Consider the following 56,756-nt stretch of genomic DNA (forward strand, 5'->3'; position numbering starts at 1 on the left):
TGCGTGAGCTCGTCGGGGTACGCGAACGGCGCCTCCTCGGCGAGCGGGTCGACGAAGAAGTCGAAGGGGTTCACCGGGCGGATGTCGACCGCGAGCTCGACCAGCAGATCCAGCGACGAGACTCGGGTGCCCTCCGGGAACGTCAAACGGGCCAGATGATTGCCCGCCGGATCCTGCTGCCAGCGCACGTTGCACTCTTGTTCTATGTGCAGCGCGTGGGTCTCGATCCGCGCCTTTGCGTGGGTCGCGGGGCGCAAGCGGACGGTGTGCGGGCCGAGGCCGGCCGGGCGGGGGTAACGATAGTGGTTTCGATGAGTGAGAAGTAGGCGCACAAGTCCTTTGTCGCTGCGGAAAAATCGGGCGATCTGCGCAGGGTTTCCTGCAAGCTTCGAGACTAGCAGCTCAAGGTTTCGAACGCGTTTCCCAAACCGGTTCCTCGCGGCAGAGAGCGTACGTTCAGTCGCCACGGTCGTCGGGCGCCGGGCATCGAGCGGAGGTCCCGCGATGAGCTGCGGATCACGTCGTGATAGTCTGGACCGATGTATACGCGGAGGCTGAGCGTCGTCGTCTGCGGGTTGATGCTCGCCGCCTGTGAAAGACAGCCAGCGCCCCTCGACACCGCGCCCGTCGCCGCCGAGCTCGACGCGGTGCTTTCACCCGACGGATCGCTGGTGGGCCAGCGCCTGCTCGTCGGCCGCCTCGACGGCAGCTCGAAGCGCAGCATCGACTTGCCGGCGGAGAGCTTCGCCTCCCGCGTGCACGACGGGCAGCTGATCTTTGGGGGCGATGACGGCAGTCGCTCGCTCGTCTCCATTTGGTCTCCCGCCGACGGGACGCGCCAGTTGTGGAGCACGGCGGAGGTCGTGCGTCACGCCATCAACGTCGGTCAGGAAGCGTTCGTGTACCGCGTCTCGAGAGCGGAGCGCTTGCCGCTCGGGGTCGTACGCCTGCCCCTATCGGGAGGAGCTCCGGTCGAGGCCATCCCCGCCATCCCCATCGAGGAGCCCTACGGCAAACACTTTGCCAGCACGCTCCACCGTTCCATCGACGGCGACGCCGTCGCCCTCGAGTCGTGCGGCGAAGAGCTGTGCCGCGTCCGCGTGCTCGACCTCCAGAGCGGCGAGGTCACGGCGTTCGACGCCACCGACCAGGGCGCCCTGCTCGGAGTGACTCGAAGCGTCCTCGTCATTCGCACCGCGTCGCACGTTCTGCCGGCCGAAGTGCGAGCCGTGGATCGCAGGACGCGAGAGGCCCGCACGCTGGCGGCCTCCGCTGGACTGGCGGATGTCACACGCCTGGAGGACGGCAGCGCCGCGCTGGCATTCGAAGCGGAGGTCCCGAACGGGCGTGTGCTCAGGGTGGTCAGTGTCGCAAGCGGGGCAGCGGTCGGTCGTGACGTTCCCCTCGCGGGCAGCCTGGTGCTTCAGCTGGCCGCGCCGGACGGGCTGATCGCAACCTCCCCCGAGGGCCGCGCCTTCGACCCCGAGCTTCGGTTGCTCTCCGTGCGAGAGCAGCGCTGGTACGCCCCGCGAGTCAGCGGTGCCCGATGAGGGCACTCGGTGCTGGGCTGGTGTTGTTGGCCGCGGCCGGGCTGTGTGTGAGCGCGAGCGCACACAACACACCCACTCCGGGCGGCTCACCGTGGCCCCAGAGCACGGTCCTGAAATACAAATGGGACGCCAGTCACCCGCCGCCCGGCTGGCTGAAGCCCGTACTCGACACCACAGCCGCGGACTCGAACGCCTCGCGCAATTCGAAGGCGCCGAGCTTGGAGTACGCCGCCTCGGGCCCGGCCTATTTCAACTACGCAACGGCCTCGCAAGCGCCGTGCTCGACGTCCGCCGCGATCGCCTGCGCCTATCGCAACCTGTCCACGAAGAGCTTCCGGATCACCATCCGGCCCCACGGCACCGCGTACGACTGGGGCACGCTCAAGTGGTGTGAGAACTACGCGACCGAGCCCGCCTCGTGTTTGCGCGTGGAGCGCGTGGCGCTCCACGAGATCGGGCACGTGATGATGTTGGACCACCATCCCATCGTGACCGCGAGCACGGAGTACAAATACACGGTCATGCAGAGCACCACCCCCTACAAGGGCAAGAGCGGCTGGAACGCAAAGGCCTATGGGCCTTGCGACGTCGCGCGAATGCAGCTGACTTACGACGCTCTCACCACCTCGACGAAGATCAGCACCTGCCTGGACGTGAACACGGCCCTCACGCTGACCGCGGGCGCCACCAGCGTCGCCGCCGGGCAACCGGTCGCGTTCGACGGCAAGCTGACCGCAAAGACGGCGACCGGCTACGGCAAACTCTCGGGGAACAACCTCTCGTCACGCAAGGTGGTGCTCGAGCGCCGCGACATCGGCACGACGACCTTCGCGACCGTCCAGACTCTGCCGGCGGGCAGCGGCGCTGGCGCGTACAGCGCCAAGGTACCCGTGGCCAAGACCGGCGAATATCGCGCCGTGTTCTCCACACCAACCAACGAGGGTCTGAACGGCTCGACGAGTGCCGTCGTGAAGGTCAGCGTCGATCCCGGCCTTCCGGGCTACGACGCAGGGATCCCCGATGCCGCGGGCGCCGATGGTGCGACCGACGGTGCCGCAGGCGCGGCCGGCGCCGCGGGTGCGGCAGGTGCCGGTGGCACCGCGGGTGCGGCGGGCGCGGCCGGAGCGGCGCAGGGAGGCGCGGCCGGAGGCGGGATCCCCAACGGTGACGCCGGCAAGTCAGGGCTGGCCGGTGCGCCGGGCAAACCCGCGAACCCTACCAACCCCTCGGACGAGGCGGGCGCTTGCGGGTGTGAGGCCGTTGGTACGAGCAACGTCGCGCATCGAAGTTGGTTTCTCGGACTGGCCCTGCTTGCCTTCGCATCGCGCAAGCGCGCATCCCGCGCGAACTGCTGACACCCGCTTGCGGTACATGGCGCTCGGCTCTATGTCCGGCGGACCGTGCTTCGGCCAACGATCTGGTTCTCCGCGTTCCTGCCCCTGAGTGTTGCCGTTGCGTGTGCCGGCGCACCGCCAGCGAGCGAGACCCAAACACCGCGCCCGTCAGTGGCAACGGTGAGCGCTCCACCGGCAGCGGCGCCTGTTCCAACGCCCGCACTGCCCGAGTTCATCTCGCACGCCGTGAGCGCCGAGGATCGCTCAGCGGACGACCGGGCGCTCGACGCCGGCAGGCATCCCGGAGAGCTGCTGGCTTTCTTTGGCATCAAACCCGGGCAGCGCGTCGCGGAGCTCGGTGCCGGCGGCGGTTACACCACTGAGCTCCTGGCGCGAGTCGTGGGCCCTGAAGGCGCAGTCTTCGGCCAGAATTCACACTTCATCCTGGAGCGGTTCGCAGAGAAACCGTGGTCGGAGCGCTTGACGAAACCAGCCCTCGGAAAGGTCGTGCGGGTCGACCGCGAGTTCGATGATCCGCTGCCACCCGAAGCCAAGGAGCTCGACGCGGTCCTGGTCATCCTCATCTATCACGACACGGTGTGGTGGAAGGCCGACCGCGCGAAGATGAACCGTGCGGTGCACGCCGCGCTGAAGCCTGGCGGCATCTACGGCATCGCCGACCACAGTGCACGTGCCGGCTCGGGTGTCACCGAAAGCGAGACCTTGCACCGAATCGAGGAGAGCTCGGTGAAGAGCGAGGTCGAGAGTGCTGGCTTCGAGCTAGTCGAAGCGGCGACCTTCCTGAAGAACCCGAAGGACACACGAGACTGGAACGCGAGCCCGCGCAAGGCCGGCGAGCTCCGCGGCACGAGCGATCGCTTCGTGCTGAAGTTCCGCAAGCTCTGACTTCGGGCCCAGCTCGCTTTGCCAGAGTGCCGCCGGGCTCACCAGGAGTGCGCGCGCCGCCGTCGACGCTGCAGGGCGAGTAGCGCTAAGCCCAGCAGAGTGAGGCCAGCGCCCGACCGCGTGGCACCCGCCGCACGGCAGCCGCAACCACCGTCGTCACTTCCTCCGCTGCTCTTGGTTCCGCCGGTCGAAGGGCTCCCACCGGTCGAAGGCGTGCCGCCCGTGCTGATCACTCCACCCGCGCCCGCCGCGGCACCGCCCGCGCCCGCCGCGCCACCACCCACGCCGGCGCTGCCGCCGCCCGTGCCTGCGCTTCCACCACCTCCCGCCGCACCACCGGCTCCGCCGACTCCAGCGTCGCTCTTGCCCGTGGGTGTTCCGATGCGCAGGACCTTCTGCGATCCCGCCGCGTACTGCACCCCCGTCGACGGCCACGCCGCACACGTGAACCCGCCGCCAAGCTCGTAGCCCGCGGGCAGTGTGTCCTGGGTCCAGTTCGCGCCGCTGTCCGAAGTGCGCCAGATCTCGCGTTTGTTCGTGTTGGTGGTGACGAGCGCAAACGCCGTGGTTCCGTCGCGAAAGGCGTAGCCCTTGGGCGTCTTGTTGGCCCCACCAATCTTGGTGGCGGTCCAGGTCGTCCCGCCGTTGGTGGTGTACATGAGCTGAAACAGATTGCTGTTGTTCGCGAAGCCGAACTTCGTGTCGTAGAACGTCACGCCGGCAGGGATGCCGACCGTGTCCTTGTATTGGAAGGTCCAGGAGGTACCGCCGGTGTCGCTGCGGAAGATCCCGCCGGTTCCATCTTTGAAGAACACGCTATCGGTTGCGAAGAAGATCGAACCGAAGCCCAGCGGGTAATTCGTCACGTCCAGCGGGGCCCAGGTCTTGCCGCCGTCCGTCGTCTTGTGCACGTAGTCACAGGCGGCCCCCGGGGAAGTACACCCCGTGCTGCTGAGCGCACGGGCTACGACGTAGCCGTTCGACGCCGACGTGAACATCAGGCGGTTGGCGTTGGCCGCACCGAAGGGCGCGGTCTGCAGCGCCGTCCAGTTCTTGCCGCCGTCCGTGGTCTGCCAGGTGGAGTTCTGCGGATTGCTGCCCGACGGCTTGCTCGTGATGATGAAGGCGTTCTGGGCGTCGAAGAAGTGGAAGTGCGACAGAAAATGCCCCGTGGGCATGGTGATCTCCGTCCAAGTCACGCCGCCGTCCGTCGTTCGCTTCAGGGGGGCACCCATGAACCCCGTGCTGTCGTCGATGAACTCCATGTGCGAGCACGCTTCGTTGTTGGTGCTCACCTCGGACCAGGTCTCTGCTCTGGCAACACTGGCGGTGAGCGTCAAAGCTGCGAGTTGGATGACCGTGGCCAACGGCCGAAGGGGTTGATTCACGTGACCCGCCTTTCTTGGGTTTTGCGCGCCAATACCGGGCCATCGAGCCAGCTCGACCGGGCTCATTCCCGACCCCGCCGGCCCGCCTGAAATGGCGCCGCTCCCGCTGCCGTCGAGCCTACACCAATAGCGTCAGAAACACTGCCGGACGGCGGCTACCACTCGCGAGACGTCCGGAACGCTCAGGCATTCCAGGGCCTTGTTGTACGCGATCGGGTGGTCCCCCGCGCCGACCCGCACGGGCGGAGCCGCCAGCACACCGTGGGCAGCGGCGGCCACCCTCGCCACGACTTCCGCTCCGAAACCGCCGCGAATCGGGCTCTCCTCGAGCGTGACCAGGCGGCGAGTCTTTTCGATCGACTGGAGAATGGTCTCGGTGTCGAGCGGAGAGACGGTGCGCGGATCGATGACCTCGACGTCAATCCCTTCCCGAGCGAGCTCGGCCGCCGCCTCGAGCGCGACCTGCACCATGTACGAAAGCGCCACGATGGTCACGTCCTTGCCCGGGCGAAGGACCCGCGCGACGCCGAGCTGGGCCACGTCGTCGCCCAGCGGCACCGGGCCTTCGGTCAAGTAGAGCAGCTTGTGCTCGAAGAACAGCACGGGGTTGTCGGAGCGAATCGCTGCCTTGAGCATCGCTCGACAGTCGCGCGGGGTCCCGGGTGCGGCGATGATCAGCCCGGGCACGTTCATGAACAGCGTCTCCAGCGACTGCGAGTGTTGCGCGGCCATGCCGAGCCCCGCGCCGCCGGGCGTGCGCACCACCATCGGAACCGAGTATTGACCGCCGGACATGTAACGCAGCTTCGCCGCCTGGTTCACCAGCGGATCCGCGCACACGGTCAAGAAGTCCGCGAACAGGATCTCGGCGACGGGCCGCAGGCCGTTCATGGCAGCACCGACCGCACCACCCAGGATGGCGTTTTCACTGATCGGCGTGTCCTTCACGCGCTTCTTGCCGAACTCATCCACGAGACCCTGGGTCACCGCCAGGTAGCCCCCCAGCGTGATGTCCTCACCCAGGAGCACGACGCGCTCGTCCCTCCGCATCTCCTCGCGGAGCGCGAGGTTGATGGCTGCCGACGCCGTCATCGTCACACACTCGCCGAGCGAGGCCGACTCGCTCCGCTTCGGTTCGGGGGAGAACACGTGCGTGACCAGCGTGGCCGGTCCGGGCTCCGGCGAGCGACGCGCGAAGTCGAGGGCAGCTTCGATTTGAGCGCGCGCCTCCGCGTCGATCGTCTGCGCGACCGGTTCATCGATGAGCCCTTCGGACGTGAGCGCGCGCCGGTGACGCACGCAGGGGTCCTTCGCTCTCCACTCCGCCAGCTCGGAGGCGCTGCGATACGTCTGGGCGTCGCCCTCCATGTGGCCGCGCAAGCGGTAGGTCAGGCACTCGAGCAGCGCCGGACCGCCTCCGGCGCGCGCTTTCTGGACGAGCTCCCGCGCCGTGCGATGAACGGCGTCGACGTCGTTGCCATCGACGCTGACCCCCGCCATTCCGTAGGCGGCGGCTCGATCCGCCAGCCGCGCGACGTTCGTCGAGCCGGCCTGCGGCGTGAACTCTCCGTAGCCGTTGTTCTCGATCACGAACAGCACCGGCAGCTGCCACACCGACGCCAGGTTGAGCGCCTCGTGAAACATGCCCTGGTTCGTGGCGCCGTCGCCCAGGAAGGCCACGGCCACCGCGCTCTCGTCCTTCTGGGAAAATGCCAGCGCAGCGCCGACGGCCAGCAGCGGTGACGCGCCCACGATGCCGTTGGCGCCGATGGCACCAACGCTGGCATCCGTGACGTGCATGCTGCCGCCCTTGCCTGCGCACAGCCCGGACTCCTTGCCGAAGATCTCCGCCATCATCCGGTCGGCGGGCGCGCCCTTGGCCAGCATGTGCCCGTGTCCACGGTGAGTCGTTGCGATCACGTCGTCGGGACGGAGCGCGAAACACACGCCGACCGCCGTGGCTTCTTGCCCGGTGCTCAGGTGAATGGCAGCAGTGGGCAACGCGCCATCCTTCCACGCCGCGGCCAGCTGCTCCTCGAACTCGCGAATCAACGTCATGCGCGCGAGCATCTGGATGCGCAGGAGTTTCGTGTCATCCGGCAACGGTTCGCGCGCCGCCGCGGGGACGGCTGCCTCGGTCTCGGTGGGGGGCACGGCATCGCGCGGCAAGCGGCTCCGGTCCAGCCCTTGGCGACGACGGAACAGTGCCGAGAGCCGCCGCCACTCGAGGCGCCGCCGGCGTCGTGCGGGCTCCTTGGCGACTCGCTGGCCGAGTCCCAGCTCACCGAGCACGTCGGAGTAGATCTGGAACGCCGGGCGGATGGCTGGCAAGAGCTTGAGAGCCCCGGCGACGTCGCCGCGTGCACGCACGCGTCCGGTCGCGATCGCCCGAACGGGGTTGAGCTTGCCGAGCCAGAACTCGTGCGCGGTGTCGGACGACTGCACCATCTCCACGTCCGCGGCGCCGTCGCCCCGAGCCGAAAACTCGGCGGGTTTGTGCTTGAAGTCGAAGGTCAGCACCGAGTCGAGATCGGGGTACCGAAAGCGCACCACGAGCTCGGTGCTCTCGAGCGGGCCGGCGACGGCAGGAGCCGACATCAGGCGCTCGAACAGTCGGTTCATCACGTTCTCGAACTCCGCGCGATCCCTGAACACACCCATGCTGACCTCCTCACGCGGAAAGAACGACAGGGAGCCGCCGCGGCGACTTCCTCAACATGCCCCAGGACCTGATGGGCTCCAGATTCCCCGAAGAGACCTCCGAGATCTCGACCCGGTGGATCGACACACACTTGTGGCAGGCCTCACCCGTTGCACCCGCGAGCTCGCGCAGGCGCGGACTCGCGAGCAACTCGGCGAACGGCGTCTGTTTCAGGTTGCCGATTGGCCGGGTGCCCCAGTGCATGCAGTCGACGATGTCGCCGTTGGCCTCCACCGGCAGCATGAACTTGGGCCAGTGGCAGCGGTAAACGGGCGGCCCGCTCGCCATCATGCTCATGTGGGTGTGTGAGTTGAGGATCGGGAAACCCCGGCGCTTCAGCCTCCCGAGCTCACGGAACGCCTCGCCAAGCTGGGCTTCCGTGGGGGCATACTTCGCAATGCCGGCGTCCCCGCCTTCGGTGGCCGCCTCTTCGCGCAGGCCGTTGAACACACCAAGCACACCGAGATCCGCCATCAGCTCTGCAAGCTGACGCAGGGTCGGCAGATCTACGTTCGCCTTCTGCAGTGTGCAGACGAAGATGATCTGTTTGTCCGGCCTGCGTTCGCGCAGCGAGCGGGTCCCGGACACGATCTTGTCGAAGAGGCCACGAATTCCACGGAGCTCGTCGTGCTTCGCGGACGGGTGATCCAGGGAAATGCTGAGCTTGTCGATGCTGCGCGCCACCGCCTCGAGCTTCTTCTCCAGTAAGAAGCCGTTCGTCACCATGTTGGTGATCAGGCCGAGCTCCTGGGCGTGCCGCATGATCTCGTCGAAGTCCGGGTGCAACAGCGGCTCGCCCCCCCAGACCGACAGCCCGATGAACCCCGCGGCGCGCGCGTCGGAGTAGAGTCGTTTGATTGCCGGGGTCGAGAGCTGCTCTTTCGCGTCGTAGAAGTCCGGGTTCCAGGCACAGAAACCGCAGCGGGCGTTGCAGCGCGCCGTGAGGGCGTGCACCAGGTAGACGGGATGCTGGAAGCGAAACCGGGCCCCCACCAGCTGGCGAGTGACCTCGAAGACGTTGGCTCTGCTGTTCATGGTTTGGTCCTCTCGATCAAAGAGACGAGCTCCGCGATGTGACGGCGACGGGCGGCCAGGCTCACGGGTGACAGCGGGTCTTCACCCAGGAACGCACCGAGCACGGGCTCGTACAGAAAGTATCCGGCGATGGCGCCGAACACACTCACGGCAAACTGGTGCGCGACTTCGCGATCGCCGAAGTGCTGCTCGAGCAGCGAGCGCAGCGGGCCGATCGTCTCCTCAGCGCGCTCCCGCTGGTGATCGGCGCGATCGAGCAACTGGCGGAGCAGCAGGCGTTGCACGTCGCGCTCCTGCACGAGGAAATCGAAGTACGCGAGGGCCAGCCGGACCGGGAGGCCGTCGCTGCCGCCCTCCGCGATGGCGGCCGCCAGCCGTGCCAGCAGTCGACTCTGCGCGTCGGCGACCACGTTGTCGTAGAGGGCCTGTTTGCCGCCGAAGTAGTAGTTGATCATCGCGGCGGTTGCGCCCGCGGGCTCAGCGATGGTCCGGACCGATGCGGCGGCGTAGCCCCGGGCGGCAAATTCGGACCGAGCAGCGCTCAGGATGCGTTCCCGGACTCCGTCTAGATCTGCAGGATTGGGGCCGGTATTTGTCATTAAACAGCCGTTCTAAACAGGTGTTTAACTCACCACGCCCGAAGGGTCAAGCGCGGGCGGACTCCGGTGGGTGAGCGCCTGAGATCCGTCAGTCAGCCACGGGATCGCTGCCCCACGGTTTCACCGCTCAGACGGCGAATCCTCGTACGCTTGGCCCATGGGGACGGAGCGCTGCGCACCACACGGGCTCGCGGTCGGCCCGGATGGTCGCTGCATTCTCTGCCGGCGTGAAGCTCCGGTCAGCACGGCATTGGGAGCGGCGGGGACCGACGGCGCGAGCGCCGGTCGGACGCGGCCGTGGCCGCTGCTGCTGATCGCGCTCGTGCTCGCTGCGCTGGCGGGATACGCGCTCGTGCGCCCCCGGAACCCGGAAAGCAACGCGCTCAGCACCACGCGTGCGTCACTGGAGAGCGACGCCCCCTCGCAGGCGCTGGCTACTGCCGAGCGCGATGTAAAGCGCGATCGGAAGTCTGGCGCCGAGCCGCGGGAATTGCCCGTGAAAGATGGGCCCGTTCCGTCACGCCGCACCGAGGACACCGAGAGACCGCCGGCGTCATCCGAACCCACCGCTGCTGCAAGACCCAAACAACCTGGCGCCGAAGAGCTCCGGCTCGCAATGCGTGCGGTCCGGATCACGATGTACACCACCCAGTGGTGTCCGCACTGCACGCGAGCGCGCGCGTGGCTTCAGGTCAACAATCTCGCCTACAGCGAGCGCGACATCGAGAGCAGCGACTCCGCCCGGCGCGAACGCGATCGGCTCAACCCGGGGCGGGGCATACCCACGGCAGACATCGATGGGGAAGTGTTGACGGGCTTCAGCGAGGGCCGCTGGTCGGCGGCAATCGCCAGGGCGACTCAGCGTCGCCTCGAAGCACGAGCGCGCTGAAGCGAGACTCACTGGTTCGTCCGGAAAACCCCCCGGACGAGCCGGATCTGGCCCTGCTCGAGGCTGCGCCGGGCGTTGCCGGCTTTCCGCGCGAGATCATCGACGAACACGTCCAAGCTCAGCTGTCCCGGCGCGGCCGGGCCGGGAGTCCTGTTCAGATGCGCGTCGCTGGTGTCCTCGAAGAGCTCCTCGACGAATCCTTGCTCGACCAACCCCGAGCGAAGCTCTGCGGAGGAGACCAAGAAGCTGTCGGAGGGATCAGTCGCCCACGGGAGGGGAAAATGGGACGTAGTCCCGACGCCAGCGGCCATCTCCTGGAAAGCGAAGCGGCCTCCCGGCTGGAGGACTCGGTGGACCTCCGCGTAGAGCCTGGGTTTGTCCGCGATGTTCATGCCGACGTTCTGCATCCAGACGGCACCGAACGAGGCGTTGGAAAACGGGAGCTCGAGCGCGCTGCCCTGCTGCACCTCGATCAGGCCACCCAGGCCCGTCAGCCCGTTCAAGAGGACCGCGCCCGCGCAGTAGTCCGGCGATAACTCGAGACACACGACGCGGCAGCCGAGCCTGGATGCGAGCAGACGGCCGGCGCCGCCCAGACCAGCCCCGAGGTCGAGCACACGGTCCTCCGCCCGGAGCTGCGCTAGCTCGAGCAACTCGACGGAAGCACGCAGCCCGCCGGTGTGAAAATGGTCGAGTGCGCCCAGGTCGTCGGGCGACAGACGCTGCTCGGGGTTCAACCCCGCCGCGCGGATGGCCGCCAGAATTCGCGCCTCGATGTCGCGGGCCGAATAGTGTGCGTGGCCCATCTGCGGTGAGCCTATCCAACGCCGGGAGCCGCGTACAGGGCGGCCACATCCGCTATGCTCCGGGCCCATGTCCGAGCCCGTTCTGCCAAAACACGCACGAGTGGTCGTCGTTGGGGGCGGCATCATCGGCTGCTCCGTTGCCTACCACCTGGCGCACCTGGGAGTGCGTGAGGTCGTCTTGCTCGAGCGCGATCGCCTGACCTCGGGCACGACCTGGCACGCGGCGGGGCTGATGGTGACGTTCGGTTCCACCTCCGAGACGTCGACGGAGATGCGAAAGTACACTCGCGATCTCTACGCCCGACTCGAGGCCGAGACGGGGCTCTCGACGGGCTTCGAACCGGTGGGTTTCATCGAGCTTGCGTCGGAGCCGGACCGACTGGAGGAGTACCGGCGCATCGCGGCGTTCAATCGTCACTGCGGAGTCGACGTTCAGGAGATCTCCGCGAAGGAAGTGGCGACGCTCTTTCCCATGGCCAGGACCGACGACATCTTGGCCGGCTTCTACGTCAAGGGCGACGGTCGGGTGAATCCCGTCGACGCAACGATGTCCCTCGCGAAGGGCGCGAGGCTCGCCGGCGCCAGCCTGATCGAAGGCGTGCCGGTGACGGGGCTGCTTCACAAACGCGGCGTGGTCACCGGGGTCTCGACGCCGTACGGCGACATCGAGGCCGAATACGTCGTCAATTGCGGGGGCATGTGGGCCCGACAGCTCGCCGAAAAGGCCGGCGTCAACGTCCCGCTGCAGGCAGCAGAGCACTACTACCTGATCACCGACAAGATCCCCGGGCTCGGCAGAGCCTGGCCGGTGATCGAAGATCCGGCCTGTCACGGTTATTACCGCGAGGAGGTCGGCGGCCTGATGATCGGGCTGTTCGAGCCGGTGTGTGCGCCGTGGAAGGTCGAGGGGATCCCGGAAGACTTTTCCTTCGGTGAGATCACTCCCGACTGGGATCGCATGGGGCCGTACGTCGAGAAGGCCATGAGCCGCGTGCCCATTTCCCTGGAGGTTGGCGTGCGCAAGTTCTTCTGCGGGCCGGAGAGCTTCACACCGGATCTGGCGCCCATCGTTGGTGAGGCGCCGGAGCTTCGCAACTACTTCGTGGCCGCCGGCTTGAACTCCATCGGCATCATCACCGGCGGTGGGCTCGGTCGAGTGTTGGCCCACTGGATCAGCACGGGTCGCCCGGACGCGGACGTCACCGGCTTCAACATCGATCGCTTGCACACCTATCAATCGACCCCGGAGTACCGCCGCACCCGCACCGTCGAGTCGCTGGGCATGGTGTACCAGTGTCACTACCCGACGCGCTCGATGCAGACCGCCCGCGGCGCGAAGAAGTCTCCGATCTACGATCGGCTCGCCGCGCAGGGCGCGTACTTCCGTGACGTGAGCGGCTGGGAGGGAGCGGACTGGTACGGAGCTCCCGGAACCGAGCCCGACGCCGGCGGCCTGTCCTGGGGACGACAGAGCTGGTTTTCCCAGTGGCAGGCCGAGCATCGAGCGACGCGGGAAGGGGTGATCCTGATGGACATGTCCTTCATGGCGAAATTCTCGGTGGAAGGTCCGGACGCCGGACGCCTGCTCAACTTCATCTCCGCGAACGACGTCGACGGGCCCGCCGGGATGATCACGTACACGCAGTGGCTGAACGAAGGCGGAACGCTGGAGGCGGATCTCACCGTCACCAAGCTGGGAGACGAACGCTTCTTGGTGGTCGCCTCGGACACGGCGCACCGCCACGTGCTCACGTGGATGCGCCGCCACGTCCCGGAAGGCGCTCACGTCGCCATCACTGACGTGACATCCGGCTACGCACAGCTCAACGTGCAGGGGCCGCGGTCACGCGAGCTGATGCAGGGGCTGACCTCCACCGACCTGTCGAACGGAGTGTTTCCATTCCGCACTGCGCGGGAGATCGACATCGGGTTTGCCCGCATGTTGTGTGTGCGCATCACCTATCTCGGGGAGCTGGGTTACGAGCTCTACGTCCCGGCGGAGCAGGCCACCCACGTCTACGACCGGCTGGTCGAGGCGGGCAAGGCCGTCGAGCTGCGGCACGCTGGCCTCAAGGCTCTGGCGAGCCTGCGCATGGAGAAGGGATATCGCGACTACGGCCACGATATCGACAACACCGACTCGGTGCTCGAGGCGGGCCTCGGCTTCGCGGTGAACCTGGACAAACCCGGCGGCTTCATCGGTAAGGAGGCCGTGCTGGCAAAGAAGGCGGAGGGGCCGCTGAAACGCCGCATCTTGCAGATCCTGATCAAGGACCCCGAGCCGCTGATGTTCCACGCGGAGATCGTGCATCGCGACGGCAAACCCGTGGGTTACATCCGCGCGGCCTCGTACGGCCACACCCTCGGCGGCGCCGTGGGTCTCGCGATGATCGAGGCCGGCGAGCCGGTGACGCGGGCGTATCTCGACTCCGGAAAATGGGAGGTCGACATCGCCGGCAGGCTCTACCCCGCCATCGCGTCGATGAAGCCGCTCTATGATCCGGACATGCTGCGGGTGAAGAGCTGACGCGGCGCTATAGCCTCGACTTGGGCGCTTTCGCGCAGCGGAAACACTGCTGCGAGAGGGTTTCTTCGAGGTTACCCCCGGCGCGCGACCTGCAAGAAATTCGCGACTCATCCCAGGCCAGAGGAGGCATCCGCCGGCTTCGCCGGTAGTTCAAGTGGGTTTCGCCGCGCATGCCGATAGCGATCTGAGCGTCGCAAGACTGCTCGGGTCGAGACTAGCGCGCGGCGCGCCGGCGCGAACTACTGGCAGACCTGGAAGGTCAGGGAGGCGCCTTGTGCCAGCGAGTGCTCCTTGGCGTAGATGAAGAGCTTGGTGTTCTCCGCGGGCTGGCGCTCCAGCAACAGGCTGATGGTGCTCTTGGGGTCGATCCAGCTCTTGAGCGGGCTCGGATCCAGAGCCACCGTTGGGTTTTCGTCCGTGCCATTGAACTGAAGCGTACCGGCGAGGTTTCCACGGTCGCTGGCGCCCGTCGCCCCGTTCTGCTGCCACTTCATCAGTTTTCCGCCGCGCTCGCCATAACACCAGGTCGCGCCGCTCGCGCTCCCGCTGGTGCCTTCAACCCAGTTCGTGGTCAGCGGATAGATCAGTACGCCACCGGCTTGCACGGGACACGCACCGGAGCACGCACCGCCGAGCGCTCGGTGAACGACCAGCTGAGCCGACTGGACCTTGCCCGTCTGGAACGCTTGAGCCGTCTCCGCGTCGATCTCGAAGCGCAGAAGCGTGCGGCTTGCTTTGTCCGCGACGGCGCCGACGCTCAGCACCTCGCTCACCCCGCTCGTGATCGTCGCTTCGCAGTTCGGGCTCGCGACGGTGTTTTCTGGATAGATGTTCGTGTCGCCGCTGAGCTTTGCCGTCACCTGTTTGGTGCTGCCGGCACACGCGGCAACTCCGCCAGTCCCTGCCACCGCTCCAACACCGCCCATGCCCCCGCTCGTCGAGCCGCCCATGCCCCCGCTCGTCGAGCCGCCCGTGCCCCCGCTCGTCGAGCCGCCCGCACCCCCGGTAGAAGTGACGCCGCCGCTCCCCGCTGCCCCTGCGGCGCCCGCGCTGCCTCCACTGTTCTCGCTCGAGTGATTCCGCGCCGTCGAAGAACAGCTGGCGATGAACACCACCCCGAACATCAGAACGACCCTGTTGACCACGGCCGGATTCTACGGTGACCCCCAACAAAGCGCCAACGCCGGCCAGCGCCGAGCCTCCTGCCGCGTGACGCCGGTCAACTCCCGAGGCTCATCAAGCCGCGAAGGCCCAGAAAATACACTTGGGTCGCCCGGGCGTCGTAGCCGAAGAACTTCTGTACGTAGCCGGCTTCGACCGACAGGTGCTCCGTAACCAGGAAGTACGGCAAGAGCGCCACCGCGAAGCGCGCCGCGCGGATGCGGTCGCGTGACTGCTCCGGCGCGCCGCCCCCTTGGGGGAGCACCACGGGGCTGTACGCACGATCGTAGCGCTCGTCGAAGCGCTCGTGGATGTCGCCTTCGACGTAGGGCCCGAGCTTCAGCCCCGCCTTCCACGGCAACAGCCAACGTCGCGCCTTGAAGTCGAACATGCCCGAGAGCGCCGCGGCGCCGTTCTGCTGTTTCCCGAACGGACGGGTACCCGACCCGATATAGACCGTGCTCTCGAAACCCAGCCAGGTCTCGAGCTCGACCCCGACGTTGAGACCACCGGCAAAGTAGTCGAGCCGCGGGTTCTCGAACTTCTCCAGGTTCATGCCGAACGGCGCGCTGCCCTTCAGATAGAAACCCAGCGCGAATTTCGGGTCGTGGATCACGGCAAACGACACGGTTGCCGTGGCGATGGTGCCCTGGTCCTTTGGGTAGAACTCGCACACTCCGCCGCCTTGGTAGGTCGCGCCGGCTGCGCACTCCGAGCCGATGGTGCCCGGCGGTGAAGAACCGGGCGCGCCCACCTGCCACTCTGCTGGGTCGTTCGTCTCGGCGGGCGTCTGGAAATGCGTGCCCTCGAGCCTCACGGAGAAGAACTGCAGCGGGCCGACGTCCCCGACGGTGTAACCGACGCCGAGTTTGTACTCGTACCAGCCCTTCGTCTTCATGTACGAGGCCTGGTTCTCGTTGGGCTCGGTCTTGCCGCGCTCCATCGTGACCACCCCGTTGACGTCCAGCTCGCCCGGGTGACCCCCGACGGGTGTACCCACGAAGGCGCTGGCCGACGGCATGAAGGGAACGAAGGCTGCGACGCCAACCACAATTCCAACGGCCAAGCTCGATCGACTCACGTGCACTCCGGTGATTCTTGGCTGCCCGCAGGCAGCCATCAGCGACTCTGCGACTCTAGCGTACGCCCGCGCGGCAAGACCGGTTTCACTCAGTCTCCGCCGCAGCAGAAATCCCCATGATAGCGTCACCTCAGGGGATCTTGAAGACTCGGCCAGCTCGCGCCCCGGTGTTCTTGGCGCTCTCGGTGGTCGCCCTCGCGGTGGCCTCAGGCGCGCTGCTCCGACCCATCGCGTTCGTCGACATGGTCATCATGGACGACATGACGCTGATCCCCGGCGCCACCGGGGCCGCGCGCTTGACGGATGAGCTGCTCACACCGTTCAACGGACACCGCTTGGTGCTGCCCAAGCTGCTCGAGATCGCGGCCATCTGGCTGAGCGGTGGGCGCCTGTGGGCGCCGCGTTTTCTGGGGCTGGTGGCGCTGGCCGCATCGTGTTGGATCTTCTTGCGCCTTGCGCGGCAAGCACGCGGCCGACTCGGTGTCGTCGACGCGGTGGTCCCGCTCCTGTTCCTGAGCCCGCGCCTGGTCTCGACGTTCGTACACGCATTCGATCTCCAGTTCGCGCTACACACCAGCTTGCTCGGGCTCGCGCTCCTGTCGGCGTGGAATGCGACGCGGGGTGTGCGCGGTTCGCTCTTCGGCACAGCTCTGAGCTTGGTCGCGCTGAGCCTCTGTGGCATCAACGGCCTAGTCGCGTCTGCGGTGTTCGCCCCGTTCGTGGCGGCGTACGCCTTCGACTGGGACGACGAACCCGCGCGGCAGCGCGCTCGTTGGGGCGCACCGCTGCTGGTCGGCAGCACGTGGCTGCTCGCCGGTACGCTTCTGACCTGGGAGCCATCGCTCCGGGGGTCGGGCGGCGAAGCAGCAAAGTGGAAGACTGCCATCGAGTTCTTCGCAATGGGCTTCGGCCCTGCGGGAGGCAGATTCTGGCCGCTGTCGGGCTGGATCGCCGCTGCCACGCTGACCGCCATCGTGGCAGCGGCCCTCCGCGGGCAGATGGCAGAGGGCCCCGCCGAGCGGCGGAGGACGCGGCTCCTGTTTGGCGCGCTGCTCGCGACGCTGAGCGTTGGCGCCGCCATTGGCTGGGGGCGCGCCGGATGGGGCGGCATCACCCACGCCGGGCTCGGCGAGCGGTTCACGCTCTTGGCATCAGGGACGTTCGCGCTGGGGCACGTCGTGCTCGTTCGCGCCACACTGCAATCCGAATCGAAGGACACGGGCAAGCGTCGTGTAGGTCTCGCGACGGTCACGGCGTGGCTGCTCTTGGCTCTGCTCGTCGGCGCGCTGCCGGTGGCCTTCGCGGACGCACGCTTGCGCGCTGCACGATTTCTCGAAGTCACGCACCGGATCACAACTGACGCGAGAGGCGGGACTCCGATCGCGACCCTGGCGCAGGTTCACGAGTCCATCCACGGGCACGCCCGCGACCAGCTGGCGTGGTACCTCGCCCTCCTGTGTGAGCATCATTTGGGTCCCTATCGTGGGCTGGACCCCAAGCTCGCGCACTGCGAGGTGGCTGCACTCGAGCCTCGTACGCTCGAGACATCGGCAGGCGGCGTCGAGGTCGTCGAGGTTCCTTACGTGAAGCTTGGGCAGCACGATGGCGACTGCGACGCTGGCGGTGAGCGCCATGGGCCGAGTTGCACGCGCGCCAGCCGGGCATTCTGCCGCGCGCACGGACACGATGATGGGTTCGGTCCGGTGGAAAACACCGGTCCGATCGCGATCGTGATCTGCCACAGAGGGCGCAAGCTCGAGGTTACCTGGGCTGACCTCACCCGCATCGACGCCGAATGCACACCGGCGGACGGCAGTCCCGGCGCCTGTTGGCGCGCGACACATCGCGCATGCGTGGCAACTGGCGCACGAACGGGGCTGTTCGTGCCGCCTGGCCCCGGCGGTCCCGACGGTAGGTTCGACCTGACCTGCGTCGACGCTCGTTTGGATTTGCCGGAGGTCGACTTTGAAGAGCTCGAGCACGGGCACGGCGCCTGCTACCAGCCCGCGGATGCCTGGAGTGGAGACTGCGCCGCCGCCGTTCACCGCGTCTGCCGCAGCCGGGGAGCGATCGCCGGCTTCGGTCCGCTGCTGCTCGAGGGACGGCGGGCAACCCTGGGCTGCCTCTTGCCGTGACGCACCTCGATCGAATCAGTCAAGGCCTACAAGACGAGTGGCCGGCGATCTTCGTCGAGGTCTTGCAGCTCAAGCCGGTTGGGCACGGAGTATTCGCTGCTGGATCACAGAGCAGCTCCACTATCCCGTTCCCGGGTGTTTTGCAGTCGCTCACCGCTGCCTTGCACTGCACGTCCGCTTTGAACTGGCCTCCGGAATCCAGCTGTGCACAGCAGACCTTGGGCACACCGCCGCAGTCCGCTGCGTCGTCGCACAGCATACGCGTGCCGGTGCAACTGGTACCGGTGGCGGAGCAAGCTCCGGTGTCCGACGAAGCCGAGCTCGCATGACAGCAGAACTGATCTGGGAGGTCGCAGGTCTCCGCTCCGCAGCGGACGGACGTGCCGCCAGCGCCCCCGGTCGACGTGCCGCCGGTCGACGTGCCGCCGGTCGACGTGCCGCCGGTCGACGCGCCGCCGGTCGACGCGCCGCCGGTCGATGCGCCCCCGGTCGACGCGCCGCCGGTCGACGCGCCCCCGGTCGACGCGCCCCCGGTCCCGAGCTCGCAGTGTCCCTTGATGCAAACCCAACCCGACGCGCACGGGCAGTTCTTCCCGGCCAGCTCGATTGCGTCCACCGCACACGCCGCAAGGATCAGCGCGGCCGCGATCCACGCTCCCTGGGCGCGGCTTGGGGGCATTCTCGCGAACCTAGCAGATCCGCAGCGGCTTGGCAGTGCGTACGGTTCACGCTTCGCCGTTGATGTTCAGCTCGACGATATCGCCGCTGCCAGGCTCGAATTGAACCTGAAAGTAGCAGTCGCCACCATCCTTCACGAACACTCCGCGCTCCTTCCAGTCAGGTCGAGCTTCGCAGAAGAAGTTGCCGAACACGCGGCGCTTTCCGCCCCGGACGATGCCGACATATTGCCGCCGGTATTTGCCGAGCTGGCTGCTGATCGCGGCGGCTCGCCGGTCTTTGGATGACCGCAGGGCTCCGGGCAGCGCCGCTTCGAGAGCACGAGCGTCGGCCTCGGTGGGCGACCAGAACTCGACGCCACTGAAGTAGAACTCTGCGCCCAGTGCTCGAGGCACGAGGATCGCCTCGGGACCCGGACGCTGGAGGAGCAGCACACTGCTCGCGATGGGCGGCGGCAACGGGCCTGCTTTCGGCGGGGAAACCGTAGCGGGGCCGGCCGCGGCGGTCGCGGACGCGCCAGCTGCCGCCGGTCGAGACACCTGTTCCGACCCCAGCGAGCGCTCGCAGGCCATGCCCGATAGGCCCCACGCCAGAACCCAGAACCGCAATTCGTGCACCCGGTCCGAGATAGCGGGCATCTCGCGGGATATCAACGCAGCAAAGGCTGATCGTGCACGGCGACCGGGCCGCCGTTCTTCGCAGACCCCGTGCGCCAAGCTCGTGCTCCTTCAGCGGGTTGAGCGCCGGCGCGGCTTCTCCTATCCTATGCGGCATCATCCCTTGGAGCCCCCAATGCGCAGGATCTCGTTCTACTTCCCCCTCTTGGCTCTGGCACCCATCGTCCTGCAGGGCGCCTGCGGGGCAAGCGACGACCACGACGAGACCCTGGGAGCGAACGACATCGCCGCCTGGGAGGACGCCTACCAGCAGACCGACATGGGCAAGGTCGACTCGAGCGGTTGCTCCGGCGTGGTGATCCCCGACAAGAGCGGGTTTGCGAAGCGAGTTGCGCTCACCTTCGACGACGGCCCCAACCCAGCAACGACTCCTCAGGTGCTCGACATCCTGAAGCAGTACGGCATCAAGGCGACCTTCTTCATCAACGGCAAACGCGTGACCAGCGACGCGGCCCGCGCGGTGCTCGCCCGGATCCTGGAAGAGGGACACATCCTTGCCAACCACTCCCAGAACCACCTGAACCTGAAGACAGTCGGCATCGCGAAGGTGCAGGAAGAGGTCCAGAAGACCCACGACGTCATCCTCGCAACGGGCGCGACGCCACGCTATTTTCGCTTTCCCTTTGGCTCCGCCAGCTGCGCGGGCGTCGATCTCGTCGAGGGCTACGGTTACGCCGTCACGGGCTGGCACATCGACTCGGCGGACTGGTGTTTCGCCGCGTCCGGCTCCGGGCACTGCTCACAGTCGACGTTCCGCTTCGTCCCGGACGGATACCGCGACGACATGGTCGGCTACGTGATGAGCCAGGTGAAGAGCAAGAACGGCGGCGTGCTCTTGTTCCACGACATCCACCAGAACACCGCGTCTCACCTCAGCGAGGTGATCCAGAAGCTGAAGGACGGCGGGTTCTCCTTCGTGAACGTCGATGACGCGGCAGCGTTCCCACTCCTGAACGGCGCCACGCCTGCACCAACCCCGTTCGTGGGTGACAGTTGCAAGAGCGACACGGAGTGCAATTTCACGGATAACGGCAAGAGCGGCAGCTGCCATCTGTTCACGCCTGCCGGCGGAGCCGAGACCGGGTTCTGCACCGTTGCCTGTGAGGGGTACTGCCCGGACAAGAGCGGCAAAGCGCCGACCTTCTGCACCAGCCTCGACGGCGGCACGACCGGCAGTTGTGTGTCGAAGGCCGACACGTCGAACGGCAACTGCAGCAAGATCGCCGGCACCGCGGCGACCACGGCGAATCGCTTCATCGGCTCGTCCAACGCATCGGCCTCGACCGCACAAGCCTGCCTGCCCAACTGACGAGGGGCGCGCTTCGCGTTGCCACCTTGCGGGCTGCACGGCGTCGCCGCGGTGCGGCATGACGTCCATCATCTGCGCGCTCGCGGGCGCTAGCGCGGGAACCTGAATCCCGGGAACATCGAAGCATGAAAGCCTGCATCGGTCGCATGGGTGTCCTCGTGGCAGCGCTCGCGCTCACCTTCGCCTGCATCGGCTGCGGCAATGACGAAGAGGCGCGCGAACCATCTGAGGTTTTTGTGACGTCGAAGGCGGCCCTCTACGAGGGTGTGTTCGCGAGCCAGCCGACGGTCGGGCACAACATGGTCCAGCTCCGCCTGACACGCGCCGACGGGAGCCCCGTCCAGGGAGCGTTGCTCGCCGGAGAGGCGCTCTGCCCAGAGCACGGCCACGGCTCCAGCGACACGCCGATCATCAGCGAGGTCTCGGCCGGAGACTACGTCATCGACAACGTCGTATTCCAGATGGCGGGGCCCTGGGACGTACACGTGTACGTGTCGGCGCCCGGCGGCCAGGACGAGCTGGTCGTGCACTACGACGTCGACTGAGCGCGCATCTCGTCCGCGGGGCGGGTCGTCTGGGACATGGCCAGGCGCGAGCGACGACGGCGGTCGGCGCGCAACGTTCGGACGGCATCACGCTTCGCGTCGCGTCGCCTGCACCGGGAGCTCTTCCCACCTCGCCAGGAGGTCGCGGGGCACCGGATCCGCCCCGGCGAGGAACCGGTCCAGGTGGGGCAAGGAGTCACAACCCCAGAACAGCTCGCCATCGACGACGAAGCTCGGCACTCCGAACACGCCAAGCCGAACGGCCTCATCAGTCTGGTAGCGCACGCGCTCTTTTGCCTCTGGCTGTGAGGCAAGGTCCAGCCAATCGCTCGGAAAGCCCATCACTCCGAGCACCTCGCCCACGACCGACGCTTCGACGACGTTGCGCCGTTCTGCCCACGTGGCGCGATAGAGCGCTGCGACCAACCGAACGCGCTCACGATTGTCCATCGGCAGCGAGCTCACTCGCAGCATCAAGAGGGGGTTGAACGGGTGCGCAAACGGCGCGTCGAGCGGCATCTGGTAGTCGTGTGCGAGGCGCACGACATCCTTCATCAGATACCTTCGGCGCGCGGGAACCTCGGCGGGGCCGCGGGTCCCGTGGGCCTTCAGCAGCGCCGCAAAGAGCACCGGCACCGGTTCGACGTCACGCGCGTGCCGCGCGGCAATGGCCTGCACTCTCGAAAACCCCAGGTAAGCGTAGGGCGAAAGAAAATCGAAAAAACATCGGATGGCGCCGGGCATGCTCCGAAATCATACGCCCAAAGTCCCGCGCGACTGTGATTCCTTCCCCGCACGCCGAGCGATACCCTCGTGGTCGAGATGGCGACTGACCGCGAGGTGATCTTTGCCCGTCGGGCGTTGTTCGTCGCTTCCGCGCTCGCCGGCCTCGCTCGGCCGGGCAAGGCGGATCCCGCTCCGGTCGAGCCGACTCCCAGCGATTGCTCTCCTCCCCGACAGCCGAACCCCCAGGAACGAGAGCTTGCGAAACAGCTCTACCTGGAAGGGCGTGCCAGGTTGGATGCAGACGACGTCGCCAGCGCCGTCGACGCCTTTCGTCGCGCCTACGAGCTCGCCCCTCTGCCACGACTGCTCGTGCTGCTCGCCGATACCGAGTTGAAGCTGGGGGACCTCGCGGCAGCGGAGCGCCACCTCGACGAGCTCGTGCGATGTGCAACGGAGCCGCAGTTGCTCACGAGCGCGCAGACGCTGCGCGAACAGCTCGACGCCGTGTCGGGTCGGGTGACGATCGAAGGCGGTCCACCCGGCAGTGCGCTCCAGATCGATGGCAAGGACGCCGGGACGCTCCCACTCGACGCGCCGCTGCGCTTGGCTGCCGGAGCGCACGAACTTGCGCTGATCGGGGAGTGCGAAGCGCAGACTCGTTTCGAGCTTGGCGCTGGCGAAACACGGACGCTCGAGCTCGATCCCCGCTGCGAACCCCGGGTCTGTCTCTCACCCTGTCTGTCACCTCCGCCACCTCCTCCGCCGAGCTCCCTGCCGCGTTTTGCCCTGGGGGCAGGGGCTCTCAACTACGTCTCGCCGCCGAGGGACGCGGAGCCCCGCATCTTGCTGGGCGCGCGCGTCGACGTGAGCTACGCCGCGCCGCTCGGCAATAGCTTGGCGCTGCAGCTGGGCATCGCGTTCTTGCCTGCGATCAGCGACGCGGGAGGACTATTTCCTCTCGGCGTGGATCTCGCAGCCGTGGCAACGGCGGGCCCGCTCCGCATTGGCGCTGGAGTCACCAGCGGATGGCTCTGGTCCAGTGTGAACGACAGCGACGACTCGGTCCGACACCCACGCTCGTCGGTTTTTGTTCACCCTTACCTGCAGCCCTTGGGATTCCGACCAAGCGAACACATCGAGGCGGGACTGCATGTTGGGGTGATGCTGAGCCAGTGGCGCGGCTCAGACGGCGATACCTTCAGACCAGGCTTCGTCACGACCGGGCTCTGGCTGCGTTACTACTTCGGGACAGTCTCGGAGAATCAGGACTTTGCACGGCTCCGGGGAACATTGGGAAGGCGCGCTCCGTAGAAGGCATCAAATGCAACCCCTGCGCTCCGCGGTAGGCCTCGGCTCGTTGATCTTTCTGGCAGTCGCCTGCTCATCCCCGGGCGGCGGCGGCGGATTTGGCGACGGCGGGCTCGGTGGAAGCTCAGCGTTCGGTGGCGCGGGGGCCGTGGGTGGAGCAGGTGCTACCGGCGGATTTGGCGGCACAGGCGCGGTCGGCGGCACAGGCGCAGTGGGCGGCTCCGGCGCAACCGGCGGCTCCGGCGCGACCGGCGGCTTCGGCGGCTCGGGCGCAGTCGGCGGCTCCGGCGCAACCGGTGGCTCCGGCGCAGTCGGCGGCTCCGGCGCAAGCGGTGGCTTTGGCGGCTCCGGTGCAAGCGGCGGTTCTGGTGGTTCGACCACGACCTGCACCAAGGCGGAAGACTGCCCCAACTCGAGCACGATGGTGTGCGACCCGGCCACCGCCAAGTGTGTCAACGGTCAGTGCTCCGACAGCCTCGACTGCCCGACGGGCAAGACGTGTGTGGCTCAGGTGGACAGCGCCACCGTGGGCGCGTGTTATCCGGACTGCATCTTCAAAGGAGCAGCCTGCGCGGGTGGCGCCACCTGCAAGGTCTCCCAGGCCGACAACACAGGTTTCTGCTGGGGCGCGGGCAGTGCGTCCGACGGCCAGTCCTGCAAAGCCACTCCGCTCAACACCGGCTGCGCGCAGGGTCTGATCTGCGCAACTGATCAGGGCCAGAGTGTGTGCCGCAATCAGTGTAGCTTCTGGGCGACGACCCCCGGTTGCCCGAACGCACAAACCTGCGCGCTCAACGCCGTGTGTTTCGCCGAGGCCGGCGACTCCGCAGCAATCGGCGGGACCTGCGCGAGCGGTTCCACGGGCGGAGAGCCCTGCGGCAGTGACGGCAAGGCGTGGCGCGGGTTGTGCGCCAACGTCAGCGGAACGACCTTCACCTGCAACAAGACGTGTCGCGCAGCAGTCTCGTCGGATTGCCCGAGCGGCAAGAGCTGTTTGACCGGCACGGGTAACGACGTCGGCGTTTGTGGCTGACCGCCGCGCGACCGAGCCGAACATTCGACGCACGGTCGATCGCCGTGTACGCGAGCTGTTCGGCGACCTGCTCGTTCCGGGAAACCTGCCGCACGGGTTCTCGGTCGTGGACTTCGACGTCGAACAGGGGCCAACCCTGCACGTTGCCCGCGAAAACCAGCATCTGCGCATCGAGCTCGGCGAACGCTCGCTGACTCGGGATTGTCACTGCCGTACTCGGCGGTTCAACCTGTACGCGCGCGATCCGCGTCAAGACCGTGCCTTGGGCGAGGCCGACCGGCTGTTGCTCGCGCACGTGACGAGGGAGCTCGAGCGGCGGGAGGGCGAGCTGCCCCGAGTAGCGCGAGCTCCCGCGACCGGTCGCTTCGAGCTGCGGCAGATTGACGTCGAGCGCGTGCTCATTCGGGAGGGGCCAGGCCAGTACTACCTGAATCCCTACGTCGGCTGCGCCATCGGCTGCCGCTTCTGCTTCGTCAACGATCAAGCCGACGTGTCCCGCGCGCTCGACGGGCTCCCACACGCCACCTGGGGGCGCTGGGTCGACGTCAAGGCCAACGCCGCCGAGGTGCTCGCGCGCGAGGTGCGCGAGGTCGAGCCGGGCATCGTACGCATGAGCCCGATCCTCACCGATCCCTACCAGCCCCTCGAGCGCCGTCATCGCATCACGCGGCGTTGCCTCGAGGTCCTGCTGGACGCGGGCTTCACGCCCTGCATCCTGACGCGAGCCGCACGCTTGACCGAGGACCTGCCGTTGCTCTCGCGCTTCGATCGCGCGCTGGTGGGTTTTTCGGTGCCGACCGACGACGATGCGATGCGCCACCGGTTCGAGCCCGGAGCCGACCGCATCGCCGATCGCATTCGGGCGCTGCGCATGTGCCACGACAGCGGCCTCGTCACCTTCGCCGTGATTCAGCCGATGCTCCCGCTCGATCCCGCGCGGCTGGTCTCGCTGCTCTCGCCGTGGATCCGCAGAGTACGCATCGACCGCCTGCACCGCAGCGAGCTGGTAGCGAGTATCTACGAGCAGAACGGCCTGCTCGCCCAGGCCAGCGACGCCTACTTCGACGCCACCCGTGCCGAGCTCACGCGGCTCTTTGCCGAGCGGTCCGTCCCCACGGACGAGCTGGAGGATCTCTCCCGCTTGCGGGACTCGACCGCTACTTCTTCTTCCCCTTCGGCCGCGCGTCGGGAGTGAGCTCCTTGTTCTGCCAGTAGAACTCGTTCTTCTTGCTGCTCGCGTCGGAGAAACCCACGACCTCCATCTCGGCCTCGATGGCCGCGGTGCCTTCGGGGACGTGTTTGGCCTTCACGCAGGAGAAGGTGATCACGGCCTTCTCTGCGGGTTTCATCGGACCGTCGAAGATGTTTCCGGAGCACACCTGCATCGGTTTGCCTTTGCCTTCTCCCTCGACCTTCACCTCGAGCTGTTTGCCCGCCTTGTCGTAGAAATAGACGGCGACCTTGCCGTACAAGATCTCGAGCTTCGACTTGCTCACGACGCGGAACGACGGCCCGGTGTCGGTCTGTTTGCCCGTCCACGTCACTTCCATCATGCGCGCCGTGCCCTTGGCCTCGCACGGTTTCTTGAACGACCCCGGCCCGGTCGAGCCCTCGGGGCAATCGTGGTGCGGCTCTTCCGGCTCCGCGCTGGCGGCCGGAGCGCTTGGCTTCGCTTCCGGTGTGGGCGCCGGCGCCGCAGTGGCGGTCGCGGTCGCCGGTGCGGACGTGCTCTTTTCATCGTCACAACCGGTTGCGGTCGTCGCGACCAGCGCTAGTGACACGATGCTGGAAACCAGGGTGCTCTTCGACATGGGACCTCTCCCCGACGACGCTAGCCCAAGCGCGTGAAATCGTCAGCGTCGATGAAGCGCCGCCTTCGGGGCGCGCCGGCTCACTGCTTGGGCTGCGCCAGGTACTGGAACAGGTCCGAGCCAGTGGACAGCACCAGGTTGGTCTGCTGGCCCATGGCCTTTTCGTAGGTGTCGAGGCTGCGGAGGAAGGCGTAGAACTCTGGCGCCTTGCCGTAGGCTTGCGCGTAGATCTTGGTGCCCTCCGCGTCGCCCTCGCCCCGGGCCTTCTGGGCCGTCTCGTAGGCCTTGGCCAGGAGGATGGTCTTCTCCTTGTCGGTGTCGGCGTGGATCTTCGCCGACTCTTCCTCACCTTCGGAGCGGTACTGCTTCGCCACACGATCACGCTCGGCGCGCATGCGGGCGTACACGCTCTCTTGGACCTCCTTGGGCAAGTCCGCGCGCTTGATCCGCACGTCGACGATCTCGATGCCAAACTCCTTGGTCTGAGTCCGCACCGCCGCGGCCACTCGCTGCATCATCGGGTCGCGCTCGTTGCCGATGATCTGTCCGAAGTCCCGGCTCGCCAACTCACGCCGCATCTCACTGTTGATGATGTCGTCCAGCCGGGCCTTGGCCCCGGTCTCGTCGTGAACCGTCTTGAAAAAGACGAGTGGGTCGACCACCCGCCAGCGTGTGACAGGATCAGCGACCAGGCGTTTTTTGTCGAGGGTCAGGTACTCCGCGGGCGGGGTATCACTGCCCATGATCCGCCGCTCCATGCGTGTCACGGTCTGCGCAAACGGTGTCTTCAAGTAGAGGCCCGGCGCATCCACCGTGCGCTTGAACTCACCGAACTGCGTGACGATGGCGAGCTCTCCTTCGTCGACCTGGAAGGTCGACTGCCCCACCAAGATGATGGCCAAGACTGCCAGCAGAAGCGCCCCGAACTTCATTTTGCAGCTCCCGTCACGACCGCGGCCGTGCCCTGGGCACCGAGTTGCAGGATCGGCACCGCGCCCTTGGCCAGGTCCTTGTCCACGATCACCTTGTTGTCGATCTTGGCCAAGATGCGCTCCATCGTCTCGAGGTAGAGCCGCTGACGTGTCACCCGCTCGGCCTTGCTGAACTCGGCGTAGACGGAGTCGAACTTCTGCGCGTCACCGTTGGCCCGGAGCACCCGCTGCTCCTTGTACCCTTCCGCCTCGCGCTCCATCTTGCGCGCTTCACCGCGGGCCCTGGGGATCAAGTCGGCCTGGTAACCCTTGGCCTGGTTGATCAGCTGTTCTTTCTCTTCCCGGGCGCGCACGACGTCGTGAAACGCTTCTTTCACCTCGTCGGGCGCGTCCACGGCCTGCAGCTTCACCTCGGTGATGCTCACGCCGCTCTGGTACTCGTCCATCAGCTTCTGCAGCCACGCCCGCGTCTCGGCCTGCACGCTGTCGCGGCCGGTCGTGATTACGTCATCGATGTTGGTGCGGCCGACCATGCTGCGCAGCGCGACCTCGGCCGTCGCACGCAGGGTGTCCTCTGGATCCTTGATGCGGAACAGGTATTTGCTCGGATCCGTCACGCGGTACTGCACGATGATCTGAGCCTCGACGATGTTCTCGTCGCCGGTGAGCATCAGCGCCTCGGTGGGAACGCGCTCTTTGCCACGAAATCCCACCTCGATACGGCGGATCTGCTCGAGGTTGACCACGTCGATATTTTGAACCAGCGGCACGCGATAGTGCAGGCCCGGGCCGGTCTTGCCGGACTCGCGTCCGAAGGTGCGCACCACACCCTGTTCGCCTGGACCCACGCTGTAGATGCCGGTGGCCGCAATGACCAACAGGATGATGCCGAGCACGATTGGTCCGAAGCTCCGGGCGTTCTTCTTCAGCGTCGCGGACACCTGTCCGATGACCTGGCCAACGTCCGGTCCGCCGCCGTTCGAGTCCCACGGGTTTTGCATGTAGGCCCTTCATGGCCTCGTGGGCTCTGAACTGCAACCCGGATCGGGAGAGCGCCGCCACTCTCACCTAGCCTCGACTAGAGCGCCGAACAGGTTGAACGTCGTTTGTTTTCCGGGACTTGCAAGCTGTTCGGCGCTCGCGCGCGGAGCGCGCACGGCCGAAGGCCGGGGGTTTGGGGCGCAGTCCCAACGTAAAGGTCCTAGAACACGAGCAGCGCAAGCTGATCGGTGTTCTAGTGCGCTTTCGCGCAGCGGAAGCGCTGCTGCGACAGGGTTTCTTCGAGGTTATCCTCGGCGCGACCTGCCAGAAATTCGCGACTCATCCCAGGCCAGAGGAGGCATCCGCCGGCCTCGCCGGTAGTTCAAGTGGGTTTTCGCCGCTCATGCCCATCGCGATCTGAGCGTCGCAAGACTGCTCAACTCGAGCCTCGCGAACAGACACGAAACGCGAGGCTCCGTGGCCGAGAGCGGGCGACAGGCCGTCGTCATGATGTCGCTCTCGGCGCGGGAGCCCCGCGCTCGTTCTCGGGATGGTATTTTCGAGCGAATCAGCACCTCCTCTTCCTCCCCCCCCTAGGGCCCCCTTCTCGGGCCGAGTCAGGTCACTTGGGGCCCTTGGGGTCCTTCTTCGGTGCCTTGTGCGCTTTCTTTGCGGGCTTCGTCTTCTTCGCGGGAGCGGCGGCGGGAGCCGCGGACGCGGTGGACGCAAACGCCGTGGACGCGGGGACCGCGAGGCCGGCGGCCAATGTAAAGAGACCCAACTTCGAACGTAGCATTTTCGATTTCTCCTTCTTCTCTCATCAGGCTCGGCCAAAGGCCGGGCCAGAACTTTCCCCTCAAGCGGCGCACGACTTGTGCTCGAGCGCCGCTTGAACGGCTCGCCGCAGCTCTTCCACGTCGAGCGGCTTGTCGAGCAACAGCGCCGACGACATGCGCGAGACCGATTCGTGCGTCTCGGGATCACCGAAGGCGGTAATCAGCACCACCGGCACCGTGCAACCGCTCTGACGAAGCCCATGCAGGACGGCAATTCCCGTGTAACCCGGCATGCGAATGTCGCTGACGATGACGTCGGCAAACTCCAGCTTGCCGTCATCCCGGACCTCACGCGCCAGCTGGTCCAGAAGCTCGCAGCCATCACTCACTTCGATCACCTGATGGCCATCGCGTCTCAGCGCTCGAGCGAGGAGCCAACGCAGCTCATCGTTGTCCTCGGCCAGGAGCACGCGACCGACGAGACCCCTGGTGCGCTCAGCGGCTTCGAGGCCCGGTTCCGACGATGACGGTTTGGACATGGAGGCGGTGAGTGCACGAGCCATGCCCAAGCTCGAATCACCCGAGGTCGCGGGCTTGGCTGGTGATGCTCGGGTCAGGTCTCCGCAGTTGGGTCAACGTTCCCCAGTCGCCGCTCCCCACCGGACGCGCTCTCTACCTGATATTGCTCGAGTCGGCGGTGCAGGGTCTTGCGATCGAGCCCAAGAACCTGTGCCGCCTGGCTCTTGTTGCCTCCCACGCTTCGGTAGACGAACAGAATGTGTCGACGCTCGACCTCGGCCATGGGCAAGAGCTCCCGGGCCTCGGCGCCGGGAAAGGCGCTGGGGCTGTTGGGTTTGTGTACACGATCCGGCAAGTCCTCCGGTGTGATCTCGGAGAACGCGGTCAGCGCCACGGCCCGCTCCATGCTGTTTGCCAGCTCCCGGACGTTTCCTGGCCACGAATGAGCGAGCAGACACGCAGCAGCTCTCTCGGTCATGCCCACGACGGGGCGGGAAGTCGCGCGGGCGAACTTGTCGATGAAGTGATGCGCCAGGATCAGGACGTCGTTGCCGCGGGTGCGCAGGGGCGGAAGGTGAACGCCCACGACGTTGATACGATAAAAGAGGTCTTCACGAAAATCGTGGCTCGCAACCGCGGCATCCAGGTCGCGGTTGGTCGCCGTGACCAGGCGCACGTCGACCTCTTCTTCGCGGTCCCCTCCAACCGGACGCACGGTCCGCTCTTGCAGCGCTCGGAGCAACTTCGGCTGCAGCCCCAGCGGCAGCTCGCCGATCTCATCCAGAAACAGTGTGCCACCATTCGCGCGGGCGAACAGCCCAACCCGATCGGAGCGGGCGTCGGTGAAGGCGCCGCGCTCGTGGCCGAAGAGCTCGCTCTCCAGCAGGTGCTCCGGCAGCGCGGCGCAGTTCACCGCCACGAAGGGGCGCTCAGCCCGCCGGCTCTGCTGGTGAAGCGCTCGCGCGGAGACCTCCTTGCCTGTCCCACTCTCGCCGGTCAAGAGCACCGAGACGTCCGTCGCCGCGACCCGCGACAAGATGGCGCACGTCCGCTGCATCACCTCGCTCTGGCCGACCATTGAACCAATGCTCGCGGTCGTCGCCGATTCCCGCAGACGCTGAACTTCGTCCCGCAGCGCGCGGGCCTGGAGCGCGCGCTCGATCGCGATACACAGCACGTCGACGTCCACGGGTTTGGTGATGAAGTCCGCCGCGCCGGCGCGCAGTGCCTCGACCGCCACGTCCAGGCTGCCGTGGCCCGTGACCACGATTACGGGAACGTCGCGGCCCATTTCCCAGACACGACGGCACACGTCGATGCCGTTCATTCCACTGAGCGCGACGTCGGTGAGCACCAACGTGGCAGAGTCCGTCGCCAAGTGTCCGAGTGCTTCCTCACCCGAGGCCGCGCCGAACACCTCATACCCGCGCCGAAAGAGCTGCGAGCTCAGAAATTCTCGCAGGTCGGGATCGTCTTCGACCAAGATCAAGCGGCTCGGCATGCCTCGTCTCCTCGGGGAAGCAGCAGCGAAAACGTGGTCCCCTGGCCCAGCACCGAGTGCGCCGCGATCTTGCCTCGGTGGTCCTGCACGATGCCGTATGAAACAGCCAGGCCGAGACCGGTCCCCATCCCTACCTCTTTGGTAGTGAAGAACGGTTCGAACAGGTGGTCCATGACCTCAGCCGTCATGCCGTGACCAGCGTCGACCACTTCCACCAACGCGCGGGCGTCGTCGGGTCGGCTGACTCGAAGCACAATGCGCTCGCCGCACGAGCTCGCCTGGATCGCGTTCAGGACCAGGTTGGTCAAGACCTGCAAGATCTGGGATTCGTCGACCGACGCCGACACCGCGCCGTCGGGACTCTCGACTTCCAAGCTAACCTGCGCTTTGAGTGCGCTCGACTTCAGCATGGCAGCGGTCTCCCGCGCGAGCGCCACGAGGTCCGCCGGGGCCTTGACCGCCGACCGCGGGCGAGAGAAGTCGAGAAGCTGGCGAATGATCAGCGTGATGCGCTGGGTCTGACGCGCGATCGCCGCGGCGGAATCGCCGATGTCATCCGCCTGTCCCGTCTCGATCAGCCGGGCATGGCCCTGGATCACGTTGAGCGGTGTGCCAAGCTCGTGTGCAACGCCGGACGCCAGGCGTCCAACGGTAGCGAGGCGCTCGACGTGCCGCAGCTGCTCCAACGCCTGAGCCCGCTCATTCATCGCGGCCTCGGTATGCCGCTTTGCCGTCGAGAGTTGGTCACCCATGGCGTTCATTTCCCGGGCGAGCTCCCCTAGCTCGTCGTCCTGGGACAACCGGACCGGCGTCTCGAAGTCACCGGCGCCTACGCTCCTCGCTTTGTCACGTAGAGCCCGCACCGGACGACCCACGATCCAGGTACCCAGGCCGAACGCGAGCAAGATACACACTCCGCCGATGGCAGCGGTGAGCAGCAGGGTGCTCCGCATGATCCGCCGAAGAAACTGATCGCGCCCCGTCAGCGACTCCGAGATCTCCAGCGCCCCGGTCTGTCCGGCGCTTCCGGACAGTGGCACGTAGCTGACGAGCTCCGCGGTCGGCTCCGGCACCACCCGGTGAACGACCTGACCCAGACTCAAGAGCGAACGCTCACCGGGGCTGAACCCGACGGTATGGAGACCTCTCGGCTCCGCGCTGGTGTCAACCCAGCGGAGGTGAACAGGGTCGTCCGGGGAGTCCGAGTGGGCCACCACATCGAGGGCCAGAGCGCGCCCGCGAACGCGCCAGGCCTCACTGACCGCCGCGGACAGGGCGCGTCCCAGCACGTCGTGATCGCGGGTCAGATCCGCCTCGTACAGCCGCGCTTCGCCTTGAATACGGATGAAAGCCCCGAGTGAAAGCACCGCGATGACCGCAAACGCGATGTACAGCGTGAGCTTTCGCGTGAGCTTCATGGCAGCGCCCGCTCGCTCAGCGTCTAGCCCGGCGGTTTCATTCCAGCGTCACGCATCGCTCTCACGTGTAGGACCGCGACCCGCAGGTCATCCAGCTCGAAGGGTTTGTCGAAGACCGCGTAAGCACCGGCGGATCGGGCCCGAGCGTGCAACTCTTGATCGCCGAAGCCGGTCATCAGGATCACGCGTGCGCCGAGCGGTGACCCCTGCAGCTTGCACAGAGTGTCGAGCCCGGAAGGGCCGGGCATCCGGACATCGGCGAGGATCACGTCGGGCTCGGCCAGCTCGCGCTCACTGACTTGCTCCAGGATCCGGACCAACGCATGCCCGCTGTCGACGACGAACAGCTCGTGCCCGTCCTTGGCGAGCGCAGTCACGAGCAGTTCGCTGAACTCGGGGTCGTCCTCGGCGACGAGCACTCTGAGCGCGCGGCTGGCGAGCGTGCGCCCGTGATGGGTGCGGAGCGCCGGGGTGTCGATCATATCGGCGCCGCGCGGGCAGGTTGGGCGAGCAAGAGGAGAGCCGCGCCCAGCACGATGGCCACGTCCGCTACGTTGAAGATGGGCCAATAGGAGACGTGAATGAAGTCCACGACGTGACCCCGGAGCGCGCGGTCGGTCACGTTGCCGAGGGCCCCACCGAGCACGAGCGCTGCGGCGAACCTGCCGGCCACGTTCAGTCGTTGCCAGTGGCGGAAAGCGAGGAAACACATGCCGAGCGTGGCGAGCAGCGACACGAGCGTGATCACGTACCAGCGCATGTCTGCGCCGAGTACGCCGCCCAGCAGGCTGAATGCCGTGTCGGTGTTGTGAGCGAGCCGCAGGTCGACCAGCCCGCGAACCAAGCTGACCGGCTGGCTCAAGTTCTCGGTGGCCAGGTGTTTGGTCGCGTGATCACAACCCACGACCCCGCTCATCACGAGGGTGAACCCGAACCAGCGCAGCTTTCCCATCCACCGGAGAACTCCCGCGGAGAGGAATAATTCCCGGCTGCGGCTCTCGCGCGGGGAAACGCCGCAGGTATGAAACACGAGCGGGGATCCGCTAGCTTCCGGGGCGCACCATGCTGGATTCGGATCACTCTCTGCCCGGCGGGGCGGCCGAAGCCCTCGGACGGACCACGCGGACCTTGCGCGTCGATCTCCTGGGAGTGGTGGCGCCGCATGAGCCACCGGGGCGCGTCGTCCTGGTTTGTTCTACGCTCGCCGCGGCGGGCTCCACCAACGAGGCGAGCCACGGCGAGGCCTTCGAACTCGTGCTCAGGGACGGCTCGACGGTGCGCGTGGACCTGGAGGATTTTCCGAGTGACGGCCTCTCCGCACCGAAGACGAGCGAGCGGGGAACGTGGCGGCAGGTCGAGCAGACCGCGCTGGCTAGACCCTTCCGTGGTCGCGGCCCTGGCCCGCATGTGAAGGTCACCGTCGACGGGGCCTGCGTCGCCACCGGCGACGAAGTGTTGGTGATCGGGATGCCCACCGACGAGCAGCTAGAGGCGGGGGAAGACGCTTACCGGGAACGCCGGATCTTGAGGCTCAGCGAGGTGCGCGCGACCCGCGTGGCCAAGGGTGCCGCTGCCATCGAACAGGCTCGCGCCGCGGCGAAGCTCGCGAAAACTTCTCGGGAGCGGCCCCGGCGTCGCTTGCCATCGAAGAAGAGCCTCTTGATCGGCGCGCTGGTGATCATAGTGCTCGCGGCGCTCGGCTCGGCGCTCCTGCGAGACCCCTGGCTCTGGGCTACCTGGGGCGCGGGGCTGTCTTCCGCCGTCATCTTCGGCTTGTCCGTCAGCCGTGACACCGACAGCCCCGGCGCGCCCGCAGCAGGCGAGACATTTCTGGATATCATCGCGGCCATCCAGCTGTTCATTGCTCTGGCCATGCTGCTCGGTGCGCACGCCGTGGCGCTCGCGGCGGGCGGCCAGTCCATGGCCGGCATGTCCGCAGCGGCCTTCGCCGTCGCGGGGATCCTCGCCTGCCTCGGCGCGGCGCGGGCCACGCGGCAACCCCGACGCCACGCGCGCATCATGCTCGACGCCCCTGCCCACACGGAGACATCGATGGACGGCGACTGGGAGCGGTTCTGCGGCACCGTCGAAGACCCGACGCCGGTCCGAGTGAGCGGAGTGGCCGCAGCCATGTCCCGCGTGGTGAGCCAGGGGGAAACCTCGGTGGTGGTCGACGACACCTTCGTCCTGGTCTCGGACGAGCGCCGCATCGAGGTCGATCCGTCGGACGCGATCTGGAGCTCGACGGCTCGTCGCTCGGTTCCGATGCTGGAAGATCCGATGGGGCGCGTGCTCGAGGAAATCCCGGTGGGTGCCCGGGCTCTCGTCGTCGGCCGAAAGCGAAACCAGGGTGGCCGAGCGCGCATCGCCGCGAGTGGTCCTGAGTCGCTGTTCATCTTCGCCGTGCCGGAGCGCGAGGAGCCACTCGACACCCTGCGGCGCTGGCAGGCGAGCGACCGGCGCAACCAGCGGCTCCAGCTCGCCCTGTGCTGCCTCGCCGTCACGCTAAGTGTGCTGGCCCTTGCGGCCACCCTCCCCCACGCTCCGCGTTGAACGCCTTCGATTGACGCTGCTGTCGGTAAGCGGCATGAGTGAAAGATGCGGGAGCGCCTCGAGCTCGGTGAGATCTTCGGTGTGCGGCCACTCGGGCGAGCTGCGCGGGAGGTGGCGCTCACGCTGCGCGGTGATCCTTACACGCCGCCGTCCCGCTTCGGACCGAGCAGCTTGCGTGTTTTCCAACCGCTGCTTGCGCTGTCAATGTGGGCGCGACTGCGCCGCAAGGACCGGCGCATTCCCATCTACAACCTGGTGAATCGCACACCCACCCCGACGGATGATGGCTGGTCCGTGCGGGTCACACAGGTCGAGGACTTCCGGGGCGGTCGCCTGACGTACGACAGCCACAACGGCACGGACTTCGCGGTGCCGGTCGGCACGCTGGTGGTCGCGCCGGCGGCTGGGCACGTGGTCCGTGTCTCGAGTGAGTTCAATCGCGGCGGGCTCAAGGTCATGCTCGATCACGGCCGCGGACTGATGACGACCAGCAACCACCTGGCGCGTGCCTTGGTACGGCCGGGCGACGTCGTGCAACGCGGCGATCCCATCGCCCTCTCCGGCGCGTCGGGCATCGACATGGTGTTCGCGTTTCCCTGGAACGCGCCGCACGTGCACTTCAACGTGTGGCTCAACGGCGAGACGGCAGATCCGTTTGCCCGGGGTGACGAAGTTCCGCTGTGGCTCGAGGGGAACGAGCCCGGCCCGGTCGCTCCGGGCGCACCGAGCGAGGCGGTCGAAGCGAGCCCCTGGAGCCAAGACGGCGTGCGGGCGGCCATCGAGAGCTGCCGCGATCACCAGCTCGGGGTGCAGCTGGGCCGCACCGAACCCTTCGAGCGCCGCGCCGCCGACACGTTGTTCCACCTGCGCTACTACCCAACGCGGTTCACGGGCCACCACTCGCTGCTCGAGCGAACCTTCCCGCGAGAGCGTCGCCTGAGCCTGCCGTTCTCGTCGCGCGACGCGACGGGCATCGTGTTTCCGGACTGAGCGATTGCTCGATACGCGCCCCTCGGCCGGAGGTCGAGTCCTGGGATTACGTGCGCAGTCTTGCCATGATCAGATCACGATCGGCCACTGGGGCCGGAGTGCGAGAACCGGCCGGGACCGGCGGCGGCTGTCCTGACCGTGAGGAGCGTCGCGCGGCGTACGCTGTCGTCAACGGAGTGGGAACTAGTAGTCAGCCACGACGCGGAGCCGGCCACCGGCCACCACCGGTGGTTTGGCGGGAGCGTGCAGCTCGTGCTCTCTCCAGATCGCGAAGTCTTCAGGCAGTGGGCCGGGCAAGGTCGGCTGGAGGTTCTTTTCGAGCAAGAGAAAATCGTGGCGGGCTTCGAGCTCGAGGGGCAGGTTGTGCTCGGGACCCTGCGCTTTGAACCAGGCGCGAGCCCTCTGCACGTTCTCAATCAAGACGTCATGCTGCGGGTCTGCCTTTGCCGCTTCCAGGAAACGAGCCTGCATCGTGGGCAGGTCACCGCGTCGGTAGGCGATGCACGCGAGGTAGTTCAGACCCAAACCCGGGCACGGATGCCCGAGCTCGAGCGCACGCTGGACATGGCGCTCGGCTCCATCCAGATCCCCTTCGTGATAGAGTGCCCCCGCCAGATCGAGGTGCGCGGCGTGGTGATCACCCAGGCGCTCGAGGACCGCGCGAAAATCCGCCGTGCTCTCTCGAAAGCCGACGCGGATGCCCTTGTTCTTGGCGAACCAGTCGCTCATCAGCTTGGCGTCCGCTGGTGTGGCGTCGAATGGCGTCTTCAGCTCCTGGAAGTCTCCGCTGAAATACGCTTCGCGCTGCAGCCAGCCGGCCTTCTCGGCGTCGTCGAAGTCGAGCGTTCCGGGGTAGATCGAGAGGCACGAGAACAGGTACTCGTGGGGCCGAGCACGCTCGAGAAATCCGAGCGTCTCGCGGAAGGTCTCGGCCGTCTCGCCGCGGTTTCCCAGCATCATGTAGAAGCGCACGCGGATGCCGTATTTCTTCGCGAGCTCGCCGGCGTCGATGATCTCCTGCACGCTGATCTTCTTGTTGATGGCGTCCAAGATCGGTTGTGAGCCACTCTCGACTCCCAGGCTCAAGCGCTGACAGCCGGCGAGACGCATCTCTTTCAGGAGTTCCTCGCTCAGCACGTCGACGCGTGTGTCGCAGCTCCACAGGAACTGGAGCCCCCGCTGGCGAATGCCCTGACAGATCTGCAGCGCTCGCTTGCGGTTGGCGGTGAAGGTGTCGTCCTTGATCTGGATCATCTTCACGGGCAAGCGCCCGAGCGCACTCTCGATGGAGTCGAGCACGTAGGGGATGCTCTGCCCGCGGAACCCCCGACCCCAGCTCGTCTCTGCTCCGCAGAACGTACACTGCCAGGGACAGCCGCGAGACGTCATCACGATGTGGGTGTCGAAGTGCCGATGCGGCGACTCGAGGCTGTCGAGATCCTTGATGGCCGGGCGGTCGGCTGCCAGCACCGGCTGCTCCGCTTCGCGATACACACTGCCAGCGATACCGCCGAGCGGCTGTTTTGCCGCGACCCGCGCCAAGATCTCCCGGAACGTGTCCTCGGACTCACCCAGCGTGACCAGATCGATTTCCGGGTGGTGCGCCAACATCTCTCTTGCGAGAGGCGTGGCGTGCGGGCCGCCCACGACGATCGGAGCTCCGGGACGCAGCTGTTTGAGCAGCCGCGCTACGTACGCGACGCCACGCCGGTTCGCGGTCCAGCACGACATGCCGTACACATCGGCGTCGAGTTCCCGCAACACCTCTTCGACGCGCGTCCAGGCAAATCCCGAGAGGTTCATCACCTTCACCCGGTGACCCTCTCGAATGGCCTGAGCGCCGAGTGAAAAGAGTCCGTAGGGCGTCTGGAAGAAATCCGAGTCGAGATCTCCCTCGCGGTAGTCGGCGGGCGGTCCCTCGCCCTTTGGCGGCGGAGCCTCACCCGGCCGACCGATCTTCCACGGGGGTGGATACAGGAGTGCGATGCGCATTTCGTCCCGCTCGCCCCCGAGCATAGAGCCGGACCCGCCGAGCGCACACCCCGCCGCGCAAATCTGCAGTTTGTGCCGCTCCGCCCGCGAGCGCGCAGGCGGTCGGCCGGCGCGGCCGTGCTACGCTTCGTCGTGGTGTTTTTAGGTCGAGTGTTGTCCGGAGGTATGGCTGCGCTCGTGCTCGCCGCTTGTGCAACGGGACCTGGAGCCGGTAGCGACGACGGGAGTGGCGGCGGCGCAGGGGACGCCAGCGCCGACGCCGGAGCGGCGGGCAGCGGCGGCTCGGCGGTCGACGGGTCGAGCGGAGCTGGCGGCACCAGTGGCAGTGGCGGCGGCCTCAACTTCGACGCAGGCGCGGACGGTCAAGACCTCGACGCGGCTTTCGATCCGGACGCGGCCTGCGCGTTCGCGACGGAAGAGACGACTCCGGAGCTTCAGCCCGTCGACATCATCTGGGCGGTCGACAACTCCGTGAGCATGCAGCCCGCCATCGACGAGGTGACCAAGGGGCTGAACGCCTTCGCCGCCCTGATCGGCAGCAAGAACCTCGACTACCGCGTGATCATGCTGAGCCTGCGCAGCAAGACGAACCCGGTGGTGGTCGCCGGCTCGAACCGCTACGCGGTGTGTATTCCACCGCCGCTCTCGGCGGACACGAACTGCAGCAACGGTCCGCGCTTCTTCCAGTCGAGCATCGACATCCGGAGCACACAACCGCTCGAGCAGATCCTGGGCACGCTGGGGCAGACCGCAGGCTACGCAGTCGGCGAGGCAAAGGGCGGCGAGGCCTGGAAGGCCGAGCTCAGACCGAGTGCGACCAAGACCTTCGTCGTCGTGAGCGACGACAACTCACGCCTTCTCCCGCAGGACTTCGAGACCTTCGCTGGGGGGAAGAACCCATTCAACTCACTGACCCTGCCGCCCGGGATCCTGGATCCGTCGTGGAACGGGCTGTTCACGGGTTATGTCTTCAGCGGGCTGTACGGCTGGGGCTCGACCACGGATCCCAACGTGACGTGCAAGTACCCCGGTGGCTCTTCCCCGCCCAGCTCCGGCCCGACCTACACCACGCTGGTCCTGAAGACCGGCGGCGCCCGGGCACAGATCTGCGCGGGCGCGAGCGCGTGGGGTCAGTTCTTCGATGACGTCGCGACCGCAGTCGTGAAGTACTCGAAGCTCTCGTGCACGCTCGCGTTGCCCAAACCGCAGACGGGCAAGCTCGATCCCGGCAAGGTGAACGTGCTCGTGGTCGGGCAGACGACGACGGCGCTGCCCAAGGTGAACGGAGCGAGCGCGTGTGATCAAAATGGCGGCTGGTACTACGACGACGACGTCAACCCCACGAAGGTGACCCTGTGTCCGGCGTCGTGTGCCGCGGCAGAGCAAGCCGGCGTGACGACGGGCGGCGTGAAGCTCGTGGTGCAGTTCGGCTGTCAGACGATCGTGAAGTGAGAGGCAGGGGGGCCCCGCCTGCACGGGGAAGGGCTGCCGCACGGCGGCGTATCAAGGGGCATGCCGAGACTCTCTCTGATTGCCCTGCTCGCTTGCGCGCTCTCCGGCTGCGGTAGCTCGGGCAGCGGCGGCGGTAGCACCGGCGGCGCCGCAGGCGGGGGAGCGGCGGGCGGCGCGGGCGGAAGCGGCGGCACGGGCCTGGGCGGCAGCGCAGGCGCGGCCGGCACTGCGAGCGGGGGCGCGGCGGGCGGTGGCGGCACGGTTGCCCTCGGTTCGACCTTCGCGCCCGCCGAGAGCCTGGTGACGAATCAGACGAATTGCTTCCGCATCGCGCTGGCAGGCGGCCGCGTGTTCTGGGCCAGTCGCGGTGACAGCGCAGCGAGCGTGCCGGGCAGCCTCTCTTCGGTGCCGCTCGCTGGTGGCTCGCCGACTACGCATCACGAGGGGACGGTCGCTGCGGTCAAGCCGTTCGGGGCTCAGGTGCTATTCGCTGACCGCGCAACCGAGACGATCTACATCATGGAAGCTGACGGTACGAAGAAGACGACCTTCGTTGCGCCAGCGGGCCCGGTGATCGATCTCGCCCCGGGCGGCGAGTATCTGTGGTGGACAGCCGACGCGCCCGATTTCCAGCGCGCGTTGCTGACCGGCAGCGCGGCGCAGGTGCTGGCGGACTTGCCCTCCACGAATTTCTACTACTTGATCGGCACGGGCGCCTACGTCTTCGCCCTCGCTTCCACCGGTTCGGATCCCGCGCTGCGCCGAGTGAAGATCGGCGATCCGAATTTCGACGTCGTCGCTCCGACCGCGGCGTTGACGCAGCTCGCCGTGGATGCAACGTACGTGTACTTTGGCACGCCGAGCGGCGTTTCGCGCGTCGCGTTCGACTCTTCGTCCCCGGAAGCGCTGGCGACAGTCGATGGCCCAAACGCCATCGCCCTGGACCAGGACGCTTTGTACGTGACGACGGACGCCTCGAAGTCCTGCACTGCCGGCGGGGGCCAGGTCTTGCGCATCCCCTTCGATACCAAGACCGTCGAGGTGCTCGCGGACAAACAAGACTGCCCTTCGGGCATCGCCGTCGATGCCTCCGGTGTGTACTGGGTCAACGCCGGCAGCCGCACCGGCGGCCCCTTGAACGACCCGGGTACCGGCGCTTTGATGCGGGCGAAGCGTCTATGATACGCCGTGCCTCCCGCCCTGGCGGAACCGCGTCCCATGAGCGCCGAGCAACCCAAGAACAAACTCCACGGCATCACGCTCGAACGCATCGTGACCGAGCTCGTCGAGCACTACGGCTTTCCCGAGCTCGGCAACTTGGTCAACATCCGCTGCTTTCAAGCGGATCCGAGCGTAGCTTCGAGCCTCAAGTTCTTGCGCCGCACGCCGTGGGCGCGTGCCAAGGTCGAAGAGCTCTATCTGTTCATGCTGCGCGAGGCTGAACGCTCAGCGCGAGGCTGAACGCTCAAAACGCGCAGCAGAACCCGGCGGCTCCGTCGTCGGCGCAGCCCGCCGCGGCTGGGGCGCCCGGCGCGCACGAGTAGTCATGGGGCTGGCCCGCCTTGTTGGCGCAGACGTAGTCCGTCGACTTGAAGTGACTGCAGATGGGATCGGGACAACACCAATGCAGGTTGGCGAGGGTGCCCTTGGTGCCGAGCACGCAGCCGGTAGCCGGCGGGACCTTCGCGTAGTGCGGGCAATAGAACCCGTGGCCCGTGACGGAGCCCTCGGTGCACGCATCGGTGTAGCCGCAGTCGTCCGCGGCGCTGACCCCGGCAGGCGCACCAGCGCCGCCGCCGCCGGGCGACTTGCTCACGGAGCCGGAACCAAATCGCCGAGTGCCGCCCGCACCGCAACCGCCTGCGTGCGTACAGCCAGGGACTGCTCCATGTGAATGAAGCGCCCGCTCGCGCTCTTGGCGGCGAGCGTGCACGGCGTTAGCGAGCCGTTTCTGAAGCGACCCGCGACGTCCGTCTCCCCGCACAGCCGCACGACGACCGACGGCGCGCCTGGATAGCCGTTGCAGGTGGTCACGGTTTGCGCGGGGAGGCCTGCGGCCGCCAGCTTCTGCCCGAGCAGCTTCGCCAAAACTGCGACCGGCGCGTCCGCGGCAGTCGGCGCGCTAGTGCCGTCCGACAGGCTCACACCGACATCCGCCATGCCATGCACACCAATCACCAAGTCCGAAGGGAACGCCGCAGCGAGACCCTCGTGAGCGCTCTCGTAGAAGCTGTCCGCGACGTGGGCCATGTCACTCGTTCGGAACTTCTCGTCCGCGCCACCGCTACATGCCGTCGTCGTTCCCGCACAAGACGAGAACGCACTGTTCGCACAGCGGTGGGTCCCACTCGCGACGAGGGCGCGCGCGCCGAGCTCGGTGAACGCCTCGAAGGCCTGCGTCAGCGTCTTCGAATCAAACAGCGGATGGGGCGCTTCGAGCACGAGGGCGCGGGCGGGACCGGTGCGCAGCGCAAACACCGCAGCGCCTTCGCCTCCGCTCTGGGGTCGGTAGAGCGCAATCGCCGCATCTTCCCCCGCGCCGCGACAGAGCTTGTATCCCGCCTGACCCGCCTGACTCAGGGCCGCCGCACCATCGCCCGCCGCGAGGGACGCAACGGAGCTCGTGAGCGCTGCGCGTGCCGCCGGGCTGGGGGTGACGTAGCCGTTGCTCCCCGCAGCGGGAAACTGGATCTGGCCGGGATCGAAGGTTTCGGCTGGGCTGACTACACACGTCGGAAGAGCTGCCAGGGGATCCGAAGCCGCGCCCGCAGCACCGTCAGTCGCGGCGTCCGCGAGGCCAGCGCTTCCCCCCCCTGCCGCGGTCGCGCCAGAGCTACCACCAGCCCCCGCTGCATCGGGCCACGCTGCGTCCGAGCTGGAGACGCCCCCGCTGCTTGGCGCCGCGCCATCCGCATCGGACTGACACTGACACCCCGCCGAGAGGCCCACGACCGCGGCGAATCCGAGCGAGCTGACGAAGCGGAGCCCCACCGCCCGAGCATACGACGATCGGGCACTGCTTGCGTCTACGTCGCCAATGCAGCGAACCGGACTAAGCTGGGCGCTGATGCCCGTGACCAGAGCCAGAGTCACCGCGTGGGTCGTGGGCGCCGCGCTCGCCGCCGGTGCGCTGGCCGTGTTCAAACGCCCCGCCTCGCCCGAGCGCGAGAGCATGAGTCTGGTGGAACGGATCGCGGCGACCCTCGACGACAAACCGAGTGAAGCCCCGGCGAAGCGCGCCGCGCGGTTACGGCAGGAGCTCGCTCCTCTGCTCTCACCCGACGCGAGCTTCGACGTCAGTGGCGGCCCTTCCGCCCGCGGGCGCGACGAGGTCATCGCCCGCGCCATCGAGCTGGGCTTCGGGCACCGCCCGGCCATTCAGCTCAAAGAGCTGCGGGCCCAGAGCCTCGACCCGTCGCGAGTACGCATCACCTTCGAGGCGCTGGTCTCGGATTCGCAAGCAGGGGATCTGCACGCCGCTCCCCGCCACGGTGAGGTCGAGGTCGAGCACGGCAGCGGCGGTTATCTGCTGCGTCGCCTGACCCTCGACGCCGAGTCGCGGGCTGAGCCCGAGCCGCGCCCCTGAACGGGTGAAAGCGCGTGCGCACCGGGCTCCGCGCGAGCGCGCAAGGCTTTCCGCCCCGAGCCGCTTGCCGCCGCTCGAACCCTGATCTACTCGCCTTGTCCCCCAATGAAGATCCACGAGTATCAAGGCAAGCAGATCTTCGCGAAGTACGGCATTCCGGTCCCGAAGGGCTACCCGGCCTTCAGCACCGAAGAGGCCGAGACCGTCGCGAAAAAATTGATCGACGAGACCGGCGTGCCGGTGGTCGTCGTCAAGGCGCAGATCCACGCGGGTGGGCGCGGCAAGGGCGGCGGCGTCAAGGTCGTGAAGGACGGACCGAAGAAGGTCCGCGAGGTGGCCGATTCACTGCTCGGCATGCAGCTGGTCACACACCAGACCGGTCCGGGCGGACAGAAGGTGCGTCGCCTCTACATCGAGCAAGGGCTCGACATTGCCCGGGAGCTCTACCTGGGCCTGGTCGTGGACCGCGAGAAGAAGCGGATCGCGATCATGGCCAGCACCGAGGGCGGCGTGGAAATCGAGAAGGTCGCCGCGGAGACGCCGGAGAAGATCCTGACCGAGCACATCGATCCCGTGCTCGGCCTGGGCGCGTGGCAGGGTCGCAAGCTCGCCTTCGGCCTCGGGCTCGGTGAGGGCAGCCCGAAACCCAAGGAGACCATCAAGCAGTTCGGGGACATCCTGGCCAAGCTCGGTCGCCTGTTCGACCAGGAAGACTGCTCGCTGCTCGAGATCAACCCGCTCATCGTCACCAAGACCGGAGACGTGGTGGCGCTCGACTCGAAGATCAACTTCGACAGCAACGCCGAGGGCCGCCACAAGGAGTGGGAGGCGCTCGAGGACCGGGACGAAGAGGACGCCATCGAGCTCGAGGCCAAGGAGGCCGGACTCTCCTACATCAACCTCGACGGCGACATCGGTTGCCTGGTCAACGGCGCTGGGCTTGCCATGTCCACCATGGACATCATCAAACACTTCGGCGGTGAGCCCGCGAACTTCCTGGACGTCGGCGGCGGCGCCACCAAGGAGCAGGTCACCAAGGCCTTGAAGATCATCCTGCACGGCGACGAAGCGAAAGGCATCTTCGTCAACATCTTCGGCGGCATCATGAGGTGCGACGTCATCGCCGAGGGTGTCGTGGCGGCGGCCAAGGAAATCGGCCTGAGCGTGCCGTGTGTGGTGCGGCTCGAGGGCACCAACGTCGAGCTCGGCAAGAAGATCCTCTCCGAGAGCGGGCTCGCTCTCGTCCCCGCCACCACGATGGCGGACGGCGCGAAGAAAATCGTAGACCTGGTGCGCGGCGCCTGAGGAAAGCAGACCAATGTCCATTCTCGTCAACAAGAACACCCGCGTCGTCGTCCAGGGCATCACCGGCTCCGCCGGCTCCTTCCACGCCAAACAGTGCATCGCCTACGGCACGCAGGTCGTCGCCGGCTGCACGCCCGGTCGCGGCGGTGAGACCTTCGAGGCCATCGGCCCCGACGGCAAGACCGTCAAGATCCCGGTCTTCGACACCATGGCCGAGGTGGTGAAACAGACCGGCGCCGATGCCTCGTGCATCTTCGTCCCGGCGCTCGGCGCAGCCGACGCCATTCTCGAGGCCGCAGACGCTGGCTGCCGCTTGGTGATCGCCATCACCGAGGGCATCCCGGTGATGGACATGGTCCGGGCTCGCCGGGCTCTCGAAGGCAAGAACGTTCGACTGGTCGGACCAAACTGCCCCGGGGTCATCACCCCCGGCGAGTGCAAGATCGGCATCATGCCGGGTCACATCCACAAACCCGGCAAGATCGGCGTCGTCAGCCGCTCCGGCACCCTCACCTACGAAGCCGTGGGCCAGCTGACGGCCCTCGGCATCGGTCAGAGCACCTGCGTGGGCATCGGCGGAGATCCCGTGAACGGCACCGACTTCATCGACGTGCTCAAGCTGTTCAACGAAGATCCAAACACCGAGGGTGTGATCATGATCGGTGAAATCGGCGGCGCGGCCGAGGAGCGCGCGGCCGAGTACATCAAGGCGCACTTCAAGAAGCCGGTCGCCGGATTCATCGCCGGCACCACCGCCCCCCCCGGCAAACGCATGGGTCACGCCGGCGCCATCATCAGCGGCGGCAAGGGCACCGCCAAGGACAAGATCGCCGCGCTCACCGCCGCCGGTGTGAAGGTCGCCCCGACGCCCAGCGACATGGGGACCACGCTGAAGAGCATGCTGTAGGCGCGGGCCGTCGAGCGCTACGCGAACGGCACCATCTCGTCCCAACCGCGTAGGTCGGGGTACTCGCGCCACGGACCTTCGCACTGCTCCCGGGCGGAGCACGCCTGGCACGGGGGTCCGTGTGATTTGCCTTCGTGCACCCGCCACTCGGAGTAGTCGCGCCGACCCTCGAGATCGCTGACCGTGGTCAACGGGATCGTCGACTCGGCGGCGAGCTCCTGCATGCCGCGGAGGAAACACAAAGGGACCGCCTCGGTGCGCAGGCTCACCCTGCGTTCGATGGCGACCAAGCGCGCCGCCCCGAGCGGGACGACCAGATCGGAGAACAGCGGCACGACCTCGTCGAACCGCTCGAACGCCGTGCCCACCGGGTGTACGAACGCCAGCTGCGCCCGTGTGACGCCGAATGACGCGAGCAGCGCCACGAGCTCCGGCAGAGTGCCGACGTTGTGCCGAGTGATCACGCTGTTGGTGAGGACCGGAAGCCCAGCACTGATCGCGTTCGTGATCCCCGTACAGGTCTCGTCGAAGCTGCCGGCCGCCCGCGTGAGGCTCTCATGCACCTCCGCGGTCGCACCGTGCAACGACGGCGCGATCTCGGTCACGCCCGCGTCGATCAACGCCTGGAGCACGCGCGGGTAAGCGAGCATGCGCCCGTTGGTCTGGAGCTGAACCCGCGAGAACCCGAGCTTTCGTGCCACGCGAACCAGCGGCACCAGGCGTTTGTAGAGCGTCGGCTCGCCGCCGGTCAGGACGACCCCCCTGGCGTCCGGCCTGGCCAACGCCAGCTCCGCGAGCAATCGCTCGGCAGGTCGCGCCTCACACTCCGTCCGCTTGTCGCCCTGGGCGCAGAATAGACAACGGTTGTTGCAGGCGAAGCCGAGCTTCAGATCCAGACGTCGCTCACCCTGCGCCACCCGCCGAAAGCTAGCAAATCATGTGGCCGGGGACATGACGCCGAGCATCTCGACAGCTACGCTGTGACAGATGCAGCTCCTGAAGCTCGGGATCCGCCCCAAACGACCGGGCAAGCTGATGCCAGTGCGCCACCGCAGCGTGGGCGGTGAAGTGCTCCTGACCACCGCCTTCGGCGATTGGGTGTTCGTGAGTGAAGCCGAACGAGACCAGTTGTTCCGCGGTGAGCTCAGCGAAGGCTCGGCCCTCGAAGCCCGCCTGCGCGAGCGGGGTTTCCTCGCCGACCACGTGGACCCTGCCACCCTCGCTGCGCGCATGCGGCGCAAGAAGGCGTTCCTGCGCTACGGCCCGAATCTTCACGTGCTGGTGGTGACCCTGCGCTGCAACGAGACGTGTGTGTATTGCCACGCCAGCCGCGCTGCCATGGACCGCGTCGACACCGACATGTCGCGCGAGACGGCAGAGAAATGCGTGGACCTGGCCCTGCGCTCGACGGCGCCGCGCATCACCATCGAATTCCAGGGCGGTGAACCCCTCGCCAACTTCCCGGTGGTCGAACACGCCATCGAGTATGCGCTCGCAAAGAACCGCGCCTACGGCAAGGAGCTCGAGTTCACGATGGTCTCGAACCTCTCGCTGATGACCGACGAGCGGCTCGACTACCTGGTGGGCAAGAAGGTCCAGATCTGCACCAGCATCGACGGCCCGCCGACCCTGCACGACAAACAGCGGGTCCTGGCCGGAGGCAGCGCGTTTGCCCAAGCCTCGGGCTGGATCCGCAAGCTCAACCAGCGCTATGGAGACATGGGACTCGACCCGACGCTCTACCACGTCGAGGCGCTGATCACGGTGACGCGGGCGGCGCTGGACTATCCCCGGGAGATCGTCGACACCTACCTCGAGCTCGGCTGTCGCGCGCTCTTCATGCGTCCCCTCGATCCCTTCGGCTTCGCCAGCGAGACCGGGCACAAGATCGAGTACGAGCGCCGCAGCTACCTCGATTTCTACCGCGAGGCGGTCGACTACATGCTGGAGAAGAACGCCGCGGGCGCCGAGATCCTCGAGCGCTACGCCGCCATCTTCTTGACGAAGATCCTGACGGAGGACGACCCGAACTTCCTCGATATTCGCTCACCCTGCGGCGCCGGCATCGGGCAGCTCGCATACAACTACGACGGCCGCATGTTCACCTGCGACGAGGGGCGCATGCTGCACGAGATGGGGGACGACCTGTTTCGACTCGGCCACGTCGACGAGACGAAGTACCGCGAGCTCATGACTCACGAGACGGTGCGCTCGATCATGGCGGCGTCCAACCTCGACACCCAACCGGACTGCGTCAGCTGCACCTACGCGGCGTACTGTGGCATCTGTCCGGTGCACAACTACGAGACTCAGGGCTCGCTGCACGGGCGCATGCGCGAGAGTGATTGGTGCGCCGTTCACAAGGGCATCCAGGACTACCTCTTCGACAAACTGAGGCAGAACGACCCGGCAGTGGTCTCGACCCTCGAGCGCTGGACTACGTCGCGAGAGCGATCCCATTTCCTCCAGCAGTGCGCGGTGAGCTGAGCGCCAGGACGCGCATCCCAGCCGGACCCGGGCTGAGTCGGCGAGGCGAGCGCCCAGGCTGAAAATCGGGCGAGCCCGCCCGCCCCTGGCACTGGCCGGGTGCGCAGGGCGCACAGTTCTCTGTTGATCGAAACGGCCCCATGCCGTAAGAGCCCCCGCCAAGCGGGCGGGACAAACCCAAGAAATTGTTGGAGTAGCCATGGCGAGTCAGCGAACGCTCTGCATCATCAAGCCGGACGCCGTCGAGAAGCGGGTCCAGGGGCACATCGTCCAGCGTCTGCTCGACGAGGGCTTCAAGGTCGTCGCCCTGCGGCAGACCCACCTGAGCCGCGGCCAGGCCGAGGGGTTCTACGCGGTCCACCGCGAGCGGCCGTTCTTCGACGAGCTGTGCACCTTCATGACCCGGGGTCCCGTGGTCGTCGTCGCCCTCGAGCGGGACAACGCCGTGCAACACTATCGTGACGTCATCGGCGCGACGGATCCAGCGAAGGCTGCCGCGGGCACCGTGCGCAAGCTCTACGGCTCGAACGTTGGCGAAAACGCGGTCCATGGGTCCGACTCCGAGGAGAACGGTCTCAAGGAGTGCGGTTACTTTTCCCTGGCCACGACTTGCTCTGAGCCCAACACTTCCGCCCAATGGCGAGTGGTAGGCCCGAGGACGGCGCGCAAGACGAAGCAGCGCAGCTGGAAGCAGCGCGCGGGCGTCTGCGCGATGCCATGGGCAGCGTGCGCAACCTGTCGCAGCTGCTGCAGAGCGTGCGCGTAGGCCCGCGAGCCATCGAGAGTGTGCTCCCGGACGTGCACGCCTCGTGCGAGGTCATCAACGCCAGCACGCGCAGCCTGATCGAGACGATTGCCGCTCGGCTGCCCGACCGCGGCGCAACGGACGAGCTCCTGGCGTTCATGGTGCCCCGTGCCACCGAGCTCGAGCGTGAGCTCTCCTCGGCAATTGGAAAATCGATCAACGCAAAGCTGCGGCTCGGGCTCGAGCGGGCCGTCCTTCGATTATCCGGTGAGCTCGATGCCGGACGCTCGTTGCTCGACACCTTGAACGAAGCAGTCCAAGGCGGTCTGTTGCGAGCGGGCCTCGGCTCGCTGCTCGAGGGGTCGAGACAAACTCGCGGCGACGAAGGCCGGGTCGAGGTCCGTGTCCCTTCCAGGCTCGAGTCCGAGGTGCTGGTCAATCCCCGCCTGTTCGTCGTGCTCTTGGGCTTCGGCGCGGGATTGGTCCAGGGCGCGAGCGGCGCTGCCGCAGGCATGACGGTGGAGGCCGCGGGAAACAGCCGGACGTTGACCGTGATGCGGACGACCGCCGCGGGCCCGACCGTGTCTCTGCCGACTCTTCCGCTGATCGCGCCCACCCTGGCCTGCGCCCGAGCGGCCGCGCGCGCCTCCCGCGCCGAGCTCGCGTGGGACGAAGCGGCCGCGCGCTTCACGCTCTCCCTCAGTGCTTGAAGCGACCTGCGCGAGTTTACGGATTTCGTTCTAGCCGCGAGTAAATCGCGCTATGTCCTCGTTTCCGTGGAAGCTTCAGAAGTACGAACGCTGGTCGAGGCCGCCTTCGAGGATCGAGAGCTGCTCAGCCAGCCGCGCCACCGGGCCGCAGTGCACGAGGCCGTCGCGCTGCTCGACAGTGGCAAGATCCGCGTGGCGACCCAGCGCGCCGTAGGCGACTGGGAGACCCACGCTTGGGTCAAACAAGCCGTGCTGCTCTACTTCTCGGTGTCAGAGATGCGGCGCCTGCAAGCCGGCCCCATCGAGTTCTTCGACAAGATCCCGCTCAAGCGCGGGCTCGAAGCCGCCGGTGTTCGAGTCGTCCCGCCAGGCACGGTTCGCTACGGCGCCTTCGTCGAGGCCGGCGCCATCATCATGCCGGGCTACGTGAACATCGGTGCGTGGGTGGGTGCCGGGACAATGGTCGACACCTGGGCGACGGTCGGGTCGTGCGCGCAGATCGGCAAGAACTGTCACCTCTCGGGCGGGGTCGGCATTGGTGGCGTGCTCGAACCGCCGGGTGCGCAGCCCGTCATCGTCGAGGACGGCTGTTTCGTCGGCTCGCGCGCCATCATCGTCGAGGGGGTGCTGGTCGAGAGCGAGGCCGTGATCGGCGCTGGTGTGACGCTCACTGCTTCGACGGCCATCCTGGACGTCACCGGGGCCGAGCCGGTCGAGCACCGCGGCCGAGTCCCGGCCCGCAGCGTGGTGATCCCGGGGATGCGCCCGAAGAAGTTCCCGGCCGGAGAGTACATGGTCCCCTGCGCGCTGATCATCGGAGAGCGCAAGGCCAGCACGGACAAAAAGACCAGCTTGAACAGCGCTCTCCGAGAGTTCAACGTTCCGGTGTAATGCAGCTCGAAGACACGCTGCTGTGGCTGTGCGAGATCCCGTCGCTCATCGGCGAGGAGCGCCTCTTGTGCGACACGCTGGCGGAGCGGCTGTCGAAGCTCGAGCTTGGGGCACCGATTCGACGCTTCGGCGACTCACTCGTCGTGCCGCTGACGCGCGGCACGGGTGGGCCGAGGGTGGCGTTGGTCGGTCACCTCGACGTGGTGCCGACCGAGCACGACCGACCACCCCGCATCGAGGGGGAGCGTCTCTACGGGCCCGGCGCGGCCGACATGAAGAGCGGCCTCACGCTGATGCTCGACCTCGCGGAACGCGCCGAGCGACCCGGAGTCGATCTCACGCTCGTGTTCTACGCGCGCGAAGAGGGACCGTACGCGGAGAACGAGCTGGGAGTGGTCTTGGCCGAGGACCCCGAGCTCGCTCAGGTCGAGTTCGCCATCGCCCTCGAACCGAGCGACAACAAACTGCAGCTCGGCTGCAGCGGCTCGGTGCACGCCAGGGCGCACTTCCGGGGGAAGACCGCCCACTCCGCGCGCCCCTGGCAGGGTGAGAACGCCATTCACAAGGCCGCCGCGCTGCTCACGCGCCTGTCCGCGCTCGAGCCTCAGCGTGTGCTCATCGACGGGCTCGAGTGGTCCCATGTCACGAGCGCCACGATGGCCAGCGGAGGTCGCGGCCGCAACGTGATCCCCGATCGTTTCGAGCTGAACCTGAATCGGCGTTTCGGTCCCGATCGCGGGCTCGAACAGGTTCAGGATGAGATGCTGGAGCTCGTCGCGGGAGAGGCCGAGCTCGAGTTCATCGATCTCTCGCCCGCCGCGCCGCCGAATCGCCATCACCCGCTGGTCGAGGCGTTGGCCGTCAGCGGGGTGGCCGCCATCGAACCCAAACAGGCGTGGACCGACGTCGCGCGGTTCGCTCAGATCGGCGTGCCCGCGGTGAATTTCGGCCCGGGTACCCAGGCGCAGGCGCACCAGAAGAACGAGTGGACGCTGATTTCGGGACTGGCGGAGGGTCAGCGCATCCTGTCGAGCTGGCTCTCGCGCATCGAGGCACGATGAACGACAAGGCGAGCCGACAGCGCTCGACCTTGCGCTACCTCGCGGACGGCACCGAGCGGACCATCGCCGATGCGGTGGTGGTGGAAGAACCCCTCGAGATCCGCATCGCCGGGGACACGCTGGCCATCACCATGCGCACGCCCGGCCACGATAGAGAGCTGGCCGCAGGCCTTCTGCTCTCGGAGGGCATCATCGGCTCGGCCGCAGATCTCGGCGGCCTGGGTCACTGTGGGCGCCCCGGAGACGAGGGCTACGGCAACACCCTCGAGGTGACTCCGGCACCGGGCAACGTGATCGACGTCGAACGGCTCGCCCTCGCACGGCGCGGCAGTCTCGTGAGCACGAGCTGCGGGGTCTGTGGTCGGCGCAGCATCGACGACCTGATCGGAGAGCGCTTGCCGCTGGCTGACGAGGTGCGCGTGCGTCGCGCCGTCATCCAGACCCTAACGGCGAGCCTGCGCGCCGAGCAGCCGGTGTTTTCCAAGACCGGTGGGCTTCACGCGGCGGGCGCGGCAGATCTCGAGGGCAAGCTCAGCGTGGTACGAGAAGACGTCGGTCGCCACAACGCGGTGGACAAGGTCATCGGACGCCTGCTGCTCGACGGCGCCCTGCCGGCCCAGGAAAAGCTCTTGATCGTCTCGGGGCGGACCAGCTTCGAGATCGTGCAGAAGGCGTTCGTCTCGGGTTTCCCGGTCGTCGTCGCGGTGTCCGCGCCCACCTCCCTCGCCATCGACACAGCGATTCGCGCGGGCATGACCCTGATCGGATTTTCCAGGGACGGCGCGTTCAACGTCTACGCCGGCAGTCAGCGGCTGGAAGACTGACGCGCGCCGTAGAGCGCTGAGAGCCGGCGGCGACTCGAAGGATGCTACTCTGCTCGGCATGCGTGTGTGGTTCTCCGGCCTCGTGTGCGCGAGCCTCGGGCTCGCGATCGCTTGCGGTGATTCCGACTCCGGGGGCGGCGACGGAGGCACATCCGGGACGGGTGGAGGCACCGGCTCGAGCGGTGGCACCGGCTCGAGCGGCGGAACTTCCGGCGCCGGCGGCGGGGGCGGCGCGGGCCTCGCAAGCGGCGGGTCGAGCGGAGACGCGGGCGGTGATGCGCCGATCTGTCCGGCAGCACCCGTGGAGCACAGCTTCACGGCCCTTGGACCGAAGGAGAATCTGCTCAATCCCGCGCGCGGATTCCACGACTTCATCGACCTCGGCTCCACCGACGATTTCCTGAACGTGCGTAAATCCGGGCGCACCCTGGCCTATGCCGGGGTCTCCCTGATCGACTACGTCGACGCGGCGCTGCCCGCCTCGTTCGTCGCGGCTTTGAGCGCGGGTCTGGATCGAGTGCGCGCGGCTCGCATCAAGGTGGTGCTGCGCTTTGTGTATCGCGAGGAGTTCACCGATCCGAACGACGCCAAGCTGTCGCGCATCCTCGAGCACATCCAGACACTGGCGCCACTGATCCAGAAACACGCCGACGTGGTCATGCTGCTCGAGGCCGGCTTCATCGGCCCCTGGGGAGAGTGGCACTCGAGCACCAATGGGCTCGACACCAACCTCGGCGCCAAGAAATCCGTGCTCGACGCGCTGCTCGCGGTCGTGCCGCAAGAGATGCCGGTGCTCGTCCGGCGCTGGAGCTTCAAACAAGAGTACGCCGGGGGGCCCGCCACCGAAGCGCAGGCGTTCGGCCCCACCGCGGTGGCTCGGGTCGGGCACCACAACGACTGTTTCCTGTCGAGCGCCGACGATGTCGGCACCTACCCGACCGGAAAGATGGACGCGTGGAAGGCGCTGATCGCCGAGGACACCCGCTTCGTGCCCGCGGGCGGCGAGACCTGCGCCGACTACCCAGCTCGCACGACCTGCGCGGTCGCCGTGCCGGAAATGGCGCAACTGCACTGGTCGTTCCTCAACGCCGTGTACCACCCGGGCGCGCTCGCTCGGTTCAAGAACGAGGGCTGTTACGACGAGATCGCCGCCCGCCTCGGTTATCGGTTGGTGCTCGAACAGGCGACGTTCCCCGAGCAGGCCCAGCCCGGCTGTGGACTCTCCCTTTCATTGAAGCTTCGGAACGACGGCTTCGCCCCGCCCTACTCTGCGAAGGAGCTCGTGTTCGTGCTCGATGGGCCGACACACTTCGAGGCAGCGCTGCCGAGCGAGCCCCGACGCTGGGAGCCCGGCGCGCACAGCCTCGACACCAGTGTGTCCCTGCCGGCGAACCTGCCCGCCGGTAGTTATCAGGTCGCGTTGTGGTTGCCCGACCCGTCGGCTTCGCTGCGCGCTATCCCCGAGTACGCGGTCCAGTTCGCGAACACCGCGGGCTGGGACGCAAAGACCGGGTTGAACGTGCTCGGCTCACTCACGGTCGGCCCCTGACGGGTCGACCCGAGTGCGGCCCGTCCGGGCAGAGGGAAGGCGTGCCTGGCCGCCCGTCAGGCGGGGGTGTAAGGCTGGGGCGGGAGCCCCGTTCTTTCTGGCGTCGGTAGCGAAAAGCGGGAGACGACAAATGCGAAAAGCAACGATTCTGGGAGTATTTGCGCTGGGTCTGGCGGCTGTGGGTTGTGGAGCTGGCGGGGCCCACGCACCGGCGTCGCCGGGTGGCAGCTACGAGAGCGCGTCGGCGCCCGCCTCACAGCCGGGTGGCTACGGTGGACCCGCAGCCGAGTCCGCCCCCTCCCCCGCAGCGGCGGGCGAAGCGGAGAAGTCGGCCGACGTCGCCGGCCGCGAACGTCCAGGACTCGGTACCGAGTGGGGTGAGAATCGCGAGAGCCGCGTGTCGACCTCGGCCTTCTTCCGCGACCGCCCGGACCAGCCGTTCGACGTCGTGAAGATGTTCTACAACGACAACGAGGGTGTGCGCGCCATGGCACGACGCGCGGGCGTCAGCGACTTCAGCGACAGCTCGGGCCGCGCAACGCGCGGTGCGATCACAGTGCGCCTGCTCGACGGCAGCGGCCGGCCCCTCGAAGGCTTCAGCTCGAGCGGAAACACCTACGTCATTGGTGGCCACGGGCAGCGTTACATCATTCAGATCAAGAACAACACCGGCGTCCGCTTCGAGGCGGTGACCACGGTCGATGGGCTCGACGTCATCAACGGTCGCTCGGGTTCGTTCTCGAATCGCGGTTACATCGTGAACGGCTTCTCGACCGTCGAGATCGACGGCTGGCGCCGCAGCTCGGACACCGTCGCTTCGTTCCGCTTCGGTCGCGTCTCCGACTCGTACGCTGGCAAGAAGGGTGACGACCGCAACGTCGGTGTCATTGGTGTGGCGCTCTTCGAGGAGCGCGGTGCGACCTTCTCGTGGACCCAAGAGGAAGTGGACAAGCGCCACGGCGCCGACCCCTTCCCCGGCAAGTTCGCCGCGCCGCCCCCCGGCAACTTCTGAATCTTCCCTGTCCCTGCTCCCCGGCACGGCGGGTCCCGACGAGGGGCCCGCCGTTTTTCATTGGCGGCTTGCGGGAGGTCGGCGCGCGCCCGATGCTCTGACGTGACCATGACGAGCGACCGATTCATACGCGCGGTGCGGGAGCTGGACCGCCAGAACTCGGGGGATCCGAGCCGGGTACTCGTCGGCGGGAAGCCGATCCCCCGCGAGCTCGCGAAGGCGGACTGGCTGTCGGGCTGGATCTCGAGGCTCGAGCCGGCGCCGAGTGAGGCGCTCCGATTAACGGCACGCTGCCAGCACCTGCGCCGCTTCGAGCTGAAGCGCAGCGAGTTCCCCGATGGTCGTGCCGGGTACCACGCCTGGCGCAAGCACATGGCGGCGTTTCATGCCGACGAGGCTGCGAAGGTGCTGTCGAGTGCAGGTTACGACGACGAGACAATTTCGGAGGTGCGCCGCATCGTGCAAAAACAGGGGCTGGGAGCTCACGCCGACGTACAGACGATGGAAGATGCGCTCTGCCTCTCGTTCATCGAGCACGACCTGGCCGACTTCGGCAGCGGGCAGAGCGAAGAGAAGCTGCTGGGGATCCTGCGCGAAACCTGGCGCAAGATGAGCCCCCGCGGGCGGGAGTTGGCGGGCACCTTGGCCGAGGAGCTGCCCGATGAGGTACGCGCGCTGCTGAAGCGCGCGCTCGCGCCGTCGGAGTGAGTACGCGATCCGTCCTCGACACCAATCGCCATCAGGTCGGCGCGAGCAGCAGGTAGTGAAACACTCCCCGACCGATCAGCCGCCCGTCGGCCGCGACCACGAAGTCGTAGATGTAGTTCAGCCCCTGGGGCGGCGTGATGTCCTGCCAGCTCTTGCCGCCGTCGCTCGAGCGGAACAGGTGGGAGATCAAGAGGGCGTACGCGGTGTGTTTGCCCGCGCGCGGATCCCAGCCCACCCGCCACGACGGGCTGACGTTGTCCTTGAAGGGCGGGCTGGCCGAAAAATTCTTGCCTCCGTCTTCGGACAGGAGGGCGACAAACGTCCCGTCCGTCGAACGACCAATCGCAGCAACGTGTTGTGCGTCGGTCCCGTACCGTACGTCGACGATGTCGTAAGCGACGGGCGACTTCGTGCAGCCGGCCTTGTTGCAGAACTGGAGCGCCTTCCCGCACGGCACCACCACCTGCTTGCCATCGCTCGGGCTGACGTCGAAGCTGCTCACCCCGGGTGACGCGGAGCAGCCTGGCGTCGCGACGCTGTCCGTCGTCGCCGTCCCGTCTGCCGAATAGACGACTGACGCATCGGTGCGAATCGCCATCAAGCCGTCGCTGGTGAACCGGAGCGCGCTGAACGCGAGTGCGTTCACTGGCAGACTCTTACCGAGTGGGGCGTCCGCGAACGTCTTCCCGCCATCAGTGGAGCGATACAGGTGTCCGCCGCTCTCGGGATCATTCGGGTCGCCCTGGATCCACAACACCGCCGCCAGCTCTTGCGGATTCTTCGGGTTGTAGGCGATGCCCTTCGGTTCCGCTTGGGCGGTCTGCGGGAGCTTCGAGAGTTTCCCCAGACTCGGGAAGCTGGTTCCGAGATCCGTCGTCGTCGCGGTAACGATGTCCGTGCCGGACACGGAGTACGTATTTGCGAGCACACTGAACTGACTCGCATTCACGGGATGCGCCGCCAGCGCCGGACCGAACTGCAACGGGATGGGGAGCGAGGTCCACTCGGGCGTTGCGCTCCATCCGTCAGCGGCTCCGCTACCCCCACCGCCCAGTGCACCGCTGCCGCCGGTGCCAGCCGACCCAGCAGCGCCCCCCAAACCGGCGCCCCCACCGATCCCCCCCGACCCGCCGCCTGCATTTCCGCCCAGTCCACCACCACCCTGGCCCGCGCTCGCTCCGCTGCCGCTGGTCCCACCGCCGGCGGACCCGGACGAGCCGGAGCCTCCGCACGACGCAAGCAGCAGAGCGGCAATCAGTCCCAGTCCACGCGCTGAAGTTGGAATCACGGCCGGGTTGGATGCGAGCGCCGCGCAATAATTCACTCTGCTTGGCAACAGCCCCTGAAGATCAGCGCGCGCCACGACGCCAAACACCTTACCTAGAACACCGATCAGCTTGCGCTGCTCGTGTTCCAGGACACTTACGTTGGGGCTGCGCCCCAAACCCCCGGCCTTCGGCCGTGCGCGCTCCGCGCGCGAGCGCCGAACACCTTGCAAGTCCCGGAAAACAAACGAACGTTCAACCTGTTCGGCGCTCTAGTCAGAGCCCAGCCAACAACGAACGGACCGGCTCGTTGCGGCCGCGGCGCAGGTCGAAGCCGAGCGGTCCGCCCGGATCGTCGGAGTGGACCACCTCCGCGTCCCCCAGCCAGCCCCG

At 67.1% G+C, this 56,756-nt stretch carries 54 protein-coding genes (2 of these 54 running past the window's edge); 28 read left to right on the forward strand and 26 right to left on the reverse strand.

All coding sequences use genetic code 11. The features are described from left to right. On the reverse strand, positions 1–332 hold the 5' portion of the coding sequence (locus IPI67_03810) for a transglutaminase family protein (GenBank protein ID MBK7579311.1). It extends 2,947 nt beyond the left edge of the window; 332 of the gene's 3,279 nt are visible here — the first part of the coding sequence; the start codon lies at positions 330–332; its stop codon lies off the left edge, out of view. 207 nt (positions 333–539) lie between these two features. On the opposite strand from IPI67_03810, the gene IPI67_03815 reads away from it, so the two are divergent. The 3 genes from IPI67_03815 (at position 540) to IPI67_03825 (ending at position 3,790) form a co-directional block, all read left to right on the forward strand. Next, positions 540–1,550: a hypothetical protein gene (locus IPI67_03815; protein ID MBK7579312.1), complete on the forward strand. Its 1,011-nt coding sequence runs from the start codon at positions 540–542 to the stop codon at positions 1,548–1,550. Continuing rightward, a complete protein-coding gene (locus IPI67_03820; protein ID MBK7579313.1) occupies positions 1,547–2,905 on the forward strand; it encodes a hypothetical protein in 1,359 nt (452 codons plus the stop codon). Before IPI67_03815 ends, IPI67_03820 begins: the two co-directional genes overlap by 4 nt. A 150-nt stretch (positions 2,906–3,055) precedes the next feature. After that, positions 3,056–3,790 carry a class I SAM-dependent methyltransferase gene (locus IPI67_03825; protein ID MBK7579314.1) on the forward strand — a complete coding sequence of 245 codons (735 nt, stop codon included), beginning with the start codon at positions 3,056–3,058 and terminating at the stop codon, positions 3,788–3,790. A 38-nt stretch (positions 3,791–3,828) separates the two neighbouring features. On the opposite strand, the gene IPI67_03830 is transcribed toward IPI67_03825, so the two are convergent. The 4 genes from IPI67_03830 to IPI67_03845 all read right to left on the reverse strand — a co-directional run bounded on the left by IPI67_03830 (position 3,829) and on the right by IPI67_03845 (position 9,513). After that, entirely contained in the window at positions 3,829–5,178 is a 1,350-nt protein-coding gene (locus tag IPI67_03830; protein MBK7579315.1) for a hypothetical protein, read from the reverse strand. A gap of 132 nt (positions 5,179–5,310) precedes the next feature. Beyond that, entirely contained in the window at positions 5,311–7,839 is a 2,529-nt protein-coding gene (locus tag IPI67_03835) for an SCP2 sterol-binding domain-containing protein (protein MBK7579316.1), read from the reverse strand. A gap of 10 nt (positions 7,840–7,849) precedes the next feature. Beyond that, complete coding sequence (locus IPI67_03840) at positions 7,850–8,914, reverse strand: radical SAM protein (protein MBK7579317.1); 1,065 nt, start codon at positions 8,912–8,914, stop codon at positions 7,850–7,852. Continuing rightward, positions 8,911–9,513: a TetR/AcrR family transcriptional regulator gene (locus IPI67_03845; GenBank protein MBK7579318.1), complete on the reverse strand. Its 603-nt coding sequence runs from the start codon at positions 9,511–9,513 to the stop codon at positions 8,911–8,913. The genes IPI67_03840 and IPI67_03845 overlap by 4 nt, the downstream gene beginning before the upstream one ends. A gap of 157 nt (positions 9,514–9,670) precedes the next feature. Between IPI67_03845 and IPI67_03850 the strand changes: the two genes are divergently transcribed. Then, complete coding sequence (locus IPI67_03850; GenBank protein ID MBK7579319.1) at positions 9,671–10,402, forward strand: glutaredoxin family protein; 732 nt, start codon at positions 9,671–9,673, stop codon at positions 10,400–10,402. Positions 10,403–10,410: 8 nt separating this feature from the next. On the opposite strand, the gene IPI67_03855 is transcribed toward IPI67_03850, so the two are convergent. Continuing rightward, positions 10,411–11,208, reverse strand: a complete 798-nt coding sequence (locus IPI67_03855; protein MBK7579320.1) for a class I SAM-dependent methyltransferase — start codon at positions 11,206–11,208, stop codon at positions 10,411–10,413. 67 nt (positions 11,209–11,275) lie between these two features. Here IPI67_03855 and IPI67_03860 point away from each other — a divergent pair, with 67 nt between their 5' ends. Continuing rightward, complete coding sequence (locus IPI67_03860) at positions 11,276–13,735, forward strand: GcvT family protein (protein ID MBK7579321.1); 2,460 nt, start codon at positions 11,276–11,278, stop codon at positions 13,733–13,735. 239 nt (positions 13,736–13,974) lie between these two features. Here the strand turns inward: IPI67_03860 and IPI67_03865 are convergent, their stop codons facing one another. Continuing rightward, the gene (locus IPI67_03865; protein MBK7579322.1) at positions 13,975–14,880 is read right to left on the reverse strand and encodes a hypothetical protein; all 906 of its coding nucleotides are present in this window, start codon (positions 14,878–14,880) and stop codon (positions 13,975–13,977) included. A 74-nt stretch (positions 14,881–14,954) separates the two neighbouring features. Beyond that, positions 14,955–15,983 (reverse strand): hypothetical protein, encoded by a 1,029-nt coding sequence (locus IPI67_03870; GenBank protein MBK7579323.1) that lies wholly within the window; start codon positions 15,981–15,983, stop codon positions 14,955–14,957. 110 nt (positions 15,984–16,093) lie between these two features. On the opposite strand from IPI67_03870, the gene IPI67_03875 reads away from it, so the two are divergent. Continuing rightward, positions 16,094–18,112 carry a hypothetical protein gene (locus IPI67_03875; protein MBK7579324.1) on the forward strand — a complete coding sequence of 673 codons (2,019 nt, stop codon included), beginning with the start codon at positions 16,094–16,096 and terminating at the stop codon, positions 18,110–18,112. A 19-nt stretch (positions 18,113–18,131) separates the two neighbouring features. On the opposite strand, the gene IPI67_03880 is transcribed toward IPI67_03875, so the two are convergent. Continuing rightward, the gene (locus IPI67_03880) at positions 18,132–18,791 is read right to left on the reverse strand and encodes a hypothetical protein (protein MBK7579325.1); all 660 of its coding nucleotides are present in this window, start codon (positions 18,789–18,791) and stop codon (positions 18,132–18,134) included. Between the two features lie 46 nt (positions 18,792–18,837). Then, entirely contained in the window at positions 18,838–19,407 is a 570-nt protein-coding gene (locus IPI67_03885) for a hypothetical protein (GenBank protein ID MBK7579326.1), read from the reverse strand. Between the two features lie 175 nt (positions 19,408–19,582). Here IPI67_03885 and IPI67_03890 point away from each other — a divergent pair, with 175 nt between their 5' ends. Both IPI67_03890 and IPI67_03895 read left to right on the forward strand, forming a co-directional pair. After that, positions 19,583–20,776 (forward strand): polysaccharide deacetylase family protein, encoded by a 1,194-nt coding sequence (locus IPI67_03890; protein ID MBK7579327.1) that lies wholly within the window; start codon positions 19,583–19,585, stop codon positions 20,774–20,776. Positions 20,777–20,901: 125 nt separating this feature from the next. Next, on the forward strand, positions 20,902–21,321 hold the full coding sequence (locus IPI67_03895) for a FixH family protein (GenBank protein ID MBK7579328.1): 420 nt from the start codon (positions 20,902–20,904) through the stop codon (positions 21,319–21,321). Positions 21,322–21,408: 87 nt separating this feature from the next. Here the strand turns inward: IPI67_03895 and IPI67_03900 are convergent, their stop codons facing one another. Then, positions 21,409–22,065, reverse strand: a complete 657-nt coding sequence (locus tag IPI67_03900) for a 2-hydroxychromene-2-carboxylate isomerase (protein ID MBK7579329.1) — start codon at positions 22,063–22,065, stop codon at positions 21,409–21,411. Between the two features lie 78 nt (positions 22,066–22,143). On the opposite strand from IPI67_03900, the gene IPI67_03905 reads away from it, so the two are divergent. Genes IPI67_03905 through IPI67_03915 form a run of 3 tightly spaced genes read left to right on the forward strand, consistent with a single transcriptional unit; the run spans position 22,144 to position 25,583 of the window. Next, the gene (locus IPI67_03905; protein MBK7579330.1) at positions 22,144–23,358 is read left to right on the forward strand and encodes a hypothetical protein; all 1,215 of its coding nucleotides are present in this window, start codon (positions 22,144–22,146) and stop codon (positions 23,356–23,358) included. A gap of 10 nt (positions 23,359–23,368) precedes the next feature. Then, positions 23,369–24,388, forward strand: coding sequence for a hypothetical protein (locus IPI67_03910; protein MBK7579331.1), 1,020 nt, complete (start codon positions 23,369–23,371; stop codon positions 24,386–24,388). Beyond that, the gene (locus IPI67_03915) at positions 24,381–25,583 is read left to right on the forward strand and encodes a radical SAM protein (protein MBK7579332.1); all 1,203 of its coding nucleotides are present in this window, start codon (positions 24,381–24,383) and stop codon (positions 25,581–25,583) included. Before IPI67_03910 ends, IPI67_03915 begins: the two co-directional genes overlap by 8 nt. Here the strand turns inward: IPI67_03915 and IPI67_03920 are convergent. The 9 genes from IPI67_03920 to lspA form a co-directional block, all read right to left on the reverse strand. Beyond that, complete coding sequence (locus IPI67_03920; GenBank protein MBK7579333.1) at positions 25,546–26,199, reverse strand: hypothetical protein; 654 nt, start codon at positions 26,197–26,199, stop codon at positions 25,546–25,548. The two genes, IPI67_03915 and IPI67_03920, sit on opposite strands and share 38 nt — an antisense overlap. A gap of 80 nt (positions 26,200–26,279) precedes the next feature. After that, positions 26,280–27,131: a protease modulator HflC gene (gene hflC / locus IPI67_03925; protein MBK7579334.1), complete on the reverse strand. Its 852-nt coding sequence runs from the start codon at positions 27,129–27,131 to the stop codon at positions 26,280–26,282. After that, positions 27,128–28,132, reverse strand: coding sequence for an FtsH protease activity modulator HflK (gene hflK, locus IPI67_03930; protein MBK7579335.1), 1,005 nt, complete (start codon positions 28,130–28,132; stop codon positions 27,128–27,130). The genes hflC and hflK overlap by 4 nt, the downstream gene beginning before the upstream one ends. A 602-nt stretch (positions 28,133–28,734) precedes the next feature. After that, positions 28,735–28,908: a hypothetical protein gene (locus tag IPI67_03935; GenBank protein ID MBK7579336.1), complete on the reverse strand. Its 174-nt coding sequence runs from the start codon at positions 28,906–28,908 to the stop codon at positions 28,735–28,737. Between the two features lie 60 nt (positions 28,909–28,968). Continuing rightward, positions 28,969–29,427 (reverse strand): response regulator, encoded by a 459-nt coding sequence (locus IPI67_03940; GenBank protein ID MBK7579337.1) that lies wholly within the window; start codon positions 29,425–29,427, stop codon positions 28,969–28,971. A gap of 74 nt (positions 29,428–29,501) precedes the next feature. Next, positions 29,502–30,908, reverse strand: a complete 1,407-nt coding sequence (locus IPI67_03945) for a sigma-54-dependent Fis family transcriptional regulator (GenBank protein ID MBK7579338.1) — start codon at positions 30,906–30,908, stop codon at positions 29,502–29,504. After that, positions 30,893–32,326 (reverse strand): HAMP domain-containing protein, encoded by a 1,434-nt coding sequence (locus tag IPI67_03950; GenBank protein MBK7579339.1) that lies wholly within the window; start codon positions 32,324–32,326, stop codon positions 30,893–30,895. Before IPI67_03950 ends, IPI67_03945 begins: the two co-directional genes overlap by 16 nt. 23 nt (positions 32,327–32,349) lie before the next feature. Next, positions 32,350–32,808 carry a response regulator gene (locus IPI67_03955; protein ID MBK7579340.1) on the reverse strand — a complete coding sequence of 153 codons (459 nt, stop codon included), beginning with the start codon at positions 32,806–32,808 and terminating at the stop codon, positions 32,350–32,352. Then, positions 32,805–33,278: a signal peptidase II gene (lspA, locus tag IPI67_03960; GenBank protein MBK7579341.1), complete on the reverse strand. Its 474-nt coding sequence runs from the start codon at positions 33,276–33,278 to the stop codon at positions 32,805–32,807. The genes IPI67_03955 and lspA overlap by 4 nt, the downstream gene beginning before the upstream one ends. Before the next feature lie 110 nt (positions 33,279–33,388). Between lspA and IPI67_03965 the strand changes: the two genes are divergently transcribed. Further along, positions 33,389–34,879, forward strand: a complete 1,491-nt coding sequence (locus IPI67_03965; GenBank protein ID MBK7579342.1) for an MFS transporter — start codon at positions 33,389–33,391, stop codon at positions 34,877–34,879. A 45-nt stretch (positions 34,880–34,924) separates the two neighbouring features. Further along, the gene (locus IPI67_03970) at positions 34,925–35,869 is read left to right on the forward strand and encodes a M23 family metallopeptidase (protein MBK7579343.1); all 945 of its coding nucleotides are present in this window, start codon (positions 34,925–34,927) and stop codon (positions 35,867–35,869) included. A gap of 183 nt (positions 35,870–36,052) precedes the next feature. Here the strand turns inward: IPI67_03970 and IPI67_03975 are convergent, their stop codons facing one another. Beyond that, positions 36,053–37,861, reverse strand: a complete 1,809-nt coding sequence (locus tag IPI67_03975; protein ID MBK7579344.1) for a cobalamin-dependent protein — start codon at positions 37,859–37,861, stop codon at positions 36,053–36,055. Between the two features lie 135 nt (positions 37,862–37,996). Between IPI67_03975 and IPI67_03980 the strand changes: the two genes are divergently transcribed. Genes IPI67_03980 through IPI67_03990 form a run of 3 tightly spaced genes read left to right on the forward strand, consistent with a single transcriptional unit; the run spans position 37,997 to position 40,774 of the window. Continuing rightward, on the forward strand, positions 37,997–39,313 hold the full coding sequence (locus IPI67_03980) for a hypothetical protein (protein ID MBK7579345.1): 1,317 nt from the start codon (positions 37,997–37,999) through the stop codon (positions 39,311–39,313). A 60-nt stretch (positions 39,314–39,373) separates the two neighbouring features. Then, positions 39,374–40,495, forward strand: a complete 1,122-nt coding sequence (locus tag IPI67_03985) for a hypothetical protein (GenBank protein MBK7579346.1) — start codon at positions 39,374–39,376, stop codon at positions 40,493–40,495. A 36-nt stretch (positions 40,496–40,531) separates the two neighbouring features. Next, positions 40,532–40,774: a DUF2132 domain-containing protein gene (locus tag IPI67_03990; protein MBK7579347.1), complete on the forward strand. Its 243-nt coding sequence runs from the start codon at positions 40,532–40,534 to the stop codon at positions 40,772–40,774. 4 nt (positions 40,775–40,778) lie between these two features. Here IPI67_03990 and IPI67_03995 read toward each other — a convergent pair whose 3' ends face one another. Both IPI67_03995 and IPI67_04000 read right to left on the reverse strand, forming a co-directional pair. Further along, positions 40,779–41,129, reverse strand: a complete 351-nt coding sequence (locus IPI67_03995) for a hypothetical protein (protein MBK7579348.1) — start codon at positions 41,127–41,129, stop codon at positions 40,779–40,781. After that, positions 41,126–42,304, reverse strand: a complete 1,179-nt coding sequence (locus tag IPI67_04000; GenBank protein ID MBK7579349.1) for a hypothetical protein — start codon at positions 42,302–42,304, stop codon at positions 41,126–41,128. The genes IPI67_03995 and IPI67_04000 overlap by 4 nt, the downstream gene beginning before the upstream one ends. 76 nt (positions 42,305–42,380) lie before the next feature. Here IPI67_04000 and IPI67_04005 point away from each other — a divergent pair, with 76 nt between their 5' ends. The 3 genes from IPI67_04005 (at position 42,381) to sucD (ending at position 45,111) form a co-directional block, all read left to right on the forward strand. After that, positions 42,381–42,899 carry a hypothetical protein gene (locus IPI67_04005; GenBank protein MBK7579350.1) on the forward strand — a complete coding sequence of 173 codons (519 nt, stop codon included), beginning with the start codon at positions 42,381–42,383 and terminating at the stop codon, positions 42,897–42,899. A gap of 105 nt (positions 42,900–43,004) precedes the next feature. After that, on the forward strand, positions 43,005–44,204 hold the full coding sequence (gene sucC / locus IPI67_04010) for an ADP-forming succinate--CoA ligase subunit beta (protein MBK7579351.1): 1,200 nt from the start codon (positions 43,005–43,007) through the stop codon (positions 44,202–44,204). Between the two features lie 13 nt (positions 44,205–44,217). After that, complete coding sequence (gene sucD, locus IPI67_04015; GenBank protein ID MBK7579352.1) at positions 44,218–45,111, forward strand: succinate--CoA ligase subunit alpha; 894 nt, start codon at positions 44,218–44,220, stop codon at positions 45,109–45,111. A gap of 17 nt (positions 45,112–45,128) precedes the next feature. On the opposite strand, the gene IPI67_04020 is transcribed toward sucD, so the two are convergent. Next, entirely contained in the window at positions 45,129–46,028 is a 900-nt protein-coding gene (locus tag IPI67_04020; GenBank protein ID MBK7579353.1) for a radical SAM protein, read from the reverse strand. Between the two features lie 70 nt (positions 46,029–46,098). Between IPI67_04020 and hxsB the strand changes: the two genes are divergently transcribed. The 9 genes from hxsB (at position 46,099) to IPI67_04065 (ending at position 55,098) form a co-directional block, all read left to right on the forward strand. Then, entirely contained in the window at positions 46,099–47,598 is a 1,500-nt protein-coding gene (hxsB, locus tag IPI67_04025) for a His-Xaa-Ser system radical SAM maturase HxsB (GenBank protein MBK7579354.1), read from the forward strand. A 199-nt stretch (positions 47,599–47,797) separates the two neighbouring features. Then, positions 47,798–48,364: a nucleoside-diphosphate kinase gene (gene ndk, locus IPI67_04030; GenBank protein ID MBK7579355.1), complete on the forward strand. Its 567-nt coding sequence runs from the start codon at positions 47,798–47,800 to the stop codon at positions 48,362–48,364. Beyond that, complete coding sequence (locus IPI67_04035) at positions 48,316–49,053, forward strand: hypothetical protein (protein MBK7579356.1); 738 nt, start codon at positions 48,316–48,318, stop codon at positions 49,051–49,053. The genes ndk and IPI67_04035 overlap by 49 nt, the downstream gene beginning before the upstream one ends. Positions 49,054–49,119: 66 nt before the next feature. Then, positions 49,120–49,944 (forward strand): 2,3,4,5-tetrahydropyridine-2,6-dicarboxylate N-succinyltransferase, encoded by an 825-nt coding sequence (locus tag IPI67_04040; GenBank protein ID MBK7579357.1) that lies wholly within the window; start codon positions 49,120–49,122, stop codon positions 49,942–49,944. Further along, positions 49,944–51,005: a succinyl-diaminopimelate desuccinylase gene (locus IPI67_04045; protein ID MBK7579358.1), complete on the forward strand. Its 1,062-nt coding sequence runs from the start codon at positions 49,944–49,946 to the stop codon at positions 51,003–51,005. Before IPI67_04040 ends, IPI67_04045 begins: the two co-directional genes overlap by 1 nt. After that, positions 51,002–51,829: a formate dehydrogenase accessory sulfurtransferase FdhD gene (fdhD, locus tag IPI67_04050; GenBank protein MBK7579359.1), complete on the forward strand. Its 828-nt coding sequence runs from the start codon at positions 51,002–51,004 to the stop codon at positions 51,827–51,829. Before IPI67_04045 ends, fdhD begins: the two co-directional genes overlap by 4 nt. A gap of 58 nt (positions 51,830–51,887) precedes the next feature. Further along, a complete protein-coding gene (locus IPI67_04055; GenBank protein MBK7579360.1) occupies positions 51,888–53,378 on the forward strand; it encodes a DUF4832 domain-containing protein in 1,491 nt (496 codons plus the stop codon). Between the two features lie 130 nt (positions 53,379–53,508). After that, entirely contained in the window at positions 53,509–54,390 is an 882-nt protein-coding gene (locus IPI67_04060; GenBank protein MBK7579361.1) for a hypothetical protein, read from the forward strand. A gap of 108 nt (positions 54,391–54,498) precedes the next feature. Continuing rightward, on the forward strand, positions 54,499–55,098 hold the full coding sequence (locus tag IPI67_04065; protein MBK7579362.1) for a DUF4202 domain-containing protein: 600 nt from the start codon (positions 54,499–54,501) through the stop codon (positions 55,096–55,098). 31 nt (positions 55,099–55,129) lie between these two features. Here IPI67_04065 and IPI67_04070 read toward each other — a convergent pair whose 3' ends face one another. Both IPI67_04070 and IPI67_04075 read right to left on the reverse strand, forming a co-directional pair. Beyond that, on the reverse strand, positions 55,130–56,386 hold the full coding sequence (locus IPI67_04070) for a hypothetical protein (protein ID MBK7579363.1): 1,257 nt from the start codon (positions 56,384–56,386) through the stop codon (positions 55,130–55,132). 253 nt (positions 56,387–56,639) lie between these two features. Continuing rightward, positions 56,640–56,756, reverse strand: the 3' end of a protein-coding gene (locus tag IPI67_04075; GenBank protein ID MBK7579364.1) for a hypothetical protein. It continues 438 nt past the right edge of the window; only the last 117 of its 555 coding nucleotides appear in the window; the start codon falls outside the window, past its right edge — the gene reads right to left on this strand; its stop codon occupies positions 56,640–56,642.

This window comes from Myxococcales bacterium (genome assembly GCA_016706225.1).
GTDB lineage: Bacteria > Myxococcota_A > Polyangia > Polyangiales > Polyangiaceae > JADJKB01.

Excerpts from the sequence above, each read along its gene's own strand:
- IPI67_03815 (MBK7579312.1), top strand. The coding sequence starts at position 540 with ATGTATACGCGGAGGCTGAGCGTCGTCGTCTGCGGGTTGATGCTCGCC.
- IPI67_03820 (MBK7579313.1), top strand. The coding sequence starts at position 1,547 with ATGAGGGCACTCGGTGCTGGGCTGGTGTTGTTGGCCGCGGCCGGGCTG.
- IPI67_03835 (MBK7579316.1), bottom strand. The coding sequence starts at position 7,839 with ATGGGTGTGTTCAGGGATCGCGCGGAGTTCGAGAACGTGATGAACCGA.
- IPI67_03840 (MBK7579317.1), bottom strand. The coding sequence starts at position 8,914 with ATGAACAGCAGAGCCAACGTCTTCGAGGTCACTCGCCAGCTGGTGGGG.
- IPI67_03845 (MBK7579318.1), bottom strand. The coding sequence starts at position 9,513 with ATGACAAATACCGGCCCCAATCCTGCAGATCTAGACGGAGTCCGGGAA.
- IPI67_03850 (MBK7579319.1), top strand. The coding sequence starts at position 9,671 with ATGGGGACGGAGCGCTGCGCACCACACGGGCTCGCGGTCGGCCCGGAT.
- IPI67_03855 (MBK7579320.1), bottom strand. The coding sequence starts at position 11,208 with ATGGGCCACGCACACTATTCGGCCCGCGACATCGAGGCGCGAATTCTG.
- IPI67_03860 (MBK7579321.1), top strand. The coding sequence starts at position 11,276 with ATGTCCGAGCCCGTTCTGCCAAAACACGCACGAGTGGTCGTCGTTGGG.
- IPI67_03875 (MBK7579324.1), top strand. The coding sequence starts at position 16,094 with ATGATAGCGTCACCTCAGGGGATCTTGAAGACTCGGCCAGCTCGCGCC.
- IPI67_03880 (MBK7579325.1), bottom strand. The coding sequence starts at position 18,791 with ATGCCCCCAAGCCGCGCCCAGGGAGCGTGGATCGCGGCCGCGCTGATC.
- IPI67_03890 (MBK7579327.1), top strand. The coding sequence starts at position 19,583 with ATGCGCAGGATCTCGTTCTACTTCCCCCTCTTGGCTCTGGCACCCATC.
- IPI67_03895 (MBK7579328.1), top strand. The coding sequence starts at position 20,902 with ATGAAAGCCTGCATCGGTCGCATGGGTGTCCTCGTGGCAGCGCTCGCG.
- IPI67_03900 (MBK7579329.1), bottom strand. The coding sequence starts at position 22,065 with ATGCCCGGCGCCATCCGATGTTTTTTCGATTTTCTTTCGCCCTACGCT.
- IPI67_03905 (MBK7579330.1), top strand. The coding sequence starts at position 22,144 with ATGGCGACTGACCGCGAGGTGATCTTTGCCCGTCGGGCGTTGTTCGTC.
- IPI67_03910 (MBK7579331.1), top strand. The coding sequence starts at position 23,369 with ATGCAACCCCTGCGCTCCGCGGTAGGCCTCGGCTCGTTGATCTTTCTG.
- IPI67_03920 (MBK7579333.1), bottom strand. The coding sequence starts at position 26,199 with ATGTCGAAGAGCACCCTGGTTTCCAGCATCGTGTCACTAGCGCTGGTC.
- hflC (MBK7579334.1), bottom strand. The coding sequence starts at position 27,131 with ATGAAGTTCGGGGCGCTTCTGCTGGCAGTCTTGGCCATCATCTTGGTG.
- hflK (MBK7579335.1), bottom strand. The coding sequence starts at position 28,132 with ATGCAAAACCCGTGGGACTCGAACGGCGGCGGACCGGACGTTGGCCAG.
- IPI67_03935 (MBK7579336.1), bottom strand. The coding sequence starts at position 28,908 with ATGCTACGTTCGAAGTTGGGTCTCTTTACATTGGCCGCCGGCCTCGCG.
- IPI67_03940 (MBK7579337.1), bottom strand. The coding sequence starts at position 29,427 with ATGTCCAAACCGTCATCGTCGGAACCGGGCCTCGAAGCCGCTGAGCGC.
- IPI67_03945 (MBK7579338.1), bottom strand. The coding sequence starts at position 30,908 with ATGCCGAGCCGCTTGATCTTGGTCGAAGACGATCCCGACCTGCGAGAA.
- IPI67_03950 (MBK7579339.1), bottom strand. The coding sequence starts at position 32,326 with ATGAAGCTCACGCGAAAGCTCACGCTGTACATCGCGTTTGCGGTCATC.
- IPI67_03955 (MBK7579340.1), bottom strand. The coding sequence starts at position 32,808 with ATGATCGACACCCCGGCGCTCCGCACCCATCACGGGCGCACGCTCGCC.
- lspA (MBK7579341.1), bottom strand. The coding sequence starts at position 33,278 with ATGGGAAAGCTGCGCTGGTTCGGGTTCACCCTCGTGATGAGCGGGGTC.
- IPI67_03965 (MBK7579342.1), top strand. The coding sequence starts at position 33,389 with ATGCTGGATTCGGATCACTCTCTGCCCGGCGGGGCGGCCGAAGCCCTC.
- IPI67_03970 (MBK7579343.1), top strand. The coding sequence starts at position 34,925 with ATGCGGGAGCGCCTCGAGCTCGGTGAGATCTTCGGTGTGCGGCCACTC.
- IPI67_03975 (MBK7579344.1), bottom strand. The coding sequence starts at position 37,861 with ATGCGCATCGCACTCCTGTATCCACCCCCGTGGAAGATCGGTCGGCCG.
- IPI67_03985 (MBK7579346.1), top strand. The coding sequence starts at position 39,374 with ATGCCGAGACTCTCTCTGATTGCCCTGCTCGCTTGCGCGCTCTCCGGC.
- IPI67_03990 (MBK7579347.1), top strand. The coding sequence starts at position 40,532 with ATGAGCGCCGAGCAACCCAAGAACAAACTCCACGGCATCACGCTCGAA.
- IPI67_04005 (MBK7579350.1), top strand. The coding sequence starts at position 42,381 with ATGCCCGTGACCAGAGCCAGAGTCACCGCGTGGGTCGTGGGCGCCGCG.
- sucC (MBK7579351.1), top strand. The coding sequence starts at position 43,005 with ATGAAGATCCACGAGTATCAAGGCAAGCAGATCTTCGCGAAGTACGGC.
- sucD (MBK7579352.1), top strand. The coding sequence starts at position 44,218 with ATGTCCATTCTCGTCAACAAGAACACCCGCGTCGTCGTCCAGGGCATC.
- hxsB (MBK7579354.1), top strand. The coding sequence starts at position 46,099 with ATGCAGCTCCTGAAGCTCGGGATCCGCCCCAAACGACCGGGCAAGCTG.
- ndk (MBK7579355.1), top strand. The coding sequence starts at position 47,798 with ATGGCGAGTCAGCGAACGCTCTGCATCATCAAGCCGGACGCCGTCGAG.
- IPI67_04035 (MBK7579356.1), top strand. The coding sequence starts at position 48,316 with ATGGGCAGCGTGCGCAACCTGTCGCAGCTGCTGCAGAGCGTGCGCGTA.
- IPI67_04045 (MBK7579358.1), top strand. The coding sequence starts at position 49,944 with ATGCAGCTCGAAGACACGCTGCTGTGGCTGTGCGAGATCCCGTCGCTC.
- fdhD (MBK7579359.1), top strand. The coding sequence starts at position 51,002 with ATGAACGACAAGGCGAGCCGACAGCGCTCGACCTTGCGCTACCTCGCG.
- IPI67_04055 (MBK7579360.1), top strand. The coding sequence starts at position 51,888 with ATGCGTGTGTGGTTCTCCGGCCTCGTGTGCGCGAGCCTCGGGCTCGCG.
- IPI67_04060 (MBK7579361.1), top strand. The coding sequence starts at position 53,509 with ATGCGAAAAGCAACGATTCTGGGAGTATTTGCGCTGGGTCTGGCGGCT.
- IPI67_04065 (MBK7579362.1), top strand. The coding sequence starts at position 54,499 with ATGACGAGCGACCGATTCATACGCGCGGTGCGGGAGCTGGACCGCCAG.